53 protein-coding genes and 1 pseudogene (1 of these 54 cut by a window edge) are annotated in these 54,766 nt (G+C 66.1%); 21 read left to right on the top strand and 33 right to left on the bottom strand.

The window, feature by feature from the left end; all coding sequences use genetic code 11:
- The 5 genes from C8C93_RS12060 to C8C93_RS12045 form a co-directional block, all read right to left on the bottom strand.
- A protein-coding gene (locus C8C93_RS12060; RefSeq protein WP_121507055.1) for a DUF2235 domain-containing protein crosses the window boundary here: on the bottom strand, positions 1–571 show its 5' portion. The gene continues 1,115 nt to the left of window position 1, outside the view; only the first 571 of its 1,686 coding nucleotides appear in the window; its start codon is at positions 569–571; its stop codon lies off the left edge, out of view.
- A gap of 215 nt (positions 572–786) precedes the next feature.
- The gene (locus tag C8C93_RS12055) at positions 787–1,083 is read right to left on the bottom strand and encodes a 2Fe-2S iron-sulfur cluster binding domain-containing protein (RefSeq protein WP_055398898.1); all 297 of its coding nucleotides are present in this window, start codon (positions 1,081–1,083) and stop codon (positions 787–789) included.
- A gap of 13 nt (positions 1,084–1,096) precedes the next feature.
- Complete coding sequence (locus tag C8C93_RS12050; protein WP_121507054.1) at positions 1,097–1,735, bottom strand: DUF938 domain-containing protein; 639 nt, start codon at positions 1,733–1,735, stop codon at positions 1,097–1,099.
- Positions 1,736–1,867: 132 nt separating this feature from the next.
- Positions 1,868–2,050 (bottom strand): hypothetical protein, encoded by a 183-nt coding sequence (locus C8C93_RS25005; RefSeq protein WP_147433766.1) that lies wholly within the window; start codon positions 2,048–2,050, stop codon positions 1,868–1,870.
- Between the two features lie 251 nt (positions 2,051–2,301).
- Positions 2,302–2,583 carry a DUF427 domain-containing protein gene (locus tag C8C93_RS12045; RefSeq protein ID WP_055398894.1) on the bottom strand — a complete coding sequence of 94 codons (282 nt, stop codon included), beginning with the start codon at positions 2,581–2,583 and terminating at the stop codon, positions 2,302–2,304.
- Between the two features lie 359 nt (positions 2,584–2,942).
- Here C8C93_RS12045 and C8C93_RS12040 point away from each other — a divergent pair, with 359 nt between their 5' ends.
- On the top strand, positions 2,943–3,851 hold the full coding sequence (locus C8C93_RS12040; protein WP_121507053.1) for an SDR family oxidoreductase: 909 nt from the start codon (positions 2,943–2,945) through the stop codon (positions 3,849–3,851).
- A gap of 71 nt (positions 3,852–3,922) precedes the next feature.
- Entirely contained in the window at positions 3,923–5,449 is a 1,527-nt protein-coding gene (gshA, locus tag C8C93_RS12035) for a glutamate--cysteine ligase (RefSeq protein WP_121507052.1), read from the top strand.
- Positions 5,450–5,535: 86 nt separating this feature from the next.
- Here gshA and C8C93_RS12030 read toward each other — a convergent pair whose 3' ends face one another.
- The gene (locus C8C93_RS12030) at positions 5,536–5,751 is read right to left on the bottom strand and encodes an oxidoreductase-like domain-containing protein (RefSeq protein ID WP_121507051.1); all 216 of its coding nucleotides are present in this window, start codon (positions 5,749–5,751) and stop codon (positions 5,536–5,538) included.
- An 11-nt stretch (positions 5,752–5,762) separates the two neighbouring features.
- On the bottom strand, positions 5,763–6,014 hold the full coding sequence (locus C8C93_RS12025; protein WP_121507050.1) for a hypothetical protein: 252 nt from the start codon (positions 6,012–6,014) through the stop codon (positions 5,763–5,765).
- Between the two features lie 94 nt (positions 6,015–6,108).
- Here C8C93_RS12025 and ylqF point away from each other — a divergent pair, with 94 nt between their 5' ends.
- Entirely contained in the window at positions 6,109–7,086 is a 978-nt protein-coding gene (gene ylqF, locus C8C93_RS12020) for a ribosome biogenesis GTPase YlqF (protein ID WP_055398883.1), read from the top strand.
- A 178-nt stretch (positions 7,087–7,264) separates the two neighbouring features.
- Complete coding sequence (locus C8C93_RS12015; RefSeq protein ID WP_055398881.1) at positions 7,265–9,568, top strand: bifunctional diguanylate cyclase/phosphodiesterase; 2,304 nt, start codon at positions 7,265–7,267, stop codon at positions 9,566–9,568.
- Positions 9,569–9,689: 121 nt separating this feature from the next.
- Here C8C93_RS12015 and C8C93_RS25240 read toward each other — a convergent pair whose 3' ends face one another.
- The 3 genes from C8C93_RS25240 to C8C93_RS12005 all read right to left on the bottom strand — a co-directional run bounded on the left by C8C93_RS25240 (position 9,690) and on the right by C8C93_RS12005 (position 11,670).
- On the bottom strand, positions 9,690–9,833 hold the full coding sequence (locus tag C8C93_RS25240; RefSeq protein ID WP_199727021.1) for a hypothetical protein: 144 nt from the start codon (positions 9,831–9,833) through the stop codon (positions 9,690–9,692).
- Positions 9,834–9,898: 65 nt separating this feature from the next.
- On the bottom strand, positions 9,899–11,179 hold the full coding sequence (locus C8C93_RS12010) for an MFS transporter (protein ID WP_121507049.1): 1,281 nt from the start codon (positions 11,177–11,179) through the stop codon (positions 9,899–9,901).
- Positions 11,180–11,220: 41 nt separating this feature from the next.
- Positions 11,221–11,670 carry a RidA family protein gene (locus C8C93_RS12005; RefSeq protein WP_121507048.1) on the bottom strand — a complete coding sequence of 150 codons (450 nt, stop codon included), beginning with the start codon at positions 11,668–11,670 and terminating at the stop codon, positions 11,221–11,223.
- Positions 11,671–11,884: 214 nt separating this feature from the next.
- Here C8C93_RS12005 and soxR point away from each other — a divergent pair, with 214 nt between their 5' ends.
- A complete protein-coding gene (gene soxR / locus C8C93_RS12000) occupies positions 11,885–12,349 on the top strand; it encodes a redox-sensitive transcriptional activator SoxR (protein WP_304505251.1) in 465 nt (154 codons plus the stop codon).
- Between the two features lie 280 nt (positions 12,350–12,629).
- On the opposite strand, the gene C8C93_RS11995 is transcribed toward soxR, so the two are convergent.
- From C8C93_RS11995 to C8C93_RS11980, 4 genes are all read right to left on the bottom strand, one after another.
- Positions 12,630–13,436, bottom strand: coding sequence for an oxidoreductase (locus C8C93_RS11995; protein WP_121507047.1), 807 nt, complete (start codon positions 13,434–13,436; stop codon positions 12,630–12,632).
- A gap of 35 nt (positions 13,437–13,471) precedes the next feature.
- Positions 13,472–16,549: an efflux RND transporter permease subunit gene (locus C8C93_RS11990; RefSeq protein WP_121507046.1), complete on the bottom strand. Its 3,078-nt coding sequence runs from the start codon at positions 16,547–16,549 to the stop codon at positions 13,472–13,474.
- Positions 16,546–17,661, bottom strand: coding sequence for an efflux RND transporter periplasmic adaptor subunit (locus tag C8C93_RS11985; protein WP_121507045.1), 1,116 nt, complete (start codon positions 17,659–17,661; stop codon positions 16,546–16,548). The genes C8C93_RS11990 and C8C93_RS11985 overlap by 4 nt, the downstream gene beginning before the upstream one ends.
- Before the next feature lie 83 nt (positions 17,662–17,744).
- On the bottom strand, positions 17,745–18,362 hold the full coding sequence (locus C8C93_RS11980) for a TetR/AcrR family transcriptional regulator (protein ID WP_121419489.1): 618 nt from the start codon (positions 18,360–18,362) through the stop codon (positions 17,745–17,747).
- A 91-nt stretch (positions 18,363–18,453) separates the two neighbouring features.
- Between C8C93_RS11980 and C8C93_RS11975 the strand changes: the two genes are divergently transcribed.
- Positions 18,454–19,902, top strand: a complete 1,449-nt coding sequence (locus C8C93_RS11975) for an efflux transporter outer membrane subunit (RefSeq protein WP_121508767.1) — start codon at positions 18,454–18,456, stop codon at positions 19,900–19,902.
- A gap of 60 nt (positions 19,903–19,962) precedes the next feature.
- Here the strand turns inward: C8C93_RS11975 and C8C93_RS11970 are convergent, their stop codons facing one another.
- The gene (locus tag C8C93_RS11970; protein WP_121507044.1) at positions 19,963–23,085 is read right to left on the bottom strand and encodes a WD40 repeat domain-containing protein; all 3,123 of its coding nucleotides are present in this window, start codon (positions 23,083–23,085) and stop codon (positions 19,963–19,965) included.
- 104 nt (positions 23,086–23,189) lie between these two features.
- Between C8C93_RS11970 and C8C93_RS11965 the strand changes: the two genes are divergently transcribed.
- Entirely contained in the window at positions 23,190–24,125 is a 936-nt protein-coding gene (locus C8C93_RS11965; protein WP_121507043.1) for a succinylglutamate desuccinylase/aspartoacylase family protein, read from the top strand.
- Positions 24,126–24,144: 19 nt separating this feature from the next.
- Here C8C93_RS11965 and C8C93_RS11960 read toward each other — a convergent pair whose 3' ends face one another.
- From C8C93_RS11960 to C8C93_RS11945, 4 genes are all read right to left on the bottom strand, one after another.
- The gene (locus C8C93_RS11960; protein ID WP_121507042.1) at positions 24,145–24,684 is read right to left on the bottom strand and encodes a DUF924 family protein; all 540 of its coding nucleotides are present in this window, start codon (positions 24,682–24,684) and stop codon (positions 24,145–24,147) included.
- A gap of 84 nt (positions 24,685–24,768) precedes the next feature.
- Positions 24,769–24,984, bottom strand: a complete 216-nt coding sequence (locus tag C8C93_RS11955; RefSeq protein ID WP_055398867.1) for a hypothetical protein — start codon at positions 24,982–24,984, stop codon at positions 24,769–24,771.
- Between the two features lie 268 nt (positions 24,985–25,252).
- Positions 25,253–26,215, bottom strand: coding sequence for a DMT family transporter (locus C8C93_RS11950; RefSeq protein WP_121507041.1), 963 nt, complete (start codon positions 26,213–26,215; stop codon positions 25,253–25,255).
- Between the two features lie 217 nt (positions 26,216–26,432).
- Positions 26,433–26,939, bottom strand: a complete 507-nt coding sequence (locus C8C93_RS11945; RefSeq protein ID WP_121508766.1) for an MgtC/SapB family protein — start codon at positions 26,937–26,939, stop codon at positions 26,433–26,435.
- A gap of 472 nt (positions 26,940–27,411) precedes the next feature.
- Here C8C93_RS11945 and C8C93_RS11940 point away from each other — a divergent pair, with 472 nt between their 5' ends.
- Positions 27,412–28,002, top strand: coding sequence for an NAD(P)H-dependent oxidoreductase (locus tag C8C93_RS11940; protein WP_121419494.1), 591 nt, complete (start codon positions 27,412–27,414; stop codon positions 28,000–28,002).
- 33 nt (positions 28,003–28,035) lie between these two features.
- Here C8C93_RS11940 and C8C93_RS11935 read toward each other — a convergent pair whose 3' ends face one another.
- Both C8C93_RS11935 and C8C93_RS11930 read right to left on the bottom strand, forming a co-directional pair.
- Positions 28,036–28,986 carry a nitronate monooxygenase family protein gene (locus C8C93_RS11935; protein WP_121507040.1) on the bottom strand — a complete coding sequence of 317 codons (951 nt, stop codon included), beginning with the start codon at positions 28,984–28,986 and terminating at the stop codon, positions 28,036–28,038.
- Between the two features lie 68 nt (positions 28,987–29,054).
- Entirely contained in the window at positions 29,055–29,849 is a 795-nt protein-coding gene (locus tag C8C93_RS11930) for a pseudouridine synthase (RefSeq protein ID WP_121507039.1), read from the bottom strand.
- 216 nt (positions 29,850–30,065) lie between these two features.
- Here C8C93_RS11930 and C8C93_RS11925 point away from each other — a divergent pair, with 216 nt between their 5' ends.
- Both C8C93_RS11925 and C8C93_RS11920 read left to right on the top strand, forming a co-directional pair.
- A complete protein-coding gene (locus C8C93_RS11925) occupies positions 30,066–30,659 on the top strand; it encodes a DUF6151 family protein (RefSeq protein ID WP_121507038.1) in 594 nt (197 codons plus the stop codon).
- A 156-nt stretch (positions 30,660–30,815) separates the two neighbouring features.
- Entirely contained in the window at positions 30,816–31,151 is a 336-nt protein-coding gene (locus C8C93_RS11920) for an ankyrin repeat domain-containing protein (RefSeq protein ID WP_121507037.1), read from the top strand.
- A 101-nt stretch (positions 31,152–31,252) separates the two neighbouring features.
- Here C8C93_RS11920 and C8C93_RS11915 read toward each other — a convergent pair whose 3' ends face one another.
- Positions 31,253–31,717, bottom strand: coding sequence for a TerB family tellurite resistance protein (locus tag C8C93_RS11915; RefSeq protein WP_121419499.1), 465 nt, complete (start codon positions 31,715–31,717; stop codon positions 31,253–31,255).
- Between the two features lie 128 nt (positions 31,718–31,845).
- Between C8C93_RS11915 and C8C93_RS11910 the strand changes: the two genes are divergently transcribed.
- Positions 31,846–32,763 carry a DHH family phosphoesterase gene (locus C8C93_RS11910; RefSeq protein WP_121507036.1) on the top strand — a complete coding sequence of 306 codons (918 nt, stop codon included), beginning with the start codon at positions 31,846–31,848 and terminating at the stop codon, positions 32,761–32,763.
- A gap of 87 nt (positions 32,764–32,850) precedes the next feature.
- Here the strand turns inward: C8C93_RS11910 and C8C93_RS11905 are convergent, their stop codons facing one another.
- From C8C93_RS11905 to C8C93_RS11895, 3 genes are all read right to left on the bottom strand, one after another.
- Positions 32,851–34,068 (bottom strand): DUF1501 domain-containing protein, encoded by a 1,218-nt coding sequence (locus C8C93_RS11905; protein WP_121507035.1) that lies wholly within the window; start codon positions 34,066–34,068, stop codon positions 32,851–32,853.
- A 10-nt stretch (positions 34,069–34,078) separates the two neighbouring features.
- Complete coding sequence (locus tag C8C93_RS11900) at positions 34,079–35,692, bottom strand: DUF1800 domain-containing protein (RefSeq protein WP_121507034.1); 1,614 nt, start codon at positions 35,690–35,692, stop codon at positions 34,079–34,081.
- A 148-nt stretch (positions 35,693–35,840) separates the two neighbouring features.
- The gene (locus C8C93_RS11895) at positions 35,841–37,121 is read right to left on the bottom strand and encodes an MFS transporter (RefSeq protein ID WP_121507033.1); all 1,281 of its coding nucleotides are present in this window, start codon (positions 37,119–37,121) and stop codon (positions 35,841–35,843) included.
- Positions 37,122–37,398: 277 nt separating this feature from the next.
- On the opposite strand from C8C93_RS11895, the gene C8C93_RS11890 reads away from it, so the two are divergent.
- Positions 37,399–39,102, top strand: a complete 1,704-nt coding sequence (locus C8C93_RS11890; RefSeq protein ID WP_121507032.1) for a flagellinolysin — start codon at positions 37,399–37,401, stop codon at positions 39,100–39,102.
- A 21-nt stretch (positions 39,103–39,123) separates the two neighbouring features.
- On the opposite strand, the gene C8C93_RS11885 is transcribed toward C8C93_RS11890, so the two are convergent.
- A complete protein-coding gene (locus C8C93_RS11885) occupies positions 39,124–39,561 on the bottom strand; it encodes a thermonuclease family protein (protein WP_121507031.1) in 438 nt (145 codons plus the stop codon).
- A 396-nt stretch (positions 39,562–39,957) separates the two neighbouring features.
- Here C8C93_RS11885 and C8C93_RS11880 point away from each other — a divergent pair, with 396 nt between their 5' ends.
- A complete protein-coding gene (locus C8C93_RS11880) occupies positions 39,958–40,560 on the top strand; it encodes a DUF2242 domain-containing protein (protein WP_370110826.1) in 603 nt (200 codons plus the stop codon).
- A gap of 79 nt (positions 40,561–40,639) precedes the next feature.
- Here C8C93_RS11880 and C8C93_RS11875 read toward each other — a convergent pair whose 3' ends face one another.
- A complete protein-coding gene (locus C8C93_RS11875) occupies positions 40,640–41,035 on the bottom strand; it encodes an RBBP9/YdeN family alpha/beta hydrolase (protein ID WP_370108981.1) in 396 nt (131 codons plus the stop codon).
- 40 nt (positions 41,036–41,075) lie between these two features.
- A pseudogene (locus tag C8C93_RS25655) lies at positions 41,076–41,189 on the bottom strand (alpha/beta hydrolase); the annotation flags it as partial.
- A gap of 327 nt (positions 41,190–41,516) precedes the next feature.
- Between C8C93_RS25655 and C8C93_RS11870 the strand changes: the two are divergent.
- Positions 41,517–41,954 carry an Lrp/AsnC family transcriptional regulator gene (locus tag C8C93_RS11870; RefSeq protein ID WP_055398842.1) on the top strand — a complete coding sequence of 146 codons (438 nt, stop codon included), beginning with the start codon at positions 41,517–41,519 and terminating at the stop codon, positions 41,952–41,954.
- A 95-nt stretch (positions 41,955–42,049) separates the two neighbouring features.
- On the opposite strand, the gene C8C93_RS11865 is transcribed toward C8C93_RS11870, so the two are convergent.
- Positions 42,050–42,595: a dihydrofolate reductase family protein gene (locus tag C8C93_RS11865; protein WP_121507030.1), complete on the bottom strand. Its 546-nt coding sequence runs from the start codon at positions 42,593–42,595 to the stop codon at positions 42,050–42,052.
- 77 nt (positions 42,596–42,672) lie between these two features.
- On the bottom strand, positions 42,673–43,563 hold the full coding sequence (locus C8C93_RS11860) for a LysR family transcriptional regulator (RefSeq protein WP_121507029.1): 891 nt from the start codon (positions 43,561–43,563) through the stop codon (positions 42,673–42,675).
- 184 nt (positions 43,564–43,747) lie between these two features.
- Between C8C93_RS11860 and C8C93_RS11855 the strand changes: the two genes are divergently transcribed.
- The gene (locus tag C8C93_RS11855) at positions 43,748–44,458 is read left to right on the top strand and encodes a glutathione S-transferase family protein (protein WP_121508764.1); all 711 of its coding nucleotides are present in this window, start codon (positions 43,748–43,750) and stop codon (positions 44,456–44,458) included.
- 174 nt (positions 44,459–44,632) lie between these two features.
- Here the strand turns inward: C8C93_RS11855 and C8C93_RS11850 are convergent, their stop codons facing one another.
- The gene (locus C8C93_RS11850; protein ID WP_370108976.1) at positions 44,633–45,295 is read right to left on the bottom strand and encodes a pseudouridine synthase; all 663 of its coding nucleotides are present in this window, start codon (positions 45,293–45,295) and stop codon (positions 44,633–44,635) included.
- A gap of 149 nt (positions 45,296–45,444) precedes the next feature.
- On the opposite strand from C8C93_RS11850, the gene gltS reads away from it, so the two are divergent.
- A complete protein-coding gene (gene gltS, locus C8C93_RS11845; protein ID WP_055398922.1) occupies positions 45,445–46,686 on the top strand; it encodes a sodium/glutamate symporter in 1,242 nt (413 codons plus the stop codon).
- A gap of 135 nt (positions 46,687–46,821) precedes the next feature.
- Here the strand turns inward: gltS and C8C93_RS11840 are convergent, their stop codons facing one another.
- Positions 46,822–47,748 (bottom strand): M23 family metallopeptidase, encoded by a 927-nt coding sequence (locus tag C8C93_RS11840; RefSeq protein ID WP_121507027.1) that lies wholly within the window; start codon positions 47,746–47,748, stop codon positions 46,822–46,824.
- A gap of 181 nt (positions 47,749–47,929) precedes the next feature.
- On the opposite strand from C8C93_RS11840, the gene C8C93_RS11835 reads away from it, so the two are divergent.
- Positions 47,930–49,201, top strand: coding sequence for a phosphatidylserine/phosphatidylglycerophosphate/cardiolipin synthase family protein (locus C8C93_RS11835; protein WP_121508763.1), 1,272 nt, complete (start codon positions 47,930–47,932; stop codon positions 49,199–49,201).
- Positions 49,202–49,636: 435 nt separating this feature from the next.
- On the opposite strand, the gene C8C93_RS11830 is transcribed toward C8C93_RS11835, so the two are convergent.
- Positions 49,637–49,885 (bottom strand): hypothetical protein, encoded by a 249-nt coding sequence (locus C8C93_RS11830; protein ID WP_121419513.1) that lies wholly within the window; start codon positions 49,883–49,885, stop codon positions 49,637–49,639.
- A 158-nt stretch (positions 49,886–50,043) separates the two neighbouring features.
- Here C8C93_RS11830 and C8C93_RS11825 point away from each other — a divergent pair, with 158 nt between their 5' ends.
- The 4 genes from C8C93_RS11825 to C8C93_RS11810 all read left to right on the top strand — a co-directional run bounded on the left by C8C93_RS11825 (position 50,044) and on the right by C8C93_RS11810 (position 54,739).
- Positions 50,044–51,006, top strand: a complete 963-nt coding sequence (locus tag C8C93_RS11825; RefSeq protein ID WP_121419514.1) for a MoxR family ATPase — start codon at positions 50,044–50,046, stop codon at positions 51,004–51,006.
- A 5-nt stretch (positions 51,007–51,011) separates the two neighbouring features.
- Complete coding sequence (locus tag C8C93_RS11820; RefSeq protein ID WP_121507026.1) at positions 51,012–52,184, top strand: DUF58 domain-containing protein; 1,173 nt, start codon at positions 51,012–51,014, stop codon at positions 52,182–52,184.
- The gene (locus tag C8C93_RS11815; RefSeq protein ID WP_121507025.1) at positions 52,181–53,674 is read left to right on the top strand and encodes a DUF3488 domain-containing protein; all 1,494 of its coding nucleotides are present in this window, start codon (positions 52,181–52,183) and stop codon (positions 53,672–53,674) included. Before C8C93_RS11820 ends, C8C93_RS11815 begins: the two co-directional genes overlap by 4 nt.
- A gap of 288 nt (positions 53,675–53,962) precedes the next feature.
- Positions 53,963–54,739: a transporter substrate-binding domain-containing protein gene (locus C8C93_RS11810; RefSeq protein ID WP_121507024.1), complete on the top strand. Its 777-nt coding sequence runs from the start codon at positions 53,963–53,965 to the stop codon at positions 54,737–54,739.
- Positions 54,740–54,766 lie beyond the last annotated feature (27 nt).

The raw sequence follows: 54,766 nt of genomic DNA, 5'->3' as shown, positions 1-54,766 counted from the left end.
GGCCGCGCGGCGCAAAGTAGGTGCGCACCAGCGTTTCGATGAGCGGCAGCCCCTCGGTGTGGATCAGGCCGTACATGTTGATCATCCCGGCCACCGACCGCGCCGTGAATGCGCCGCGCGAGAAGCCGAACAGGTAGATCCGGTCGCCCCGCTGGTAGGTATTGACGAGGAACCGGTAGGCCTCTGCGATGTTGGGGAACACGCCGTTGCCCAGTGCCAGACCTGCCAGTTGGCGCAGCTGGTTCTTGGCCTCGGACACGATCCCGTCCGCCGGGAACTCGTTGGTCGTGCCCACGCCGGGGTCGTAGTAAACGAGCTGGGTGGGCTCCTTGCCCGATGGGTCGTGGCCCTTGCCGAGCATGCGCAGCAGTTTGACCACATTGGTGTCCTGCTGGTTGCCCAGAATGTTGCCGGTGCCGTCGAACAGCAGCACCAGGTTACGGCCAGGCTTTTCGGCCCATTGCGCGTCCGCCGCGATGCACTGGGTCAGGATGTCCGCGCGGGTGGGGGGACGGTAGGCGGCGCGCGGTGGATTCGTGGCTACTGCGGCCGGTGTGGCAAATGCGTTCATGAAGTCCCCCCTCGCTCTGCAACCAATCATGACTGACGCAAACAGTGCTCAGGCAAGCGACACGCCCACGGCAAAGCCGGTTGCAGCATCCCGATTGGCGTAAGTACTCAATGTATGTGCCGCAGATTCTGGGTGACTACTGCCGGGCATGGCAAGCAGGAAAGCGCCATTCGGGGGGGCGAGCCGGGGCAGGGGGCAGGCCCCTTCAGCCAACGTCAGATGCTTTGCGCTTGCAACCGCACGTCGCTTGCTGGGTAGGCCACGCAGGGCAGCACGCAGCCCTCGGCCTTTTCTTCGGCAGACAGGCCGGGCCACTCGATGGCATAACGCACTTCGCCTTCGATCAGCATGCCGAGGCAGGTGCGGCAGGTGCCGTTGCGGCAGGAGCTGGGCCAGTCGATGCCGCCTTGCTCCAGCGACAACAGCAGAGGCTGCTCGGGCCAGGCGTCGCATTGCTGGCCGTCGGGCTCGACCTTGGCGATGAAAAAGGGGGCTGCGGTGGGTGTGTTCATGGGGTGCGTTTCTTCAAGCGTTGCGGGAGGCGTGTGTCCAAACCAGCAGCAGGTTGTTGGCGGGCATCGCATGCCGTGCGGCCAGTTGCAGGTCGGCCTGGGCGGCGACGGCGGCCACGTCTTCGATGCGGCGGATGCCCCAGTCGCCGTCTTGTGCGCGCAGGCTGGCGTCGAAAGACAGGTTGCCAGGCGCGGTGGGCACGCCATCTTCCAGGTACGGGCCGTAGGTGACGAGGTGGCCGCCCGGCGTCAGGTGGCGGGCGGCGCCTTGCATCAGCCCCGTGCAGCAGGCCCAGGGCGCGATGTGCAGCATGTTGGCGCAGTAGACCAGGTCGAACGACGCGGCGCCGAACGCCGGGCCTTCGCTGGGCCAGCGGTCATGCAGCACGTCCAGTCGCTGTGGCGCCCGCACGTTGCGGGCACCTGCCTGCTCGGCCCAGGCGGTGATCGATGCGAAGTGGGTGTTGTGCAGGTCTGTGGGCTGCCAGGTCCAGCCGGGCAGGGCGGTTGCAAAGTGCGCGGCGTGCTGGCCGGTGCCGCTGGCAATCTCCAGCGCGGCGCCGGTAGGTGCCAACAGGGCCAGCAGCTTCGCCAGGATGGGGCCCTGGTTGCGTTCGGCGGCGGGGCTGTGCTGGAGGGGGGCGGTGGTCACTAAATATTTTGGTATTTTTAGCCTCTAGCGCTTATCTGGTAAGCGCTAGTAGCTATGAAATAATGAGCACTTCGAAGAATGCCGACGGGGACTGTACCTCAGATGCTTTGTCCAGGCTGCACTGCCTGTTTTTTAGGCGGGATAAGAAGTTTCCTTGTAAATCAATGACTTAAAACTGTCATACAAGGCTTGTTCAGAGTTATCCACAAGATTGTCCAGTCCGGGAAGGGATAACCGGGGGTTTTTGGGGCCGTTTGAGGGCGTTGGCAGCGCGGGCGGATCGGGTTTTGTAATTGCCTGTTTTTTGAGCGTCACAAGGATATTCCTTGTAAATCAATCACTTAAAGCAGCCATACAAGGCTTATCCAAGGTTATCCACACCATTGTCCAGTGCAGAACGGGATAACCATCGCCATGGTGTTCTGAGTTGCCTAAAAATTGGGCAGTGCAGGGTGATCCTTTACAAATCAAGCACTTGGCGTTGTCATACAGGGCTTGTCAAAACTTATCCACATGATTGTCCAGTGCTGGCAGGGATAACCCGCAGGTGGTGGGCTGCGGGGTGTTCAGGGGGTGACCTTCACGCCCTTCCAGAACGCCACGCGGCCTTTGATTTCTTCGGCTTCGGGCTTGGGGTCGGCGTAGAACCAGGCGGCGTCGGTGTTCATTTCGCCGTTGACCAGCAGCGACAGGTAGCTGGCCTGGCCCTTCCAGGCGCAGGTGGTCTTGTGGTTGCTGAAGGTGAAGTAGTCGCGGTGGAGCGCGCTTTCGGGGAAGTAGTGGTTGCCCTCCACCACCACGGTGTCGTCGCTTTCGGCAACTACTACGCCGTTCCAGACTGCTTTCATGGGAAATCCTTGGTAAAAATGGCCGCTGGCGCTTGATTTATAAGCGCTGTTAGCTATGAAATTGTGAGTAAAGGGGTGCCGCTGCGGCAGCAAGCCCCCGGAACGGGATTGCGAGGCTGATTATTCCCAATGCGCCGCAGCTGTGCACGGGCCTCTGGGAACGCAAGGTTTTAGACGGATATGCCTTCATTTATTCAGTCGCCTGCGCAACCGGCGGCCAGCGCCGCGTGGCTTACAGTGCAGCGCGCGGTGCCCGCACATTGGGGCTGGGCGCCAGAGGCGGTTTAGAGAGATGCGTTTCGTTTCTATTCCACTGATTGATGGACCAACCAAGACAACAGGACAGGAGAACCTTCACCATGGGTATTGATTTCAAAGGCCGTGTGGCCATCGTGACGGGCGCAGGCGGTGGCCTGGGCCGCCAGCATGCATTGGCTTTGGCAGCGCGGGGCGCCAAGGTGCTGGTCAACGATCTGGGCGGCGCGGTGGACGGCAGCGGCGGTACCGTGGGTGCGGCGCAGGCCGTGGTCGATGAGATCCGTGCTGCGGGCGGCGAGGCGCTGGCCAACGGCGCATCCGTCACCGACTTTGCCGCAGTCGAGGCCATGGTGCAGCAGGCCATCGACGCCTGGGGCCGGGTGGATGTGCTGGTCAACAACGCAGGCATCCTGCGCGACAAGTCGTTCGCCAAGATGAGCATGGACGACTTCCGCCTGGTGGTGGATGTGCACCTGATGGGCGCCGCCAACTGCTGCAAGGCCGTGTGGCCGCACATGGTGGCCCAGCAATATGGCCGCATCGTGATGACCACGTCGTCCACCGGTCTGTATGGGAACTTCGGCCAGGCCAACTACGGTGCGGCCAAGCTGGCCCAGGTGGGGCTGATGCAGACCCTGGCCATCGAGGGCGCCAAGTACAACATCCACGTGAACGCCCTGGCCCCCACGGCCGCCACGCGCATGACCGAGGGCCTGATGCCCCAGGAAGTGCTGGACGCCCTGAAGCCCGAGGCCGTGGTGCCCGCCATGCTGGTGCTGGCGCATGAAAGCGCGCCCACGCGCACCATCCTGTGTGCGGGCGCGGGCACGTTTGAGGCCGCCCACATCACCCTGACGCAGGGCGTTCATCTGGGCATTGGCGCCGATGTGCCCGAGCAACTGGCGGCCCACCTGGCCCAGGTGACGGACCGTGCCGGCGAGCAAGTACCACAAAGTGGCGCAGCCCAAGGAACCAACGAAGTTGGAAAGGCCTTGGCCGCAAGGGCTTGATTTCCCCAGAGGCAGGCCAGCGCTCAACGTGCTAAGTTCCGGGCCGACAGAAGTTGGATCGGTATAAACATATGAGCACACTGCACGAGAGACTGGCCGCCTACCCGGCGGACGCCCTGGGGGGGATTCGCCGCGGCATCGAAAAGGAAGGGCTGCGCGTGCTGCCCACCGGCGGCCTGGCCCTTACACCCCACCCGCTGGCCCTGGGCTCTGCCCTCACGCACCCGCTGATCACGACCGATTACAGCGAGTCGCAGCTGGAGCTGATCACCGGCGCCCACAAGGGCGTGCAGCAGTGCCTGGATGAGCTGACCGAGGTGCATCAGTTTGTGCACCACACCCTCAAGGACAGCGGTGGCGAGCTGCTGTGGGCCTCCAGCATGCCCTGCGGCCTGCCCACCGACGAGACGATTCCGATTGGCCGCTACGGCAGCTCCAATGTGGGCCGCGCCAAGAGCGTGTACCGCATGGGCCTGGGCCACCGCTATGGCCGCCGCATGCAGACCATCTCGGGCATTCACTACAACTGGTCGCTGCCGGGCGTGGACAGCGAGCAGTATTTCGCGCTCATCCGCAACTTCCGCCGCCACGCGTTTGTGCTGCTGTACCTGTTCGGCGCGTCGCCCGCCTTGTGCCCCTGTTTTGTGGAAGGGCGCGAGCACCGCCTAGAGCGCATGGAGGGCGGCAGCGCGCTGTACCTGCCCCACGCCACGTCGCTGCGCATGGGCCGCCTGGGCTACCAGAGCGACGCGCAGGCCACGCTGGCCGTGAGCTACAACGGCCTGACGGGCTACGCCAACTCGCTGCACGAGGCGTTGACCAAGCCGTACCCCGCCTACGAAACCGTCGGCGTGCGCAACCCCGGTGGCGACTACAACCAGCTGGGCACCAGCCTGCTGCAGATCGAAAATGAGTTCTACGGCACCATCCGCCCCAAGCGCACCGTGCGCACCGGTGAGCGCCCGCTGCACGCGCTGCGCGAGCGGGGTGTGGAATACGTGGAAGTGCGCCTGATGGACCTGGACCCGTTTGTGCCCGTGGGCATCACCGCGCCCACCATGCGCCTGCTGGATGTGTTCCTGCTGCACTGCCTGCTGTCCGACAGCCCGCCGGACACGCCGGCCGAAATTGCCGAACTCAAGCAGAACCAGCACCTCACCGCAGAGCGGGGCCGCGAGCCCGGTTTGCACCTGTCGCGCAACGGCCAGAGCGTGCCGCTGACCGAATGGGGTGCCGAGGTGCTGGCCGCCTGCGAGACGCTGGCTGCCGCGCTGGATGCCACCCATGGCACCGACGACTACAGCACCGCGCTGCGCGATGCCCGCGCGCTGATGGCTGCGCCCGAGCGCACACCATCGGCCCGCGTTCTCGACAGCATCGTGCAGAGCCACCACAACAGCTTTGAATCCTTTGCCCGCCAGCAGTCCATCGCTGCGCGCGATGCGTTGCTGGGCCTGCCGTGGACGCCTGAACAGCAGGCGCGCTACCTGGCGATGGCAGATGAATCGATTGCCGCGCAGAAAGCCATCGAGGCGGCAGACACGCTGCCGTTTGAAGAATGGCGCGAGCAGTACATGGCGGTGAAGGAGCTCGGGTGATGGGGCGCGCAGGCGTCAGGAAACTCCTGATTTGATAGCTGCTTGCGCTTATTCATCAAGCGCTAGAGGCTGTTTAGACGCTAATTTCAGCCTTGCAGCTGCAGCAGCGCCTCTTGCCGCCAGTATTCGGCCGCGTCCAGAAAGCCCTCCCATACGCAGCCATTGCACCCGCGCCCACAGCAGGTGGTGGGCTCGGGCGGCGGGGTGCGCAGCGTAATGCCCATGTCTGCAGCGCATTGCTGCAGCGACTGGAACATCTGCTGCGCGGTCGCGCCGTCTACAGCGCGGGCCGGGGTTGCCATGGTGAGTGAACTCACGGCTTGTGGCGCCCGGACTTGGCGCGGCGCACGGCGTACTGCACCCCAAACGCAATGCCCAGCACCAGCGCAAACCAGCCCACCAGGGCCGCCTGGCTCATCAGATCGCGCACGCTGGCAGAGCGGGCGACGTACGGCGCCAGCAGGATGACCAGACCAATCAGGGCCAAGGTCACGCTCTTGAACAGCAGATCCTTGTGGGCCTTGGTGGCGGTGGCTTTGCGCGGGGTGTCGAGAGGGGCTGGCATGAAGGTCAAACAACGCCGTGGCGTAGGGCAAGTGGGACCGCGATTATCCTTGCCACCCTTAGAACCTGTTGAACCAAGAAGAAAGTACCCCCGCATGGCCATCCAGTGGTTCCCCGGTCACATGCACCTGACCCGTAAAGCCATCACCGAACGCATCAAGGACATTGACGTGGTGATCGAGGTGCTGGACGCCCGCCTGCCCGGCTCCAGCGCCAACCCGCTGCTGGCCGAGATCACCGGCCACAAGCCCACGCTCAAGGTGCTCAACAAGCAGGACGTGGCCGACCCCGAGCGCACGGCGCAGTGGGTGGACTGGTACAACGCCCAGAGCGACACGCGCGCCTTGCCACTCGATGCGTCCGACCCGGCCCCCACGCGCAAGCTGATTGACGCGTGCCACCTGCTGTCGCCCAACCGGGGCGGCATGGCCAAGCCCATGCGGGTGCTGATCTGCGGCGTGCCCAACGTGGGCAAGTCCACGCTCATCAACACGCTCAGCAACAAGCGCCAGGCCAAGACGGGCGACGAGGCCGGCATCACCAAGCTGGAACAGCGCATCACCCTGGCCGACGACTTCTACCTGTGGGACACGCCCGGCATGCTGTGGCCGCGCATTGTGGTGCCCGAAAGCGGCTACAACTTGGCCGCCAGCGGCGCGGTGGGCCGCAATGCCTACGACGAGGAGTTGGTGGCGCTGGAGCTGCTACGCCGCCTGCAGAAAAACTACGCCCCACTGTTGGAGGCTCGCTACAAACTGGGCCTGCCCGAGGGGGCCGTGGCAACGATGCACGACGAAGAGCTGCTCGAAGCCATTGGCCGCAAACGCGGTGCCATGCTGGGCGGCGGCAAGGTCAACCTGCAAAAGACGGCTGAGATCGTGATGACGGATTTCCGCACCGCCATCCTGGGCCGCATCACGCTGGAGACGCCCACCGAGTTTGAAGCCTGGCGCGCTGCGGGCTTGGCCGAAGACGCCAAGCGCCAGGCCAAGAAGGATGCGCGCGCCAAGTCCAAAGGCAAGGGTTCGGGTGTGCGCGAGCCTGCACCGGGCAGCGACGACGGCACGGACTGACCGGGTTCCCGGCGCATCCCAGCGGGCGCGCAGCATGCCCGCCGTCGGCGTTGCGTGGCCGCCGTCGGCGTTGCGTGGCCGCCGCTGCTGGCGTTTTGCTGGTAGCCGATCCGTAAGAACTTGAACAGGTTCTAAGGCTGCGGTTACGATGGCCTTCCCCCCTGCAACCCCCGTCGCCATGGCCGAAGCCCCCGCTGTTCCGCTGCCCGACCACGAAGACGCCACCACACGCCATCTGGTGCGTGTGGCAGGGTGGGCCGTTATGCTGCTCGGTGGCGTCATCGGCGTGCTGCTGATGTTTGACGACCCCGTGCAGCCTGCGCGTGTGGCGCTCAATCTGGTGGCGGGCTTGGTGGGGGGCTCAGCGCTGTGGCTGGCGCGCCAGCAGCGCTGGACGCAGGCGGCCCACCTGCTGGTGTGGGGCGTGTGGGTATCGGTGTCGCTGGTGGCGGCCCGCAATGGCGGTGTGAACGGCCCCAACCTGCTCAACTACCCGGTGATCATCGTACTGGCCGGCTGGCTGCTGGGGGCCAGGGCCACCCTGACGCTGGTGGGGCTCACGGCGCTGCTGTTCCTGGGGTTCATCTGGGCCGACATCCAGGGCATGTTCAAGCCGGTGCAGGTGGCCAACCGGGTGGCCGGTGCGGTGTACCTGGCAGGCATTCTGGTGCTGACGGCAGCGGCCACGCTGCTGTCGCGCCGCAACTACATGAGCCGGGTGCAGGAGGCGCAGCAGACCGCCACCAACCTGGCTGCCAGCGAGGCTGCACTGCGCAAGCTGCTGCGGGCGGTGGAGCAGAGCCCCGAGAGCATCGTTATTACCGATCTGAAAGAAGACATCGAGTACGTGAATGACGCCTTCGTGCGCCGCACGGGTTATGAGCGCGATGAAGTGGTGGGCAAGGCATCGGCCGACTATTCCAGCAATGGCCTGGCGCCCGCGCAGCGGGACGGCCTGCGCGCCACCCTGGCCCGCGGCGAGAGCTGGGCGGGCGAGCAGGTCAACCGCCGCAAGGACGGCGCCGAGATTGCCGAGGCCGTGGTGGTGGCCCCCATCCGCCAGCCCGACGGCCACATCAGCCACTATGTAGAGCTCAAGCAGGACGTCACCGAGCGCAAGCGCGCAGCGCAGGAAATTCATCGCCTGGCGCATTTCGACAGCCTCACCAGCCTGCCCAACCGCTTCACGCTGATGGAGCGACTGTCTGCGCTGCAGGGCCGCGCGGGCCGCCCGCCCACCACGCAACACGCGCTGCTGCTGCTGGACCTGGACCGCTTCACCACCTTCAACGATGCACGCGGCAGCGAGATGGGCGACCGCCTGCTGTGCGCCGTGGCGCTGCGCCTGTCCGAGATACTGCCCCCCCAGGGCCTGCTGGTGCGTGTGGCGGGCGACGAATTTGCCGTGGTGCTGCACGGCCTGGGCGCCGATGCCTCGCTGGCGGGCCGGCGTGCCCTGGCCTTTGCCGAAAAGCTGCAGACAGCGCTGCTGCGGCCGCTGCACCTGCAAGACAACGACACCGAAGAAGCCCAGCTGGGTGCTAGCGTGGGCATCACGCTCTACCCGCAAAGCGCCAATGATGTTGCGCACGACGCCCTGCGCCGTGCAGGCACGGCGCTGCACCGCGCCAAGCAGGCCGGTGGTGGGCGGGCGGCTTTCTTCGAGCAAGGCATGGGCGAGGCGGCCGAGCAGCGCTTTCGCGTGGAGCGCGAGCTGCGCCAGGCCATCGGCGCGGGCGAGCTGCGGCTGTACCTGCAGTCGCAGGTGGACGTGTTGGGCCAGATCACCGGGGCTGAGGTGCTGGTGCGCTGGCAGCATCCGCGCGACGGTCTGGTGGCGCCGGGCGTTTTCATCCCCGTGGCGGAAGAGTCGGACCTGATCGTGAGCCTGGGCGGCTGGGTACTCTCCCATGCCTGCGCGCTGCTGGCGCAGCCATTGTTTCAGGAGCGGCGACTGCGGCTGTCGGTCAACCTGAGTGCCCGGCAGTTCCGGCAGGCGGGTTTTGTGCCGCAGCTGCGCGCCATGCTGGCTGCCAGCGGCGCCGACCCGCGCCTGCTCACCCTGGAGGTGACCGAAGGCCTGGTGATCGACGACTTTGACGACGCCGTGGCCAAGATGGGCGAGTTGGCGGCGCTGGGGGTGGACATGTCGCTGGACGACTTTGGCACGGGCTATTCGTCGCTGGCCTATCTCAAGCGCCTGCCGATCCAGGAGATCAAGATCGACCGCTCCTTTGTGCGCGACGCACCCACCAATGCCGACGATGGCGTGCTGGTAGAAGGCATCCTGTCGGTGGCCCGCCACTTCGGCCTGCGCGTGGTGGCGGAAGGGGTCGAGACCCGCGACCAGGCGGATTTCCTGAGCCAACGCGCTCCCGACATCGTGTACCAGGGCTACCTCTTCGGGCGCCCCGAGCCCGACACCGACTGGCTGGCCCGTGCAGCGCTGGTGGGCACCGCCACCGTGGAGGATGAAGGCTGAATTTCAAGCAAAAATAGCTGCCAGCGCTTATTGGTAAAGCGCTGGCAGCTATTTTTATGATAGCAAACGGCTTGTCGGCGCATGCGCGCCTCAGCACCACGGCCTGCGGGTGCCTGGTGACTTACTTGTTCTTCTCTTTGCCACGCGGGATGACGGCGGTCACCGGTGGCATGGGGCGGTCAGAGCCGCCGCTTTCCTTGGGCAGCGAAGTGTCCTTCTTGGGTTTCTTTGCCATCTTGTTGCTGCGTTGTTCGCCTTTGGCCATGGTGCCTCCTGTAAAGGTCTCGGAATGGGACCGTGCCGGGATGGTACGTCACAAACCGGCCCCTTTCAGCGCACGGCGGGCTGCGCCGCAGCGGGGTTCGCTGCCGCAGGCTGCGCTCGCAGAGCCAGGCGCTGGTCATGCGCCAGCGCCAGGGCGTTGAGCACCGCGATGCTCCCACCCAGCGCACAGGTGGCGCCCCAGCCGCCCCATAGCCAGGCCACGGACCCGAGCGCCGACCCGCTGGCCGCGCCCGTGAAGTAGCTGGTCATGTACACCGCGTTGATGCGCGCACGGGCCGTGGGGTCCAGCCGGTAGATCACATTCTGATTGCTGATGTGCACGCCCTGCAGCGCCAGGTCCACCACCAGCATGCCCACTACAAACCACACCAGGCTGGTGGCGCCCAGCCAGAGCGCGCCCCAGCCCAGCAGCAGCAACCCCACCGAAACGGCCGTGGCCACCTGGGCCTGACCACGGTCGGCCATGCGGCCCGCCACATTGGCCATGAGCGCACCGGCCACGCCCGCCAGCCCCACCAGGCCGATGCCCGCATCGCCCAGGCGGTGGGCAGGCCCCGCCAGCAACAGCGCCATGGTGGAGAACAACACGCTGACCGACGCAAACGACAGCCCGCCCAGCAAGGCGCGGCTGCGCAGCCGGGGGTGGCGCAGGGCCAGTGTGCCCAGAGAGCGCAGCACCTGGCCATACCCCTGGGCCCGCCCAGCATTTCGCGAGCGGGGCATTACCCACCACAGCGCCAGCGCCACGGCCACCATGGCCACGCCCGCCACGCGGTACACCAGCGTCCAGCCGCCCAGTTCAGACAGCAGTCCTGCCACGCTGCGCGCCGCCAGAATGCCCACAAGCAGCCCGCTCATCACCAGCCCCACCGCCCGCCCACTGCGGCCCGGCGCAGCCAGCGTGGCCGCCAACGGCACCAGCACCTGCGCAGCCACCGAGAACAGCCCCGTCAGCACCGTGCCCAGCGCCAGCAGGGCGTAGCTGCCCGCAAACCCGCTGGTGAACAGCCCCAGAGCCGCCAGCAACATCAGCGTGGTGATGAGCCGCCGTCGCTCCAGCATGTCACCCAGCGGCACCAACAACAACAAACCCGCCGCGTAGGCCACCTGCGCCAGCGTGACGATGAGCGCCGCCGAGGCGTCACGCACCTGCAACTGCGTGGCAATGGAGTGCAGAAGGGGCTGGTTGAAGTAATTGCTGCCCGCGCACAACCCGCAGGCCACGGCCATGAGCAGCAGCACCGGCGTGCTGAGGCCTGGCGCCTCTGGGTGGGGCGTGCTGGGCGGTGTGGTGGATGCGGAGCGGGAGTGCGGTGGAGTGCTCATCTTGGGGACAGTGGTTGCCTGGGATGGTGTGCATGCACAGCTCATGCCTGCATCACTGCTGTGGCCTCGATTTCAATCAGCATGCCGTCGAGCGCCAGCCGGGGCACCGGGATCAGCGTGCAGGCCGGTGCCGCCCCATCGGGCCACAGGCTGCGCACCGCCTGGCTGAACAGCGCCAGCCGCTGCTCGGTGTGGTCCACCACCAGCACGGTGAGCTTGGCCACATCGTGCACGCTGGCCCCCGCGCCTGCCAATGCGATACGCAGGTTGGTGAAAGCCTGGCGCAGCTGCTCGCCAAAGTCGGCAGACAGCTGGCCCGCCGCGTTCTCGCCACCTTGGCCCGCCACAAAGACAGTGCGTGCCGGGGCGGGCGCCACCACCACATGGGTGTAGCCATTGGCACGCGGGTCGTACAGGCCCGGCGGGTTGATGAAGCGCAGCGTGGAAGTTGCCGTGGCGGGGTGCTGGGTTGTTGCGGTATCAAGGCGCATGGTGCAGAAATCCTGAGAGGGGATGTGAAGGTGAAGACCACGGCGGAATTGCCAGAAAGCCTGGGCGACCGCAGTCGCAGCGGCATCGGCGGCGGTTGCGAGGGCTTCGTGGGTTAGTATCAAACCTTAAGTTAAATTGAGGTCAATCGCCGTGAAGAAAGCCCTTGCAGAAGCTGTTGTGAAACCAGGCAAGCTCCGCATTCCCGTCGCCCGCGTGGTAGCGGACGCGCAGGCTGACCCGTCCGAGCTGTGCGAAAAATCCGAGCTGTCGGTGGGCGAGGTCGCCAGCCGCAGCGGGCTGGCCGTGTCGGCCCTGCATTTTTATGAATCGCGCGGGCTGATCGCCAGTGTGCGCAATGCGGGGAACCAGCGGCGCTACCCGCGCTCCGTGCTGCGCCGCGTGGCGGTGATCAAGGTGGCGCAGCGCATGGGCGTGCCGCTGGCCGCCATCGCCGAGGCCTTGCAGGCGCTGCCCGCCGGGCGCACGCCCACGGTGGCCGACTGGCGCCGCCTGTCCGCCCGCTGGCGCGACGATCTGGACGAGCGCATCCGCACGCTGACGGCGCTGCGCGACCAACTGGATGGATGCATTGGCTGCGGTTGTTTGTCGCTCAAGGTCTGCCCGCTGCGCAATGCGCAGGATGCGCTCGCAGAGGAGGGGCCTGGGCCGCATTTTTGAGAGGCGATGTGTGATTTGCTGCGCCCGCCGACGAAAGGGACGCATGGATTCCTGAAGGTCCTGTCCATTCATCCCCTCAATCTGCTCCGCCCGCGCGTGCCCAGGCCCGCCACCGCCATCACGCATGCGTTGAGCCGCTTCCGACTGCTGAAGGGCCCAGACCAATGCCTTTTGATCGTCATTCATGCTTGTCTCCCGTTGCGTAATTCGGTACTCCATCTGCGGCCGCCCTTGCGGGGGCGGGACCTGCGGTGGTTGTATGGGGTATCGGCATGAGCCGTCATGCAAGCCCGAATGACTTGCGCAAGCCCTTCCCGACAGGGCCTGCGGGCATGAAGCGGCGCAGTTTGGCCAGCATCGACGCTTCACCCTTGGGTGTGTGGCGCATTTTCCAAGTCCCCAGCGCGGCACGGACGATGGTGTCGGCCACGCCCTGGGGCGGGGGCGCCTTCTGCACGTTGCTCTGGATCGCTTGCGACACGACGTCCAGCTCCTTGCTGTAGTCAGCAATCCGGGTCACCGTTTGGGGCGCGTTCAGATCCAGGTTGGTCTTGGTGAAGGAGGGCTCGACCAGCGAGACGCGGATACCGAATTGGCGCACTTCGTGGTCCAGCGTTTCAGCCAGCCCTTCAACGGCGTGCTTGGACGCCGAATAGAGAGCCATGTAGGGCGCGGGCAAAAATCCGAGCACCGAACTCACATTGACGATGCGGCCAGAGCGCTGCCCGCGCATGTGCGGCAACACTGCCTTGATCACGCGCAAGACGCCGAAGAGGTTCGTGTCAAACAGCTTCTGAGCCTCCTCCACAGATGTTTCTTCCGCAGCGCCCAGCAGAGTCACCCCCGCGCTGTTGACCAGCACGTCGATGCGTTGGGCTTGCGCGATGATGGTCTGGATGCCGCTTTCAACGGACATTTCGTCGCGGATGTCCATCTCAACGAGCGTCACGTTGGGAATGGCGTGCGCTTTGGCGGTGTTGCGCACTGTGCCGAAGACCCGGCAGCCCTGTTCGGCAAACTTCATGGCGGCAGCACGACCGATGCCCGAGGACACGCCGGTAACAACGACAACTTTGGATTTCGACATGGCAGTTCCTTGGATAGTGAGATTCGCAAGGGGAATCAGATGGATGCGGGGGCTGAGCGAACGGGCCGGATGCCGAACCAGATCGAATACATCGCGGGCAGGAACACGAGCGTCAGTACCGTGCCGGCCAGCGTGCCGCCGATCAAGGTGTAGGCCAACGTTCCCCAGAACACGGAGTGCGTCAGCGGGATGAAGGCCAGGATCGCGGCCAAGGCGGTGAGGATCACCGGGCGGGCACGTTGCACGGTGGCTTCCACCACGGCGCGGAAGGGGTCCAGTCCGGCGTCTTCGTTTTCGCGGATCTGCCCGATCAGGATGAGCGTGTTGCGCATCAGAATGCCGGACAAGGCGATCAGGCCAACCAGCGCATTGATGCCAAAGGGCTGTTGAAACAACAGCAGTGTCGGCACCACGCCGATCAGGCCCAGCGGGCTGGTCAGGAAGACCATGACCATCCCTGAGATGGAGCGAACCTGCAGGATGATGATGAGCAGGGTGGCTGCCAGCATGATCGGGAAGATTGGCAGCATGGCGACCGTCGCCTTGCCGGCTTCCTCGATAGAGCCTGCTTCCACGATGCGGTAGCCGCCAGGCAGCTTGTCCATGAGGGGCTTCAGTTGCTGGGTGATGGCCGTGGATACGTCCGGAGGCTGCAAACCTTCGGCAATGTCGCCACGCACCGTGATCGTCGGCGTGCGGTCACGCCGACGCAGGATGGGATCTTCCATGCGCACATCGGCCTTGCCCACCTGCGACAGCGGAATGCGCTGCCCGCTCGATCCCACCAGCGACAGGCCCGAAATCTTCGCGGGGTCGAGACGGACATCACCGGCGGCCCGGCCCACCACTTGCACCGAGCGGATATCCTCGCGCACCTCCGTCAACGGGGCTCCGCTCAGCAGGAACTGCAGCTGCAGTGCCACGGAGCTGGAGCTGAGTCCCACTGCGCTCAGGCGGTCCTGGTCGAGTGTGAAATGCAAGGTCGGAACACGCGGGCCCCAGTCCGTGTTGACGGTGCGCATCATCGGGCTGGCCTGCAGGACCGCCTCGACCTCGGCGGAAATCTCGCGCAGCTTGTCCAGATCGGGCCCCATGACGCGGTAAGCCACGGGGAAGGGCGAAGGCGGGCCAAACACGATTTGCGTGACACGCACCCGTGCCTCGGGCGCCAGGCCATCTGCCACCGCATGGCGCAGTCTGAATTTGAGCTCTTCCCGTTCCTTGTCATTGCCGGTGAGCACCACGATCTTGGCGAACGACGGGTCCGGCAGCTCGGGCGACATGGCCAGGAAAAAGCGCGGGGCACCCTGGCCGATGTAGGCGGTCACGACCTTGGCCTCCTCCTGCTTGGCCAGCCAAGCCTCCACCTTGGCCGTCGCAGCGCTGGTTTGTTCGATGGACGTGCCGTAGGGCATCTGCACCTCGACCAGCACTTCCGGCCGGTCGGACGTGGGGAAGAACTGCTTCTTGACCAGCGCCATCCCCAGCACCGACACCACAAACAGGATGACGACGGAGGCTGCAACAATCCATTTGCGCACAATGACGCGGCCAAGCAGCTGACGGAACTGGTTGTAGCGCGGTGTGTCGTAAATGGCGTCGTGTCCGCCTTCGACCTTTTTGAGGTCAGGCAACAGCTTGACGCCCAGGTAAGGCGTAAAAACCACCGCCACCACCCACGACGCAATCAATGCAATGCCTACGATCCAGAACATGTTGCTGGTGTATTCACCCGCCGTGGAGCGTGCGAAACCATTCGGCATGAAGCCAATGGCTGTGACCAGGGTGCCCGAAAGCATGGGGGCTGCCGTATGGCTCCAGGCGTAGGCCGAGGCCGCCACACGGCTGTAGCCTTCTTCCATCTTCACCACCATCATTTCAATAGCAATGATGGCGTCGTCCACCAGCAGGCCCAGGGCCAGGATGAGCGAGCCCAGCGTGATCCGGTCAAAGTTCTTGCCAGAGGCGGCCATGATCACGAACACCGCCGCCAGCGTCAACGGCACGGCGGCTGCCACGACGATGCCCACACGCCAGCCCATGCTGACAAAGCAGACCACCATCACGACGAGCAGGGCGACGAAAAACTTGACCATGAACTCGTCCACTGCCGAGCTGATGTTGACGGCCTGGTCGGTCACCTTGGTCAGCGTCATGCCCATGGGGAGTTCTGCATTGATCTTGGTGACCTCGGCCTCCAGCGCTTTGCCCAGATCGAGCCCGTTCCAGTCGTCGCGCATCACGACGCCCAGCAGCAGGGCTGGCTCGCCGCCGTTGCGCACCAGGAAGGTTGCGGGGTCTTCATAGCCGCGCTCGATAGTCGCCACATCCGACAGCTTCAGCGTCCGCCCCTGCGCGATGATCGGGGTCTGCCGGATCTTCTCCAGCGTGTCGAACGCGCCATCCACACGCAGGAAAACCTGTGGTCCCTTGGTTTCGATGGAGCCTGCGGGCGTCAGCACGTTCTGGCTGTTGAGCGCGGCAAAAATGTCCTGCGGCGCCACGCCCAGCGTGGCCAGGCGATCATGGGAGAACGAGACGTAGATCCGCTCGGGTTGTTCCCCAATGATGTTGACTTTCTTGACGCCCGCCACATGCAGCAGTTGCTGGCGCAACACTTCCGCGTCGCGGACCAACTGTCTTTGGGGTTCACCCTTGGCCTTGAGGGCGAAGAGCGCAAAGGTCACATCTGCATATTCGTCGTTGACCATAGGGCCGATGACGCCAGCAGGCAGTTTCCTCGCCTCGTCGCTGATCTTCTTGCGTGCCTGGTAGAACTCCTCCTGCACTTGCGACGGCGGTGCGCTGTCCAGCAGCGACACCATGGTGAAAGCCAGGCCGGGGCGGGTGAAGGTTTCTGTGCGGTCGTACCAGCGCAATTCCTGCATGCGCTTTTCCAGGGGTTCTGCAACCTGATCCTGCATCTCCTGGGCCGTGGCGCCAGGCCACGCCGTGACGATCGTCATCTGCTTGATGGTGAAAGGCGGGTCTTCAGCGCGCCCGAGTTTGGCAAACGCGAGAATGCCTGCTGCAGAGATCAGGAAGATCAGGAAGAGGGTGATGGCGCGCTCGCGCACTGCGAGCGCCGACAGGTTCAAACGGCCTTCGCTCACGGACGTGCTCCTTCCTTCGGAGCAGCTGTCGCAAGATCTGCCAGCCGGACCTGCTCGCCTTCGCGCAACAGGTGCGCACCCAGTGCGACGATTCGCTCCCCGGGCTTGATGTGGCCCGTCACGTAGGCGCCTGCATCGTCCAGGCGCTGGACGGCCACCGGCTGCCAGGCAACCTTGGCCGGTTCACCGCGAAGCACCCAAACTCCTGGGCCCTTGCCCGCATCGAACAAGGCGCCGATGGGCACTTGCAGGCCCGCCGCCGCAGAGGACTTTTCGTCCGGAATGCGAACCACCACCGTGGTGCCCAGGGGCGCGTTGGCCAAATCCCCTTCGAGCACATAGCGGGCCTCGAAGGTGCGCGTCACCCGGTCTGCCGAGCTGGAAAGCTGTCGCAGCTTTGCCGAGACGGCGGCCTCCTCCTTGCCAAACAAGGTGGCTTGTGCCTGCGACCCTATGGCGGGGCGCAAAGTCTCCGGCAGCTGCACGAGCGCTTCGCGGCGGCCTGCATGGGCCAGGCGGACTACCGGTTGCCCGGCGCTCACCACCTGTCCGGGTTCGGCCAGCGTTTCCACGACGACGCCGTCGCCGTCTGCCACCAGTTCGGCATAACGGCTTGCATTGCGGGATACATCCGCCTGGGCTTCGGCCGCACTGAGCTGCGCCTGGGCTGCGTCTGCAGCCGCCTTCACCTGGTCATAGGCCGCAGCGGAGATAGCGCCTGTGCCGCGCAGGTCGCGGTACCGTGCTTCATCGTCCGCCGTCTGGCGAGCACGGGCACGCGCAGCGGCCACAGCCTCTTGCTGCGCATGGGCGGCCAGTTTCAGATCGACCGCATCGATGCGCATGAGCAGCTGCCCGCGTTTGACGGTCTGCCCCGCATCCACCAGCCGTTCCAGCACCTTGCCCGAGACGCGAAAGCCCAGGTCGCTCTGCACCCGGGCCGCTACGGTACCCGTGAACGCCCTGGAGGCAGCTGCGGCCTCTTGAACAATGGCTGCGCGCACCAGCGGCGCTTCGGTGCGTGGATCGGAAGAAGCCTTTTCGCCGCAGGCGACCAGCGCCAACGGCAAGGCAGAAATGAGAAACAGAGTGGCGAGGCGAGGCCGAAGCATGAAAGTCCCTTGTGCAGATGGATCGGGACTTTCATTGTGATTCTTGTGACCAAATTAGTCAATAGTCACAAATAAACTTTCGCTCATGGGGACAGGCTGCGCAGGACCAGGCTGGACAACTGGGTGGGCGCCTCGTTGGCGTAGTCCAGGCTGTGCTGCAGGATCAGCGGATTGAGGTAGGGGCGCATCACCAGGTGGATGGCTGCAGTGGTTTCATCCAGCGGCGTCTTGCGCTCGAAGTCGCCGGTCTGCCGGCCTTCCTGTAAAACATCCCGCAACAGCGCCTGCAGGCGCTCCTCGTACACGATGGTGGACTGCCAGCGTTCGGTTGCCGCAGAGGTGGCGATCTCGTAGAGCTTTCTGTCCTGGAAAAAGAGACGCAGGCTCGACTCCACAATGGCTTTGAACATGCGCCGCAGCTTCTCGGGTGGCCGATCGGCCTGGGCCACCGCCGCCCGGACCTCGCTCTCGATATCGCTCAGGCAGTTGGCGCAAATCATCTCGCCGATGGCCTGCTTGGATTCGAAGAACTTGTAGATGTAGGCTTTTGAAAAACCGATCTCCTTGGCCAGGTCGGACACGGTGGTTTTTTCGTAGCCGTAGCGGCTGAAGTGCTCGGTGGCGGCGGTCACGATCTGGTTTCGCACCTCGTGGTCCGCAGGGCCCCGGCCTGCGGCGGTGGGATGGCTTGTTTTGGTCATGGGCAAAGCTTACGCCAGTCTTGGTGACTAGACAACGAGTGACCATTTGGTATTATGGTCACAATTCAATTGAACCATGACCAAAAAAACCATGCTGCCCAAACGCACACTCGCCGCCTTTCTTGTGGCCAGCCTCTCCGCCGGCTGCGCCGTGGGGCCGGACTATGTCCGGCCCGAGATTTCCCTGCCTGGGCATTACCAGGATCAGCCCGGCAGCAATCAACAGCCAGAGAAGGCCGCCGCCGAACTGGCCTCTTGGTGGTCTGCGTTTGGCGATCCTCAACTCACGCGATTCGTGTCGCTCGCGCTGGCGCAAAACCTCGATCTGGCGCAAGCCGCTGCACGGGTCGCCCAGGCGCGTGCGGGGCTGGGCGCGGCCGACGCCGCACTGTTGCCGTCCGCAGCCGTGTCGGGCCAGGCTGCGCGGGCCTATCAGTCCACGCAAACACCCTTGGGACAGGTCTTGAGTTCGACGCCGGGTTTTGACCGGTATGGCAGCGCTTACGAGGCAAACCTGGGCGCAAGCTGGGAGCTGGATGTGTTTGGCGGCCTGCGCCGGGGGCGGGAGGCGGCCACCGCCGAATACCAGTCTTCGGAGGCTGGTGCTGTTGCCACCCGATTGGCCGTGGCGGCACAGACCGCAGATATCTACATCACGATTCGCGGCCTGCAGGCCCGCCGAGACGTGGCCCGCCAGCAGGTGCAGACGCAACACGACCTGCTGTCCAACGTCAGGCTGCTGCACAGTAAGGGTCTTGCGGCAGAGCTCCAGGTGAGCCAGGCGGAGGGGGCGCTCTCGCAGGCGCAAGCAGCGATCCCGGTGCTGGACGCTTCCCTGGACACGTTAATGAACGCCATGGATGTCATCCTGGGAACTCCCCCGGGCACCCACCGCGCAGAACTGATCGCGCCGGGCGGCATTCCGGCAACTCCCCAAGGAATTGCGACGGGCTCGCCGAGCGAGCTGCTCAGGCGCAGGCCGGACCTCATCGCTGCGGAGCGCCGCTTGGCTGCATCCAATGCGCGCATTGGCGCCGCCATCTCCGAGTACTACCCCAAACTCTCTCTCAGCGGCCTGGTGGGGAGTGCAACGTCTGTGTCCAGCGGCAGCCTGTTCTCGGGCGGCGCCAGCCAGGCCACAGGCGTGCTCGGGCTGCGCTGGCGCCTTTTCGACTTCGCGCGCATCAATGCGCAGATAGAGCAGGCCAAGGGCCAGGAGGCAGAGATGCTGGCCGCCTACCGATTGGCGGCGCTGCGGGCCACGGAAGATGTGGAAAACTCGCTCTCCGCGTTTTCCAGGCGCCAGGAGCAGGTTTTGGTGTTGAAGGCCGGTGTCGATTCGCTGGGTCGCGCTCGCGCAGCGTCGTTCTCGGCCTACCAAAAAGGCGTTGTCAGCATGATCGAAGTCTTGCACGCCGATGAGACCTTGCTCCGGGCTGCCGATGCGCGTGTACAGGCGCAGACGGAATCTGCCCGTTCGGCAGTGGCCATCTTCAAAGCACTGGGGGGAGGGTGGGAGTCCGGTGCATCTCCGACCTAGTCCACGTTCAATGGTCACGCCCAAAGCAGCGTTAACTTCCGACGAGTACGGTCACATCGCCTACCACCGCAACGGCCCGGTTTCATCGCTCCAGAAGATCCACCGCCGCACCTCCGCATACGGCGATGTGCAGATGGAATACGGGTCCATCCCCGTCTCCACGCGCTCCAGGTGCACCAGGTAGCCGCCGTAGCTGGCGGCCCACAGCGTGCTGCCGTCGGGCGACATGTCCATGGCACTGATGGTGCTGCCGATGTGGTGGCGCCACAGCGGGCGCCCGTCGTCGCTGATGGCGTGCAGGTAGCCATTGGCATCGCCCAGCACCACCATGCCCGGCAGGGTGGCAGATGCATACACGCGCCACTGGGTGTTGATGGCCGGGGCTTCGTGCGTTTCTTCTTCTCCACTGTCTGCCGCGAGGTCTGGCAACGCTGCACTCACTGGCGCGGCCAGCGTGCAGCCCCCGTAGAAGTGGCAGGAGTTGGCAAGCAGCTGCGTGCCGTCGTGTGAAAAGGTGGTGTGGTGCGGGTAGGACGACAGGGGCTCGTAGCGGCGCACCACCTGGCCTCGGGCGTTCAGCAGGATGTGCACGCTGTCCTGGTCGCCCACGGCGATGTAGCGCTCGTCCGGTGACAGGGCCATGTGCAGCATGTCGAGCGCCAGCATCGTGACCTCGGCGCCGTTCACCGATTCGTCCTGCTGGTTCTTGGGCCAGGTGTAGGGGCCGTCTTCGTCAAAGGTTTGCGGGTGGATGCGCTGCACGGGGCTGCTGGCTTCCTCGGCACCCTCGGCGTGCAACAGATAGACGCCCGTGGGGTTGCGCAGCAGCACACGCTGGCCATCGTTGAAGGGGATCAGCTCGTCGCAGCGCTGGCCCAGGGGGCCGGGCGATACCACCACCTGAGCTGGCAGTGCTTCGTTGCCCTGGGGCAGTGCAAAGCGGGCGATGATGGGTCCGTCAAAACCATCGTGCGTGGTGACGTGCTGGCCGTCGCTTTGCGCAAAGCAGCGCCGGTTGGGCGAGCGGCCGAGGCCGCGCAGTGCGGGCAAGGGGATGTGCCGCAGGCCCTGCAGGGCCACCCAGTGCGCCATGTTGTCGTAGGGGGCGCCGATGCGCGCCAGCACGCGGCCGTCGTCCAGCGCGAACACCGGGCCGATGAAGCGGCCCGCATCGGCGGCGTGCCGCACGAAGGCGTCGGGGGCAAATGCAAAGCGCTGGCGAAAGCGGTCGGCCAGGTCTTCGTCGGCGTGGGTGTTGACCACGCGGGCCAGCTGCAGCACGGTGGCTGCGGCCGCCTTGCGCGGGTCGGAGGGCAGGTCGCTGTCTTCGTTTTCTTCTTGTTCTTCTTCGGTATCGCCGTTGCCTTCCTGCACTTCGGCCGAATCCAGTGCGAGCTGGTGCGCGCGGATGGCGGCCACATAGCTTTGCCCATCGGCCTGCCATTGGTCGGACAGCGTCATCAGCTCGACAGGGAAGACCGCTGCATCGGGCAGGTCGGGCGCCAGCGGGGGCGTGGCCAGCAGGTGCACGGCGGCTTCGATGCGCCGCGCCTCGGCCTGACGGGCCTGCTCCTGTTCGTGCTGATCGCGTACGCGCAATTGGACCGCGCCGTAAAAACGCAGCAGCCGCGTTATGTGGTCGGCGGCGCTGCGGGGCAGGGTGGCGCGGGCATCGCTCTGGCGCTGCGCATAGGTGAACTCCACCACGGCTGGCCCGTCCAGCGCGGCTTCCACGTTGATCTGGTAGGCGCTGTGGGCGTTGTCGTCTTCGTCGCCGGGGGCTTCGTCGCCGTTTTCCCAGCTGAGCTTGAGGGCGCGGCCCCAAGGCTCGCCTTCGTGCATGCAGGGCTGGCGCGCACCCACCCACACGTCGCCTTCCCACCAGCCGTTCTTGTCGCTGTCCCACCAGTCGTTGTAGCGCTCGGTGAACACGGGCAGGGTGGTGAAGTCTTCGATGCGTTCTGCGGTCAGCTCGGTCACCAGGCGCTGGTACAGCGGGTAGCGGGCGCGGTGCTGGCCCACGGCCTTGCGCAGGTAGTCCAAGACGCCGCGCCATGCCAGCTTGCAGGCCTGCCAGGCTTCGGGGGCGGTGTCGGGTGCCAGGGGCAGCCACTCGCCGGGCTCGCCTTCGCTATAGCCGCGGTACACCAGCGTGAGCTGCGCGGTGGTGTGCACCTTGTGGCCCCGCACCGCGGCGGCCAGGCGCGCCAGCAGCCCCTGGCGTTCGCGCACCTGCGCCACCGAGAGGTAGAAGTCCCAGGTCTTCCAGACGGTGATGAACACGTTGTCGTCGCGCTGGTCGCCATCGGCGTCCACATGCCGCTGGCACAGCGAAAAATCAGTCTGCTGAAACCACCCGGTGGCCGTGTGCTCCTTGGGGCCGATCACGGGCGTGTGCACGGCGGCCAGGATGTTGCGCACGCTGATGGCCTCATTGGCGAACAGGTCGGCCTCCAGGGGCATCAGCGCGTGGATCTCGGCGCTGCTGCGCGTGGCGTTGTCGCCCGCGCGCACGGCGGCCACCACGCGGGCGCGGTCCAGCACGTAGCTGACGCCGCTTTCGCCATCGTCGATGCCGTCATGGAACTCAGGCGGGAACACGATGCCTACAATTTCGCTGGAGAACTCCGCCAGGTGCGGCACGCCGCGCACCTCGTCCATGAGGAACTCCACCTGCTCCGGCCCGGTGATGTCTACGGGGTATTCATCCGTGAAAAGTGCCACCCGCGCAGTGAGCCCGCCACGCACGGTGAGCCCGCCGTGGTTGTAGTCGCCCCACAGCAGGTCGGCCACTTGCAGCGCGCCCTGCACATAAAGCAGCTGGCCGCCCACCACGGCGTTGTGCATGCGCGCGTCGCCCAGTACGACCAGATGCGTGGCGCCATCGGTGTCGTCGCAGGTGAGCGCGCCGTCGAGCTGCAGATGGCCTTCGATCAGGATCAGAAAGGGCTGGCCCGTGGGAGCTGGGCTTGCGCCACCGCCCTGCAGAAGCGCCCGCAGCGGGCTGCCGCTGGCCAGGGGCGCATCCAGGTGCAGCTCGGGCACCTGTACATCGCCGGTGATGCAGAGCACGGTTTCCGTGGCCAGCGCATTCGGGTCCTCTGCAAGGCGCTGGGAGATCCAGCTGTCGGCGGGCAGCAAGGCGGCCACATCGGCCAGCGGGCAAAGTCGGGCAGTGGGCATGGTGCGGCAGGGCGGTGGAACAACGGGCGGGGCATCGTACACCGCGCGCCATGTGGTTTTTGCTTTGCGCGGAGAATGATGTGTTGTCTTATTAATTGCCCGCCATGACACAAAACTCTCCCGTTTTCGAAGTCCTTCCCCGCGACCTGTCTGCCTACCGCCAGGGCAATATGGGCATCGACTACGTGCACCGTTTTGAATCGGGTCAGCCGGGCCCCCACGTGCTCATCAATGCGCTCACGCATGGCAACGAGATCTGCGGCATGGTGGCGGCCACGCACCTGCTGGACACGGGCGTGCGCCCGCGGATTGGCACGCTGACCATCAGCTTTGCCAACGTGGCGGCGTATGCATCGTTTGACCCGACCCGTCCGTTTGAAAGCCGCCAGCTGGTGCACAACCTCAACCGCATCTGGTCCGCCGGTGAACTGGACGGCACGGCCGCAAGCCCCGAGCTGGACCGCGCCCGTGCGTTGCGCCCGGTGGTGGCTGCGGCCGATCACATCCTGGACATCCATTCCACCAGCCAGGACGTACAGCCTTTCTGGGTGTACCCCGCTTACCCGCGCAATGCGCAGGTGGCGCTGGCCATTGGCCGCCCGCCCGTGCACCTGGTGATGCCCAGCGGGCTGGGCTCGGGCACGCCGCTCATCCAGCACGGCCGCCATGGGCTGGCTGAGAGCGATGGGGTGGCTTTGGTGGTGGAGTGTGGCCAGCATTTCCGCCAGTCGGCGGCCGACGTGGCCACGGCCGTGGCGCTGGATTTTCTGGCGCACTTCGGGCTGGTCGAAGCTGCGGCCAACCGCCCAGCGCCAGGCCCGCAGCGCCGCTATGAACTGCTGGAGACCTGCATGGTGCGCACGCCGGACTTCCGCTTCACACGGCCTGTGCAGGGCTTTGAGGTGTTTGCCCAGGGCGAACTCATCGCCACCGATGGCCCGCACGAGATCCGCGCGTTGTGCGACGACTGCACGGTGATGATGCCCACGCGCGAGCCCATCGTGGGCCGCGAGGCGGTGTACCTGACCCGGCCGATCTGACCGGCAAGGTCCGGCAAGCTCAGAAGGACGAGCCGGGCTGCGCGAGGAAGGCCAGCTCCTGCGCCGTAGACGTGCGCCCCAGCACGGCGTTGCGGTGCGGGTAGCGCCCGAAGCGCGCAATGATGTCGCGGTGCGCCACCTCGAACTTCAGGTTGTTTTCCAGCCCCGGCTGATCAAACAGCACCATCGCCTGGGCGTGGATGGCGGCGGACTCGCTGTGCATGTAGGGCATGTAGGCAAAGGCGCGTTCGGTGGGGGCCAGTGCCTTGTCGTGCTGCCCGGCCACCAGCTCCTGCGCCAGGGCCAGCGCCTGGGCGTCTTGCGCAAACGCAAGCGGCGAGCCCCGGTGGATGTTGCGCGAGAACTGGTCCAGCACCAGGATCTCTGCCAGGCGGCCTTGGGGTGTGCCGCGCCAGTTCCACAACTCGCACTGCCGCGCTGCCTGCCAGGTGGCACCGAAGCGGACACGGATCATCGCGTCGATGGCGTCCTCTTGTGCGAAGTGCTGGGCGGGGGTGAGTTCTTCGAACCAGAAATGAAGGATGTCTTCGGCTTGCATCGTGAATATCGCATGAAATAAGGCTCTGGCGCTTGATCATAAAGCGCTGGATGCTATTAATTTCATAGTATCGATGCTGGCCGCTCAGTTCTGGATGCGGATTTTTCCCTCGCGCACATATTGGTTGAACTGGTCCTTCGGGATCGCGGCGGAGCCCACGGCATCGTTGTCTGCGGTCCAGCTCAAGGTGGTGCTGTCTTTGGAAGGCTCCAGCTCCACGGGGCCTTTCGGAATGGTCAACGGCGCTCCGTCACCCGGGGTGTAGGTAACGTGGCCTGCAATGGTGGCGTGCTGGGTCATGGTGAATTCCTTTTTGGTGGTGCCGATGTGATGGGCCTCCTATTGCACCGCCCATGCGCCTGCCGTGGTGTAAGACCATGCCGTGCGACGGCGCGGGCAGGTGCCGCCACCTGCAAGGTCGTCGTTGTCCCTGGCTTAGCGCATGAAACTGGCCCGGCCCAGGCCAGTGCCACCGTGGAACTGGCTTTGCCAGGCCACCGGTGGCGTCCCCCTCCCGCGCAGCGAGAGAGGGGGAAGGCGCCGAAGGCGACTCAGGGGGAGCTTCACCTCAAGGAGGCACCACCGCCTGCGTCCGCTCCTGCCGCACCAGATACAACCCGCTGCCGATGATGATCGCGCCGCCCAGCAATGTGGAACCCCCCGGCACGGCCTGCCACAGCACCCAGTCGAGCCCCATACCCCAGGCCAGGGCCGTGTATTCAAACGGCGCCACCACCGACGCCTGCCCGTGCCGGAACGCCTCGGTGATCGCCAGCTGCCCCAGAAACCCCGTGACCGCCAGGCCCGCCACCAGGGGCCAGTGCGCCTGCGCCACACCCACCCAGTTGGGCCAGGCCAGCGTGCCCGCGCCCAGCGCCAGCAAGGCGGTGGTCCAGAAGACCAGACTGGCGCTGGAGTCCGTGCGGCTGAGCACGCGCCCCGTGATGGCCGAAACGGCGTATCCACACGCTGCGCCCAGCACCGCCAGCGCGCCCAGCGTGAAAAATGCGTCCTGGCTGGGCCGCAGGGCCACCACCACGCCCACCATGCCCAGCACGATCGCCACCCAGTGGGCGGCGCGCACCTTCTCGCCCAGCACCACGGTGGACAGCGCCGTGATCAGCAACGGGGCGATGAAAAACAGCGTGTAGGCCTCGGCCAGGCCCAGTTCCTTGAGTGCGTAGGTGAACAGGCCCAGCATGGTCACGTTGAGCACGCCACGCAGCAGGTGCAGCGGCCAGCGCACCTTGAGCAAGCCCCGCACCTCGCCGCGCCACAGCACATACAGCGCCACCAGCGGCAACGCAGCCCAGCCGCGCAGCGCCGCGACCTGCATGGCGGGGTAGCTGGCCGACAGGGTCTTGAGCAGGGCGTCCATCAGCGAAAAACACCCCACCGCCGCGACCATCGCGACGATGCCGCGCAGGTTGCCCGAGGCTGCCGCCTGCGCTGTGGTGGCCGTCGCAGTCGCAGTTGTGGTCGCGGCTGCAGATGCCGCAGGCTGAGCCTCGGTGTCGCTCGTCCGCGTCATGGTTGTACCGCCACAGGAAGGCTGCAGGCTGTGGCGGGTGGCAGGGTGGCAAACGGCGCAGGAGCTGTGCCGCCAAGGCAGCGGCACTGCGCTGGAAGACTGTGCATGGGGTAACCAGAGGTGGCTGCCTGCGGCGCGTGGGCCTGCGCCGCAGCCAGGGGGTCGATGGGCCAAAAAGTGTAGCGCAGCCCGCGCCAGCGGGCTGCCTCGGCTCGGCTCAGTCCGACTTGTGGCTGGCTGCGTTGCGGCTCACCTTGTCGTGCAGCATCGGAATGGCCCACAGCACCACCAGCGCGAGCACCGTGCTCAGCACCGCCGTGGCTTCGCGGCCCAGCCCGGCGGCCACGCCGATGGCGGCCGTGAGCCAGATGCCAGCGGCTGTGGTCAGGCCCTTGACCTGGCTTTCGGCATCGCCCTTGAGGATGGTGCCCGCGCCCAGAAACCCCACGCCCGCGATGATGCCCTGCAGCACGCGGCTGTTGTCTGCCGCTTCAATGCCGGCCTGCTGAGCCACCAGCACGAACAGGGCCGCGCCCATCGCCACCAGCATGTGCGTGCGCACGCCAGCGGCCTTGCCCGCGTGTTCGCGTTCCCATCCCAGCAGCCCGCCCAGCAGCGCTGCCATGGCCAGGCGCACCACGATGCGCGTGGCCTGTGCCGCATCGGGCACGTCCGAGAATTCCGAGGCCACCGTGCTGGCGATCTCCTGCCAGAGGTCAGCCATGGCCATGGTCCTTGCACCCGGTGACCGGCGTTGTGGCGAGGGAGGGCGGTGTGCTCAGAGAGCGGTACGCGTGTGGTGGCATGGCGGGGAGTCCAGCGGAGGAGGGGGCGCAGCAACAGTGCTGCCCTGCGACTGTGCTGCTCCTGCGCGGCAGCGTCTACCGGTGGCGGGCGAGCGCGGGGGTAGGACACTGCCGACGCACGCCAACGACCGCTTGGCGGGGTGTGGGCGCCAGGTTTTGATAGAAATTGGCACCTGGCGCTTGATGGTAAAGCGCTGGTAGCTATCAAAAGTGAAGCGTCTGGCGGTTGCCGCCCATGGCCGCGTTCCTCCCGTGCCTTCCCAGCCCGTCCCTGCGGGTGGCGCCACCTGCTCGGCGCTTGCACCCCGGGGTTGCGCGTGTCACGATTTGCCTTGGTGCCTGCAGCGGCCGCCATCACCGGCGGGCCTGGCGCCGCGAGGAGTTTTTGCCATGACGCCCCAACGCATTCTTCTGATACAGGGCCACCCGGACGCGAGTGCGCCCCACCTGTGCCACGCGCTGGCGCAGGCCTATGCGCAGGGGGCCATCGCGGCGGGCCACGAGGTGCGCGAGATCGAGGTGGCTGCCATCGACTTTGCGCTGCTGCGCAGCCAGCACGAGTGGGAGCTGGGCCTGCTGCCCGCATCGCTCAAGCCTGCCCAGGCGGACATCGGCTGGGCGCAGCACATCGTGCTGTTCTTTCCGCTGTGGCTGGGCGACATGCCAGCCCTGCTCAAGGGTTTTCTGGAGCAGGTGGCGCGACCCGGGTTTGCCTTCAATACGGAAGGCAGCAACCCCTTTGGCCGCAAGGGGCTCACAGGGCGCAGTGCGCGGGTGGTAGTCACCATGGGCATGCCTGCGCTGGTATACCGCTGGTACTTCCGCGCGCACAGCGTGAAGTCGCTGGAGCGCAATATCCTGGGCTTTGTGGGCATTGCGCCGGTGCATGAGACGCTGGTGGGCAGCGTGGAGCAACTGGGCGACGATGGGATTGCCAAGTGGAAGGCGCGCATGCGTGCGCTGGGCGCGAAGGCGGCGTAGAGCCCTGGCCCTAGCCCTGCGCTGCGATGGCGATCAGCCAAATGACCGCGCTGCAGCCAAGGCGCCCATGCGTTGGCTGATCGCAAAAAACTCTGCCACGGTGTCATCAATGATCTGCTGCGCGGTCTTGACAGAGTCAATCAATCCCGCAGTCTGCCCCGCCAGCGCAGGCGCCGCCTCCATGTCGCCATCAAAGTACACGCGCTGGATGCCCGCAAAGCTGTCGGCGGGCATGAGGCCTGCCTCATGGATGACCTGGGTGCGCTGGGACTTGAGCGCGCGGATGCAGGGGCTGGCCTTGGTGTTGAGCATCCAGGTGCCGGTCACGCCCGCGTCAATGATGGCGTTCTTGTAGTTGGCGTGCACCGGGCTTTCGGCGCAGCTCACAAACCTTGTGCCCATCTGCACCGCCTCGGCCCCCAGTGCAAAGGCTGCCGCCATGCCGCGCCCGTCGCAGATGCCCCCGGCGGCCACCAGCGGCACATCCACCCGCGCGCGGATGGCTTGCAGCAGCACCAGGGTGGAGACCTCTTCGGGGTTCTTGAAACCGCCGCCTTCACCACCTTCGACCACCAGGCCGTCGATGCCTGCGTCCACGCATTTGAGCGCAGCGTCCACCGTGGGCACCGCGTGGTACACGGTGATGCCCGCGTCCTTGAGCGGCGCAATGAACTTGGCCGGGCTGCCCGCCGAGGTGGTCACAAACTTCACGCCCGACGCGCACACAAAGCGCAGCATGGCGTCGTCCTTCAAAAAGCGGATGGGCAGATTCACGCCGAAGGGCAGGCCCAGTGCGCTCATCTTGGTGATCTCGGCCTGGCAGTTGGCGGTCTCGCCCGACGATGTCTCGATGATGCCAAGCCCGCCCGCGCGGGACACTGCCGATGCCAGTTGCGTGCGCGCGATCCAGCCCATGGGCGCCTGGATGATGGGGTAGCGCGCGCCCGTGTGGGCGAGGACGCGGTTGGTGGCGGGTGCGGTCATGGGCGGAGTCTCCTGATTTTTGGAGTGCCCATTATTTCGACGGGTGCGCTGTCGTCGTGTCGCCCGGGTTACGGTGCAGTGGGCGTGCCTTGCGTCTCTTCCCACGGCAAGCGTGCAAACAGCCGCTGCCAATCGGAGACGGGGCTGGCGTTGGCAATCTCTGCCGTGTCGTGCCCGGGGCCCCAGCCCGCAGGCCCCGGCCATGGCAGCCCGCTGTCAAACGTCATCACAGCGCCCGACACGGGGTGTGGCACCGTCAGCTGCCACGCATGCAGCCACAGCCTCTGCTGCCCCAGCCGCTCGGCCCACCAGCGGTTGAGGGGGCCTTTGCCGTGTGTCGCGTCGCCGATGATGGGGTGGGCCAGGTGCTTGAGGTGGCGGCGTATCTGGTGGCGCCGCCCGGTGGTGGGGATCGCCTCGACCAGCGAGGCGCGGGTGGTGGCAAAACGCACATCGCTGGCCTCGTCGAGCGTGAGCTGCGCCAGGCGCCGAAAGCGGGTGTGGGCGTCCTGGACGGCCGCATCGGCCGGGGCATCGTCGGGCTTCAAGGCGTGGTCCACCTCGATGGCCTCGGGCGCCCAGCCGCGCACCAGGGCCAGGTAGCGCTTGTGCGTAGCGCCGTGCTCGAACGCCTGTGACAGTGCCCGTGCCGCATGGCTGTGCAGCGCCATCACCAGCACGCCGCAGGTGCCCTTGTCGAGCCGGTGCACGGGGTACACATGCTGGCCCAGCTGGTCGCGCAGGGTCTGCATCACAAACCGCGTCTCGCCCGCGTCCAGCCCCGTGCGGTGCACCAGCCAGCCCGCAGGCTTGTAGACGGCCACCAGGTGCTCGTCGCGCCAGAGGATGTGCAGAGGGGGCATGGAAGAAGGTAGAGAAAAAAGGGGCGGGAGGCCGTAGACAGGAGTCCAACCGCACGACAGCACGGCCGATGCCGGGGCTGGCGCAGGGGCTCATGCGGTGGCATCGTTTCTACTATACGGCGGTGGGTAGGGCGCCCGGGTGGCCTGGCCTGCACACTGCTGACAAATTCTGGCAGCTGGGGCGGTAAGCTTTCCATCCACCAGAGAGAGGGCTCCATGAACCACCGCTTTCAATGCCGGTGTGCCAAGGTCGTCGGCGAGGTGGCCGACACGCGCTCCGCCATCCACGCCGTCTGTTATTGCCGAGACTGCCAGGCCTATGCCCACCACCTGGGCCAGGCCGACGCGGCGCTGGACGCCCTGGCCGGTACCGAGGTGGTGGGCACACATGCCCGCAACGTGTCTTTCAGCAGTGGCATCGATCAGCTGGCCTGCCTGTCGTTGTCCGAAGGCGGCTTGCTGCGCTGGTACGCGCGCTGTTGCAACACCCCCTTGGCCAATACGGGGCGCGACTGGCGCATGCCCTATGTGGGCCTGGTCCATCTGTGCCTGCGCGCGGGCGGCGAGCCGCTTGCGCCCGCGTTTGGGCCGGTGCAGATGCACCTGGAGACCGCCAGCGCCAAGGGCACGCCGCCCCGCACGGGCTGGAGCCAGCTGAGGGCGCTGCTGGGCTTCATGCCCCGCATTGCGGCGGCGCGATTCACCGGCAGCTACCGCCGCACACCATTCTTCACGGCCACTGGCGCGCCTGTGGTGGCGGTGCGTGTGCTGTCCGCCGCCGAACGCGAAAAGGCCGTGGCAGCGGTGTAGCAGCTGGGCCGGGTGCCGTAGTTCTTTGCGCTACCACCCACGCGCCAGGGCGTGCCAGAATGCCGACGGTTTGCCATGGAGCCCCTGGTCTGGAGGCATGTGCATCGGCCCGCGCTGCGCTCCTCGCAAAACCGAAAAACAATACAAGGAGACCCCATGTCCGCTGGAGACTGGAAAGACATGTACGCCGCCGCAGTGGCGGGCGACCTGGCACTGGTGCGCCACCACATCAGCGCGGGCGTCAACCCCAACTACCAGCACCCCGAAATTTTGTGCACACCGCTGGTGGCCAGCCTGATCCATGGCCACAGCGAGATCGCGCACTACCTGCTGGCCCACGGTGCTGATCCGCAGCTCAAGTCTGACTTTGACGACATGACACCGCTGCAGGCGGCCCGGCGCCATCAGCGCAGCGAGTTCATTGCGCTGCTGCAGGCCCGGGGCGCGAAGGAAGAGCGCAAACCGTTCTGGTGGCGCTGGCTGCCGGTGTAGACGCCGAGCACACGCGCATCCGTAGAGCCCGCGCAGTCCAGGCCAGCGGCCGCCTCGCCGCCCGGGCGGCGTCCCACTCGGGGGGAAGGGCCGAATGCGACTCAGAGTGGGCTTCCTTCCTTTGCCCGCATCTTGGCCGCGATGTACTCGCCATGCGTCACATGCAACAGCCCGGCCACCTTGCTGATGGTGTGGTTCTCGTTGGCATCGATGTGGGCGTCGGCATACGCCACCTGCCACATGGCCTCCACGAGCTGGATCTTCTGGTCCTGCGTGAAGTGATCGTTGAGGCTGCTGGTAAATCGCTGGTAGTCGTAGGCGGTCTTCGATGTGGTTACGGCCAGCTCCAGCAGGCGCTCCAGCTCATCATCGCTCAGCGCAAATTTGCTGCGCAGGGCGGTCACCATGGTGGAACGCTCGGCGTCGTCCATGGCGGCATCAAACCGCACCACCTCCACCAGCAGCACGGCGGCTGCCAGTTGCACGGCATGCGCGCGCGCGGCGGGCGACTGGGTGGTGGAGGGCTGCGTGAAGCTGTCAAACAGGTCTTTGAGGGTTCGGAACATCGGCTGCTTTTCGGTGTGCGGGGCAAATGGGGTGGAGGTGTGGCCAGGCCGGTTGGTTCCCGCAGGGCCCGCAGAGCGCGCCCCCATGCGGCCGCCCTGGCCGGCCGCCCCGGCGACAATCGGGGGCCATGACGAAGAAAACCATACTCCCCCTGCAACTGCTGGTTGCCCCCGACAAGAACGATCCCAAGCCGCTGATCCTGTACCACGGGCGCAATTGCCCCGACGGCTTTGGCGCGGCGCTGGCCGCATGGCTGTACTACGGCGACAGTGCTGAATACGTGGGGCTCGACCACGGCGATGTCAAGTCTGTGGACGACCTGCCGCCCCTGCAAGGCCGCGCGGTTTACATCCTCGACTTTTCCTTTGCCGCCGAGGTGATGGCTGCCATCGACGTGCGTGCCGCCAAGCTGGTGATGCTGGACCACCACAAGAGCGCCGCCGAAAAGCTTACCGGCTTTGCCTGCCGCTGCGGTGTGGTGCACTTCGACATGAGCAAGTCGGGCGCGCGCCTGGCGTGGGAGTTCTTTCACCCGCACGAGCCCATGCCCGCGCTGTTCAAGTACGTGGAAGACCGCGACATCTGGAAGTGGGAGTTTGAAGAGAGCGCACGTTTCCTGTCGGCGCTCGACATGGAGTCGCAGGACTTTGCGCGCTGGAGCGAGATTGCCACCTTCAGCCCCGAGCAGCTCGCGCAGTTCATGGTGCGCGGCGCGGCCATGGACGAGAAGTACAAGAAGCTCTGCGCCGACATCGCCGAGGGCGCGCAGCCGCTGGTGTTCAACGGCATCACCGGCCTGATGGTGAATGCGCCCGGCATGTTCCACAGCCTGGTGGGCGACATGCTCTCGGCCAAGACTGGCACCTTTGCGCTGATGTGGAGCGCGGGCGAAAAAGGTGTGAAGGTGGGGCTGCGTGCACAGCGCAACTTTGACTGCATCGCGCTGGCCGAAAGCATGGGCGGCGGCGGGCATGCGCAGGCCTGCGGTTTCAAGATGAAGGTGGAGCGCCTGCCCGAGCTGCTCTCTGGCACCTTCAACGCCTGAAGCAAGGGCAGGTTCTGAATAAAAATCGGCCTTTGCGCGCCATGGATAAGCGCTAATAGCTATTGAATATATAGCAGTCTGCGCAAGCTACACCAGCCGCAAGTCCGCCCCCTTCGTCCCTGGAAACACCCGCGCCACGGCGGCCGCGTTCAACCCGTACAACCGGGCGAACAACCCGCCCAGCACGGCGCGGTAGTCGTTGAGCACGGGGTAGTCGCGGTTCTGGAACAAGGTGGTGGCCGTCAGCGCCTGCTGCTCGCCCACAATGCGCCCGCCGCCCACACCACCGCCCAGCACCCAGAACACGGTGCCGTGGCCGTGGTCGGTGCCCCGGTTGCCGTTCTCGCGGAAGGTGCGGCCAAACTCGCTGACCACCACGACCACGGTGGATTTCCACGCCGGGCCCATCTCGTCGGCAAAGCCAGCCAGGCCCCGGCCCAGCTCTTCAAACCGGTTGGCCAGCGCGCCCGTGGCCGCACCCTGTGCCACATGGGTGTCCCAGCCGCCTACGTCCACAAAGCCCAGTTGGTAGCGCGTCTGCATCAGCTTTGCCATGCGCCGCGCCGTGCCTTCAAAACCCTTGGTGCTCAGCGCATTGCGGCTGGCGGCTTCCATCTCGCCCTGCATGGTGCGCGCCACTTCTTCGCGCGTGGCAAAACCTTCGGCCACGGGTGCGGCCAGTGGCGTGCCCCGGTACATGGATTCGATGAGCTGCGCCTGCCGCGCATCCACGCCGCTGCGGCCCGCCGCCGCGCTCAGCAGCGTGTTGGGCACATCCACTGCGCCGCGCAGCACCAGGGGCAGGGTGCTGGTGAAAGCCATGGGCTGCAGCGCGGCCGTGGCTGGGGTGTTGCCGGTGCGCGGGTTGAGCTCGGCCACCAGCCGGTTCAGAAAACCCGATCGGTAGTCGCGCCGCCCGCCCACGGGCTGGCCCAGCTCCATGCTGTCTTGCGTGTCGAAGTGGCTGCGCGAGAGGTCGTCGGTGCCCGCAAACGGCACAAAGGCCAGCTGGCGCTGCTGGTACAGCGGCAGCATTGATTCGGCCAGCGCGGGGTGCAGGCCCCAGTCGGGCGTGAGCGGCAGCGCGCCACCGTCCTGCCCAGGGCGGGCAATGGCGATGTTGGGCCGTGTCTCGTAGTAGTAGCTGCTGGCTGTGGGCACCAGCAGGCTGGCGCAGTCATAACCACCGCGCAAGAACACGAGCAGAAAACGCACGTCCTGCGCGCCGGGGGCGGCCATCGCGCTGGCGCTGTGCACGCCGAGGGCGCTGGCGCCCAGGGCTTGAAGAAGGTGTCTGCGTCGCATGGTGATTTCCTCAGCCGTGCATGAATTCCGGTGATGCAAGGAACAGCAGGTTCCACTCACGCGGTGATGTTGCCTGCGCCAGCGCATTGCGCGTGGCGGCCGACCAGGTGGGCTGCAGGGCGCGCACATAGGCACTCTGTGCCAGCGGTGGGGGCGTGCGCTGTGACGCCGACTGCTCGGCCATCCTCATCTCCTTCTCGCGCGGGATGGGCATGGGGGCGGTGGCCACCCCGGCCCCGATGGCGCGGGCGATCTCGAAACGCGTGGACATCTGTCCTGAGCCTGCCCATGCCGCCGCGTCCAGCGGGTAGCCGTCGGGCGTGGCGCGGCCATACAGGGGCTCGGCCAGGCGCTGCAGCCAGCCCAGCGCGGGCTCGGCGCCGGGCAGCACGGCGTCGCCATGGGCCAGGCGCAGGCTGGCCAGCACATAGTGCACCGGGTCGCGAAAACGCTGGCCCAGCGATGCACGAAATTCCGGCGCGCTGAAGAGTGCCTCCAGCACGGCGGCGATGTCGCCATCGGTGCGCTCGAACGTGCGGGCCAGAGTTTGCAGCAGCGCGGGCGGTGGCTTGTCGCCCACCAGGAAAAGCGCGATCTTGCGGGTGATGAAACGCGCCGTGGCCGGTGCGCGGGCCAGGCGGTCCAGCGCTTCGTCCACCTCGGCCAGGCCTTCGGCGCGCAGGGGCTGGCCCAGCAGGGTCTTGGGCTCCCAGTCATGCCGCTGGGGGTTGAACTCGAACAGGCCATCGCGCACGTAGTGGCGGCGCAGCGCGGGCTTCATGCGCGGGGGCTCGTCGCTGTCTGGCTGGCGCGCAATGCCCACACCGGTCAGCACGCGTGCCAGCTCCTGCACATCCTGCTGGCTGTAGCCGCCGTCCACGCCCAGCGTGTGCAGCTCCATCAACTCGCGCGCGTAGTTTTCGTTGATGCGGCCCGCTGCGTTGCGGGCGTTGTCCAGGTAGTGCAGCATGGCCGGGTGGCGCACCGTGGCACCCAGCAGGTCGCGAAAGCGGCCCAGGGCATGGGGGCGGATGGCGCGTTCCTCATAGTCGCCCACCAGCACACGCAGGTTGCCTTTGCCCGCAAACACGCTGAAGTGGTTCATCCAGAACCAAGTCATCTTCTCGCGCAGCTGGGTGGGCGAATACAGCGCGCGCAGCACAAAACGCTCGGCCGCCTCCTGCTGTAGCGCGCGCATGTCCTGCTGCCAAGCCTTGAGCGCGGCCTTGCGGCCATCCTCGGTGGGCTGGGCCTTGGCGGCCTGGTGCTGGGCCTCCATGCGCGCGGCCAGCTCGGGCAGGGGCGTGCGGGTGATGGCCATGGCGTCGATCTGCGCCTGGGCCGCGCGCGGCAGCGTGGCGGGCGTGGGGCGCAGCTGCACGGCCAGGTAGGCGGCAACCCCTTGCGGCGGCAGCGCCTGTGCGCCTTGGGCGGTGTTGCCCCAGGTCACGCGGTCCAGCAGGCGGGCAAGAGTTGGCTCGTCGGCGGTGTTCCAGGCAGCGGCGCCCGCCGGGGTGGCGGCGCGGGCCAGGCCCAGCGGGGCGGTGGCAGCCATGCCCAGCAGGCCAGCGAGCACGGTGCGGCGGGGAAGAAGGCCGGGGAGCGGGGCGGAAGGAGCGTTCATGGGGCGCACAGGGGGCAGGCAGTGGAGCGCATGGTGCTCCGCCTCAACGCGGCGTGCAAGCCTGCCGCGCGGGTTTTACCTGCGCGACACAAACGCCCCGGAGCTTGTTTACAAGGGCTGTCGCTCCGTTGCTGAACCGCTCACCTGCTCAGCTGCTGGCCTGCGCGGCTTCCTCGAAGCGGTCCACCGTGCGCAGTGTCTTGAACGCCAGCATCCAGCCGCCCACCACGCCCACCACGCCCAGCGTGCACAGCCCGCCCACCACGGCGGCGGGCACCACGCCCAGCCAGGCGGCGCTGGTGCCCGCGCGGAACTCGCCCAGCTCGTTGGACGAGCCGATGAACAGCATGTTCACCGCGTTCACCCGTCCGCGCATGGTGTCTGGCGTGGAGAACTGCACCAGCGCGCCCCGGATGTACACGCTCACCATGTCGGCCGCGCCCGCCACCGTCAGCGCCGCAAACGACAGCCAGAACCAGTGTGAGAGCGCAAACACCAGGTTGGCCACGCCAAACACCGCTACCGCAATGAACATGGTGCGGCCCACATGGCGGTTGAAGGGCCGCATGCTCAGGTACAGCCCCGCACCCACCTCGCCCACGGCCATGGCGCTGCGCAGCGCGCCCAGGCCCGCCGGGCCCACATGCAGCACCTCTTGCGCGTAGATGGGCAGCAGGGCCACCACGCCGCCCAGCAGCACGGCGAACAGGTCCAGCGAGATGGTGCCCAGGATGATGGGCCGGGTGCGGATGAAGGTGATGCCTGCGCCAAAGCGCTCGAACATCGTTCCCTGCGCGGGGCCGGGCGCAGTGGCATGGGCCACCACCACACGCAGCAGCAGCGCCACGCCCAGCACAAAACACGCGCAGCACACGGCATAGGTCAACTCGCCCCCGCCCAGCGCATACAGCAGCCCGCCCAGCAGCGGCCCTCCGATGCTGGCCACGCGCATCAGCATGCTGTTGGCGGCAATGGCCTGCGCGAGCTGCCCGCGCGGCACGATCTGCGGCAGCAGGCTTTGCATGGCTGGCCCCGAAAAAGCACGTGCGCAGCCATACAGCACCAGCACCGCATAAATGCCCGCCACGCCGCTGGCCCCATGGCCCGCCAGCCACCACAGCAGGGCACTGCACACGCCGCCCACCGACCAGGCCAGCGCCAGGATGCGCCTGCGGTCAAAGCGGTCGATCAGATCGCCTGCTGGCAGCAGCAGGGCCAGCATGGGCAGAAACTGCGCCAGACCCACATAGGCCAGTGCCAGCGGCTCGCGGGTGAGGTCATACACCTGCCAGGCCACCACCACGGCCTGCACCTGGGTGGCGACCACGGCCACCACGCGGGCGATCAGAAAGGAAATGAAGCCGGAGTGGCCGTAGACGCTGGAGGTCTCCGCATCGGGTGCTGCAGGGGGGGAATGGGGGACTGTCATGAAAACGGAACGGGGGCGGCCGGGGCAGCGCACGCTGGGGGCCAGATGGGAAAGACCCCAGGATGCTAGCGGCTGTGCAGCCTGCACGCTGGGGGCTTGGGGGAAGACCCGCAGAAAGGGGTCTTCAGGTTTTGCCCTGGCCCGCCGATAAGGCAGAGAGGAAGAAGCGGGTTTGCGGCCTCGGCGCTGCTACTGCGTGGGGCTGGGCGTGCCGCTTCGACCGGTTTGTACCGTTTGTCTATTCATCTGCTTTGACCAGGAGTCCCCGGGGCGTGCCATGGCGTTGACGATCAACACCAACATGATGTCGCTGAATGCGCAGCGCCGGCTTGGCGGTGCACAGAGTGATATGGCCACGACCGTGCAGCGCCTGTCCTCGGGCCTGCGCATCAACAGTGCCAAGGACGACGCAGCGGGCCTGGCGATCTCCGAGCGGTTCACTTCGCAGATCCGGGGGCTCAATCAAGCGGTGCGTAATGCCAACGACGGAGTTTCGCTCATGCAGACGGCCGAGGGCGCGCTGCAAAGCGTCACCGCCAGCCTGCAGCGCATCCGTGAGCTGGTCGTGCAGGCCGCCAACGACACCAACAGCGCGTCTGACCGCCAGGCCATCCAGGCCGAGGTGACGCGGCTGGCGCAAGAGATCGACCGCACCGGGCGCACCACGCAGTTCAATGGCATGGACGTGTTCGACCGCTCCGACGCCAGCGTGGTGGGCGACGAGAACCTGCTGTCCGTGTTTGACGGCCTGACCAGCGCGGGCAGCTGGCTGGAGAGCAGCGAGAACCTCATCCGCAGCTACTTCGGCCTGCAGGGCGACGGTGCGGCCATCGACATCCGCTACACCGGCTTTACAGACAACGCGGGCGGTGTGGCCGCCTATGTGCAGGTCACCGGGTTTGACGGGCAGGGGCGGGGCAACAACCTGGTGCTGCAGGTGGACATGGCCGACTTCGTGCCGCCCAACCCTCCCAATGGCGGCTCTGCGCCGTTCTACAACGACCGTGTGATTGCCCACGAAATGGTGCACGCGGTGATGGCCCGCTCCACCAACTGGCAGAACATCACCGGCAGCCACTTGTGGTTTGCCGAAGGAGCGGCCGAGTTCATCCACGGCGCCGAAGAGCGCGTGCGCAACGACGTGGCCAACCTGGGCGTGGCCGCTGTGGTGGCGGCCATTGGCGGGCCCAGCAACACCAGCGAGTTCTACTCGTCCAGCTACTCGGCCGTGCGCTACATGCACGACCGCATCAAGACGGCGGGCGGCACCGGCATCAAGGATGTGCTCACCTACATGAGCAACAACCCCGGCTCCACGCTGGACGCGGCCATTGGCGCAGCCTCGGCCGGGGCCTTCACCAACGCGGGGGATGTGCTCACGCAGTTCGGGCTCAACGGCGCGGCCTTCATCGGCAGCTTTGACCTGAACAATGCCGACACAGGCGCCATTGGCGGCGCCGACGTGGACGGCGGCATGGTGCGCGACGCCAAGGCGGCGCTGCCCAACCAGGGCAGCCGTTCGGGCAAGGACGCACTGCAGGGCTTCACCGAGACCTACGAAAACATCGCCTCAACCAGCGGCGCCATCAGCACCAAGGTGTTCCAGGTGGGCGCCAATGCCAACCAGACCCTGGAAACCCGCGTGGGCGCGATTGGCCTGGGGGCCATGGGCCTGCGCAACACGCTGGACGTGACCACCTCGGCCGCACAGGCGATCGTGTCGGTAGACCGCGCGCTGGACTACGTGAACAGCCAGCGCGCCGTCATCGGCGCCCAGTCCTCGCGGCTGGAGTCGGCCATTGCCAACCTGCAGATCGGCAGCGAAAACCTGTCGGCCAGCCGCTCGCGCATTGTCGACACGGATTTCGCGGTAGAGACCGCCAGCCTGGCCCGCCAGCAGATCCTGCAGCAGGCGGGCAACGCCATGGTGGTGCAGGCCAACCAGATGCCCCAGGGCGTGCTGGCTTTGCTGCGCACCTGATGCATCCCTCTCCAGCCCAGCTCAGCGCTGGCTGCGTCGGTGCCGGTAGTCCCATGGGGCCAGTGGCCGTTTCTGCGACCACAACCCTGTGCCGCTGCTGCGCGCCTGGCGCTGCAGAGCCACCAGCTGCGGGCGGGATTCGGCATAGGGCGTGTAGACCCAGGCCAGGCCGGCACGCACCTGGGCGGTGGCCACATCGGTGCTGCCGCAGCGCACATGGGCCACCGTGCGGCCGTAGCTGTCTTCATCCACCGGCTGCAGCGTGGCGCGCTGCCTGAAGCACAGCCGCGCCAGGTGCTGCCGCGACTTCTGGCCAAACGCCTGGCGTGACTCGGGCGCGTCGATGGCGGCGATACGCACCTTCACCTGCTGGTAGGCACCGGGCGCGCCGCAGCGCACGGTCAGGGTGTCGCCGTCGCTGATGGCGACGACCAGGCAGAGCAGGGAGGCAAGGGGCACGGCAGCAGGGGGAGAGAGAAATGGTGGAAGGCGAGCAAGAAGGCAGGTGAAAAAATGTTGTGCCAAATTGCCACTTTGCGCTTTATAGATAAGCGCTAACAGCTATCAATAGTGTAGCATCTAGCGTGGTGTCTTTACGGGCTGCTGCAAATTGATACCTTGACGCGTGCAATGCCCGAAATGGTGCGCAGGGCCTGCGTGCAGGGCTTTGGGCTGTGGTTACCACGCTTTCAGCCCCTCCACGGGCAAGGGCGTTGTGCCAGGCTGGGCATAGGGCTTTCTAGAATCGACGGGAACCGGGTGTGGTGCAGACTGTCAGAACGCCATGGCAGCCGTTCTTCGCCCCTATGGCAACCGGAAATGCCCCCCGCAATGACGACTTTCTTGATGATGTTGATGACCCCGAAGGAGTGCCCGCCCTTGCGTTTGTGCCTTTTCCCGACCCGCTTCACTGCTCGTTCTGGTGCCGCTGCAGGTAGCTTGGCTCTGGCCGCATTGCTGGCAGGCTGTGTGGGCACCACGCCCAAGACGTTTGGGGTGCAGGAGAGTTTTGGTTCGGTGGCCACCTACTCGCGCCTGTTTGACGCCACGCCCGCCCAGACCTGCGAGGCATCGCGCCGCGCGCTGCTGAGCCAGGGCTACATCATCTCCACCCACCAGCCGGAGCTGGTGGAGGGCAAAAAGAGCTTCCAGCCCGAAGCCGAGTCGCACCTGCAGATGGTGGTGCGCGTGGTGTGTGTGCCCGAGGCCAATGACGGCAAGGTGAGCCTGGGCTTTGTGACGGCGCTGCAGGACACCTATGCCCTGCGCAAGACCAACAACTCGGCCAGCGTGGGCGTGGGCGCCATCGGGTCCGTGTCGCTGCCGTTTTCTGCCAGCAGCGAATCGCTGGTCAAGGTGGGCAGCGAGACCATTTCCAAGGACGCTTTCTACGAGAGCTTCTTCGATCTGGTCAAGCGCTACCTCGTGATGGACCAGGCGCAAGCCATCGGTGGCTGACGCGGAGGTTCCAGGCACTGTGGCCTGAGCGCTCTGGGCCTGCGCTCTCAGAGGGGCGTGGCAATCCCCGCAGCGGTTCTCACTCTCCGCGCCAGCGCGCCACCAGCTCCCATCCCTGCGGCCAGTCACCCAGGCCACTGTCGGCATTGAGGTGGCCCCGCGCACCCAGCACCACGTGCTCGGCGTTCCAGGCGCTGGCGCACTGCGCCGAAAAGCCGGGGGTGGAATACGGGTCGCTGGTGCTGCTCATCAGCACCCGTCTCGGCAGGTCGGGCTGGGCGGGCAGCACGGCAGGCAGTGGGGCAAAGCCTTTGGCGTCGGCCGGAAAATTCGGCCCCCCGGGGTCTGGCACCGCCACCAACAGCAGCGCTTGCACGGGCCGGTGGTGGCGCGCGGCCCAGTGCACCGCGACCAGGCAGCCCAGGCTGTGTGCCACCAGGATGGGGGGGCTGGGGCGATGCAGCAACGGCGTCATCGAGCGTGCGCACCCAGGTGTCGCAATCGGGGTGGTCCCAGTCGGCCTGCTCCACCCGCGCTACGCCCGCGTGCCGGGTTTGCCACAATGACTGCCAATGTGTGGGGCCCGAGTTGTAGATGCCCGGAATCAGCAAGACAGGTCGCGTCGTCATTCAATGTCCTTGTTCTCAAAGCAGATCCATCACTGCCCGCCAACAATATGAAACCGCCGCTGTTCCGGCCAGGGGGGCTCATCGGAAATCGCCCGCCCAAACCTTGAAGTCATCGTTAAGAGCCTGTTCAAAGTTTTTTTGGAGATCGCATTGGAGTGCAATCGGGATGAGTGATGCTTCGGATGCGCTGCATGGGCTCATGCCCATGCAAGCAGCCGAGGCGCCAAACACTTCCAAGTTCGTCGGCCCGATTTCACTCCAACCCTTCGGGCAAGGCACTTGTGGGACTCCAAAACGACTTTGAACAGGCTCTAAGAAAGCAGCACCGTGGAACTGGACAAAAAAGACCGGCAGATCCTCATGGCCCTGCAGCATGACGCGCGGCAAAGCCTGTCGGCGCTGGGCAAGCAGATCGGCCTGTCGCAGCCTGCGATGAGCGAGCGTGTGAAAAAGCTCGAAGACGCGGGCGTGATTGCAGGCTACGCGGCCCGCATCAACCTGGACGCCGTGGGCCTGGGCCTGCAGGCGGTGGTGCGGGTGCGCACCACGCACGAGCACATCCAGCGCTATGTGTTGCTGTTCCAGTCCCTGCCCGAAGTGCTGGATGTGGTGCGCGTGACCGGCGAAGACTGCTTCGTGGTGCGCTGCGCCTTCGGCCAGCCCGCCGACCTGGAGCGTGTGGTGGATGCGCTGGCCGCGTTTGGCAGCGTCTCCACATCACTGGTGCTGTCGCACCCGGTGAACAAGGCGGTGCCGCTGGGGTGAAACAGGGGTGGTCGTCTCGCCACAATAAAAATGGCCGTTACCGCGCGTCTGTATTGCACAAACAGCTATTGAATCTGTAGCGATCTGCGCACTGGCTACGGGCGTGGCATCGCGTAGCGCAGCTCGGCAAACAGGCCACGGAGTGTGGTCACCGACTGCAGGCGCAGCGCCGGTTGTGTGATCCGGCGTGGCAACAGCGGCTTGCCCGCACCCAGTGTGACCGGTGCGATCTGCACGATCAACTCGTCCAGCAGGCCCGCGTCATAAAACTGCCCCACCAGCTCGCCCCCGCCCACGATCCACACATTGCGCCCCGCTGCGGCCTGCACCATGGACTGGTGCACGGGCCGCACATCGCCACGCACAAAGCGCACATCGGCGCCCGGAATGGCGCGCAGCGTGCGCGTGCTGAACACCCATGTGGGCTGCGCGTACGGCCAGGGCAGGCCTGCGTCGATGGCGTGTTTCAGCATCCATTCGTAGGTGTGCGACCCCATGGCCAGCGCACCCACGTCGCGGATGAAAGCGGGGTAGCTGGAGCCCTCGATCTCGCCGAACTGCAAGAGCCAGCCAAGGTCATGGTCTGGCGTGGCAATGAAGCCATCGAGGCTGGATGCACCGTAGAACTGTGTGAGGGTCATGGCTGCGCACTGTAGAGACCGGCTGCTGACAACGTGCTGGCAGCAAGCTGGGAGGGCGACGGGAAGGCCCGAGTGCGTCAGGGCAACTGCACCGTCTCCGCGAGATGCCCGTACACCGTGGCAATGCGCCGCAGGTGCCGCGACTCGGGGTGCGTCAGCAGCCACAGCTCGGTTTCACAGTCGGCCAGCGACCCGGTGAGGGGGCGCAGGTCGCTGCGGCCCTGAGCCAGAAAGAGGGGCAGCACCCCCACGCCCATGCCCAGGGCCACCAGCTCCATCACGGTGAGCAGGCTGTTGACGCGGTAGGTGGGCTGCGCCTTGGGGTATTGCTTTTTGCGCCAGCGCACCGAGGGGTGGTCGGGCAGCGCGTCGTCGGGCGCAATCCAGGCTGCGCGGCCCGCCTCCACGTCGGACAGGACCAGCGGGCTGGCGGTGCCTGCGTACAGCGCGGATCGGATCATGCCCAGTTGCCGACCCACCAGGTGTTGTGGCGGACGCTTGGTGGCGCGCACGGCGATGTCGGTGTCTCGGCGCGTCAGGCTCACCAGTTCATTGCCCGCATGCAGTTCGTATACCAAGGCCGGGTGCCGGGGCTGCAGCACCTGCAGGGCCGGGGCGATGAGGCCGTGCAGGAGGGTGTCGGTGGTGGAGATGCGCACCGTGCCCGACACCTGCTCAGGCTGCGCCTGCGTGGCCGTGCGGGCGGCCTCCAGGGCGGCTTCCACGCGCTCGGCCTGCTCGGCCAGGGCCTGGGCCAGCTCTGAGGCGCGGTAGCCCGCGCGCGAGCGCTCGAACAGCGACTGGCCCAGCCCGCGCTCGATGCGCTGGATGGCACGGAACACCGTGGACGCATCCACGCCAAGCCGTTCACCGGCTGCTGCCAAGGTGCCGGTGCGCACCATGGCCAGCAGCACTTCCAGCTCTGCGGCGCCCAATTGATATTGCGCGAGTGCAATCGATGTTTTCATGTTTGCTTATTTTGTTTGCGCCAATGCAATCATAAATTCTGCTGGTCGCCATACGTCGGTAGATACACCAACGGGCGATGCCCACCCTCTTGCCATAGAAAGCCCGCCCCATGGAACGCACCTGCACCTGCATTGCCCGCCTGTTGAATACCCTCTGTGCCCCACACGCTCAAGGATGGGCCGCATGAGCTCGCGAACAGCCGCACCCGCACTCACCCTGGTCTCGCATGCGCTGTGCCCCTACGTGCAGCGCGTGGCCATCGTTCTGCACGAAAAGGGGCTGGCGTTTGAGCGCCGCACCATTGACCTGGCCCGCAAGCCCGACTGGTTTCTGGCCATCTCGCCGCTGGGCAAGACCCCGGTCTTGCAGGTGCAGGGCCAAAGCCTGTTCGAGTCCGCTGTGATCTGCGAATACCTGGAGGAAGTGGCCATGCCCGTGTTGCACCCGTCAGATCCGCTGCAACGCGCACGCCACCGGGCATGGATGGAGTTTGGCTCTGCGGTGCTGAACACCATCGGCGGCTTCTACGCCGCGCCGGATGAGGCCACGCTGCAGGCCCGCGCGCAGGACCTGCGCAGCCGCTTTGTGCAGATCGAAGAGGCCCTGGGCCAGCGCAGCGTGCCGGGGCCGTACTTTGCCGGGCCGGACTTTGGCATGGTGGATGCGGTGTTCGGCCCGGTGTTCCGGTACTTTGACGTCATCGACACCTTGCCGGGTGTGGATGACCTGGGGCTCTGGCAGGGTTTGCCGCGTGTGCTGCACTGGCGTGCTGCACTGGCTGCGCGCCATTCGGTGCAGCAGGCCGTGGGGGCCGACTATGCCGAGGGCTTGCTGGCCTTTTTGCTCGCGCTTGGGTCCGCGTTGTCGCGGCGCATGCAGGCGGTGGCCGCGTAGGCTAGGGATCCTCTGCACGAATCACCGCGCCGCGTGCCTCTGCCGCCTCGGGCGGTCTGCCGCGTTGCAAGTACTCGCAATAGCTACGGCTATTGCTGCGCCTTGCGCCTTGCCGCCCATCCCGATCCGCAGCTCACACTTACCGCTCAATTCGTGCAGAGGATCCCTGGCGGCTCAATCCGCCCAGGTGCCCGGCGCCAGACCGTCCAGCGTGTACGGCCCGATGGCCGCACGGATGAGCCGCAGCGTGGGGTGGCCCACGGCGGCCGTCATGCGGCGCACCTGGCGGTTGCGGCCTTCGCGGATGATCAGCTCGATCCAGGCAGTGGGGATGGCCTTGCGTTGGCGGATAGGCGGGTTGCGGTCCCACACCGCAGGCGCGGGCTCCAGCAGCCGTGCGCGGGCGGGCAGGGTGGGGCCGTCGTTCAACACCACGCCGCTGCGCAGCGCGGCCAGCGCGGCCTCATCGGGGACGCCCTCCACCTGCACCCAGTAGGTCTTCTCCATCTTGAAGCGTGGGTCGGCAATGCGGGCCTGTTGCTTGCCGTCGTTGGTCAGCAGCAGCAGGCCCTCGCTGTCGGCATCCAGTCGCCCGGCCACGTATACGCCGGGCAGGTCGATGTAGTCCTTCAGGCCCTGCCATTTGCCCTCGGCAGTGAACTGGCTGAGCACGCCGTAGGGTTTGTTGAAGCGGATCAGGCGGGCGGTCATCGACGACGGGGTGGGAGCGGTGAGGGTGGATCGGGGCGCGCAGGGCTGCCGAGCATAGCTGCAGCGAGGGAGGAAAGAACCAGTGCGGCGCTGAGTGAACAGGGTGGCGTCTGACACCTGCTTCATCCTCCGGCCTGGCCGGGGGGCGGAGCTTGACAGGTAAAATAGGCCTCCAGCGCTACGCTAGCTTGCGCTTGCAGCTATTTAATCCATAGCTGATTCATCTGGGCAAGTGTTGCCTGACCCTCTCATCCAGGCCTCAAGGAGACACCGCCATGACCACCATTGAACTCGACATTGCCCAGACCATCGGCATCGCCGCCGTGCTGCTGGTGGTGGGCGATTTCATCAAAAACCGCGTCGGCTTGCTCTCGCGTTACTTCATTCCCGGGCCCATCATCGGCGGACTGGTGTTTTCGCTGATTGCGTTGGTGGGCCACCAGACGGGCCTGTTCACCTTTCAGTTCTACGACAACATGCGCGCCTTTTTGCTGCTGGTGTTTTTCACCACCATCGGCTTTTCGGCCAGCTTCGAGCTGCTCAAGAAAGGCGGTGTCGGCGTAGCGCTGTTTCTGGCCGCCGCCGTGGGCCTGGTGGTGCTGCAGAACCTGCTCGGAGCCGGGCTGGCTGCTGCGCTGGGCGTGCATCCGCTCATCGGCGTGGCGGCGGGGTCCATATCGCTCACGGGCGGGCACGGCACCTCGGCCGCGTTTGGCCCGCTGCTGGAGCAGGCGGGCGCCGCAGGTGCGTTGCCCGCCGCCATTGCAGCGGCCACCTATGGCCTGGTGGCGGGTTGTGTGATTGGCGGCCCGCTGGGCACCCTGCTGATGCGGCGCAATGGCCTGCACACCTCGGGGTTGGCTGCGGGCACGCCAGCCGCTGCCACCGCCACGGCGGCTGGCGCCGTCGACGCCGCCAATGCCTCCACCGCCCGCCTTGCAGCCCCGGCCCCCATGGGCAACAGCGACACTGTGATGTACGCCAGCATCCTGATTGCCGTGTCCATCGGGGCAGGCACGTTGCTGGTCAACTGGCTCAAGGGCCTGGGCATTACGCTGCCTTCGTACCTGGGCCCGATGCTGGTGGCGGCGGTGGTGCGCAACATCATCGACTGGCGCGACAGTGCGCTGCCCCTGCGCCAGTTCGAGGTGGTGGGCAATGTGTCGCTGGCGTTCTTCCTGGCCATGGCGCTCATGTCCATGAAGCTGTGGGAGCTGGCCGAGGTGGCCGGGCCGCTGCTGGTCATCCTGCTTGCCCAGACCGTGCTGATGTTTGCGTATGGCTACTTTGTCACCTTCCGCGTGATGGGGCGCGACTATGACGCCGCAGTCATCGCCGCCGGCCACTGCGGCTTTGGCATGGGCGCCACGCCCAACGCCATGGCCAACATGCAGGCGTTCACCGCCGTCAATGGCCCATCGGTGAAGGCATTTTTTGTGATCCCGCTCGTGGGCTCGCTCTTCATCGACTTTTTCAACGCCGTGATCATCACAGGTTTCATGAATTATTTGAAGTGACCCCCTGAGCCGCTTCGCGTCTTCCCCCGTAGGGGGACGCCTCCAGCGGCCCGGCGAAGCCGGTTCCGCGGTGGCGCTGGTAGGGGCGCGCCCCCTTCAAGCGCTGTTGGCCCGCAGCGACGGTGGATACCGAAACTACACAGCCACAAACAGCGCAGGGTCCACCATGGTTCTGTTCAGCATCACTCCCCAGTGCAGGTGAGGCCCGGTCACGCGGCCGGTGGCGCCCACCTTGCAGAACGCGTCGCCCGCCTGCAGCACATCCCCCACGCGCACATCCTTGCTGCTCAGGTGGCAGTACATCGTCAGCAGGCCCTGGCCGTGGTCCAGCCACACCGTGCCGCCATTGAAGAAGTAGTCGCCCACGTCAATCACCCGGCCTGGCAACGGAGCCACGATGGGCGTGCCCGTGGCGGCGGCAATGTCCATGCCGCTGTGCGGATTACGCGGCTGGCCGTTGAACACGCGCCGCAGCCCGAACGAGCTGGACCGCCGCCCAGGCACCGGCACCCGCATGCGCAGCGATGGCAGGGCCACACCGGCGGGCTGCTCGGTGAAGGTCGCCATCACTTGCGCCTGGTGGTTGCGCTCGCGCTCGTAGCGGGCCTGGTCCTCGGGTGAGAGGTCCACCGTGCGCGGCGACACCTTGAGGTGCTGCTCTTTGTATTGCTTGGGGGCCACGCTGTAGTGCACCAGGCGCGGGCTGCCGCCGCCTTCGGCCAGCACGGTAATAAACGCATCGCCCGGCGCAGCGGCCAAAGGTATGCCCACGATGGCGGTCCACTCGATGGCATCGCCCACCACCCGCAGCGGCACATCCACATCGCCCTGGCGCACCTGCGCCACCGGCCGTGTGGCCGCTGGGCCCAGCGACAGCCGCGCCACACCACCGGGCACCTGCAGCGCCTGGGGCCACACCGTGGGCGCGGGTGGCAAGGGCTTGGCGTGCAGCAGCCCCACCAGGGCGGGCTGGGCGAGAAGGCCCGCCGTGCCGATCAAGGCGCTGCGGCGGTTGATGGGGGTGGCTGGGCGGATGAGGGCAGGGCGGGCAGGTTCAGACACGGCAGGGCAACGGTAAGAAAAAAGCGCAATTTGGGGGATGGCAAGCGCGCTGCAGCCGCGCGTGCACGGCGAGCACCCCGTAATTGTGCCGCCCAGCGTTGGCGGCGTCCGCCTACATCGCCACCCCCAGGCCGCCACCTACCATCGCGCCATGCCACCTGCCGCCCCCCGCCGCTTCACCATGTTCACTGTCTTGCTCACGGCCCTGGCCACGGGGGCCCTTGTCTTGTTGGCGCTCAACTTCACGGCGGGCGAGAAAAAGGTGCAGCAACAGCTGCCGCGCCTGTACAACACCGCCCACCCGCAGTTCGAACGTGCCCTGGGCAGTCTGCTGGGCCCGGGCATTGTGGGCGGCAATGCGGTGACAGAGCTGCTCAACGGCGACCAGATCTTTCCGCCCATGCTGGCCGCGATCAAATCCGCGCAAAAAAGCGTCACCTTCGAAACCTACATCTACTGGTCGGGCGACATCGGCAAGCAGTTTGCCGACGCCCTGAGCGAGCGCGCCCGCGCGGGTGTGTCCGTGCATGTGCTGCTCGACTGGGTAGGCAGCGCCAAGATGGAAGAGAGCTACTTGGCCGAGATGAAAGCGGCCGGGGTGCAGATCGAAAAATTCCACAAACCCCACTGGTACAACCTGGCCCGCCTGAACAACCGCACCCACCGCAAGCTGCTGGTGGTGGACGGACAGGTGGGCTTTACCGGTGGCGTGGGCATTGCGCCTGAGTGGACGGGCCACGCGCAAGACCCGGAGCACTGGCGCGACTCGCACTACCTGGTGCGTGGCCCCGTGGTGGCGCAGATGCAGGCCACGTTTTTGGACAACTGGCTCAAGGTCACCGGCAAGGTGCTGCATGGCGAGGCGTACTTTCCGGCCATCGCACAAGACCCTCCCGTGGGCACGCAAAAGGCGCAGATGTTCTCCAGCTCGCCATCGAGTGGCAGCGAGAGCATGCAGCTCATGTACCACCTGGCCATCACCGCCGCCGAGCGCAGCATCGACCTGTCGGTGGCGTACTTCGTGCCCGATGAGCTGACCCACAAATTGCTGATGGACGCCTTGGCGCGCGGCGTGCGCCTGCGCCTGGTGACCCCCGGTGAACACACCGACACCGAAACGGTGAAGGCTGCATCCCGCGCCACCTGGGGCCCGCTGCTGCAGGCCGGTGCCGAGATTTATGAATACACGCCCACCATGTACCACTGCAAGGTCATGATCGTGGACCAGCTGCTGGTGTCGGTGGGCTCCACCAATTTTGACAACCGCTCGTTCCGCCTGAACGATGAGGCCAACCTGAACGTGTACGACGCGGCGTTTGCGCAGCGCCAGACCGAGGTGTTTGAAGACGATATCGAGCGGTCACGCCGCGTGACCTACCAGGCTTGGTTGGACCGGCCGCTGCGCGAGAAGGCTCACGAGAAACTGACGGCCTTGCTGCGGTCGCAGTTGTGATGGGGTTTGAATGAAATCAGGTGCTGGCGCTTGTGGGTAAAGCGCCAGACGCTATCAATAGTGTAGTTTTCTGCGTCTGATGCGGGGGCGAAGACGCCGCCTGGATTTTTCAACCCAAGCAGGCATTTGCCCCTAGTCCACTGAAACCGAGAAATCGGCTGTGCGCCGGGGTGGCAGCGGGTGCAGCGCAAGGCTCGGGCTGCGGCCAAGGCTGGCCGCCTTGGCAAAGCCCGCAACGCAGCGATGCGCCTGCTACCACCCTGGCCCGAAGGGTGAGGGCCTGGCAGGGCCGCCCTCGTCGTTGCTGTGCTCGCCGGGTGTGCGCCCGCCTGCGCCCGCCGCCTAGAGTGCGGCCCTGCCAGACCCTCACGCACAGCCGATTTCTCGGTTTCAGTGGACTAGTGTCCCAAGTTTCTAACTCGGGACATTCGCCCATCAGTGCGTCACAAACTCGTACGTCACCGCCTCGCTGTCCACCATGTCGAGGATGTCGTCCAGCACATCTTCATCTTCGGTGCTGGCCCACAGGTCTTCAGGGTCTGCCGCAAACAGGGGTTCGATGGCAATGTCCATGAACTTGCCGTCGGGCAGCTTGATGACAGGCGTGCCCTCCGAGGTATCGACCAGCTCCCAGTCGTCGGGCACGGTCATTTCGAGTTGGATGGTGACGTTGAGTTTTTTCATGGCGATTCCTTGTTGGTAACCGGGCAGGGTAACCTGATTTGTTCTGCTGTGCGGGCTCCGGCGCCGACCGAGCGCGGATATGTGCCTGCTCATCGTGTGTCTTGGTTCCACCACAGCCGCTCCCTTAGAATTTTTGGCATATCAAGAGGGGAAGTCCGTTGGATCTCGCACAAACAGTCACAGACGCGGCACAGCAGTGCGCGCGCACGGCACAAGCCATCGTTCACAACGTTGAAAAAGTTCTGGAGGGCAAGCATCAGCAGGTCGAATTGGCGCTCGCAGCCGTCGTGGCTGGAGGGCACCTGCTGATTGAGGATGTGCCCGGCCTGGGCAAGACCATGCTGGCGCGCGCGCTGGCGGTGTCGGTGGGGCTGTCGTTCAAGCGCATCCAGTTCACCGCCGACCTGATGCCTTCAGACATCGTGGGCGGGCCGGTCTACAACCCCAAGGACGGCAGCTTCACGCTGCGCCCCGGCCCCGTCTTTGCCAACATCGTGCTGGCTGACGAGATCAATCGTGCCAACCCGCGCGCCCAGTCGGCCCTGCTCGAATGCATGGAGGAGGGGCAGATCACGCTGGACGGGCAAACCCTGCCGCTGCCAACACCGTTCGCCGTGCTGGCTACGCAAAACCCCATCGACATGGCGGGCACTTACCCGCTGCCAGAGGCGCAGCTCGACCGCTTCCTCATCCGCCTTTCGCTGGGCTACCCCGACGCGGATACCGAAGCGGGCCTGATCCAGAGCCAGCAGTTCTCGCACCCCATCAGCCGATTGCAGCCGGTGTGCCGGGCCGGCGAGTTCGAGCGGCTGGTGGCAGGGGCGCACGAGGTGTCCATCACCCCTGAGGTGGCGCAGTTCATTGCTGCCATCGTGCGGGCCACGCGCAAGCACCCCGACATCCGCTTCGGCGCTAGCCCGCGCGGCACGCTGGGCCTGGCGCGGATGGCGCGCGCGCTCAGCTGCATCCGCGGGCGCTCTTATGTGGACCCGGCCGTGGTGCGCGAAGTGGCCACGCCGGTGCTGGCACATCGCATCATCGTGCAAGGGCAGGGAGCCCAGGCCAAGGACCCCCACGACATCATCCAGGCCATCCTGATGTCGCAGCGCACGCCCCAGTAGCGCCCATGGAGCGACTGCTGACCCGATCACGCGTACTGCTCGCGTTCTGCTGCACGCTGCTGCTGGCGGCGCTCAACCGCCGAGACCCCATGGTCTACGGCATGTTCCTGTTCCTCGCCACCGTGACCGTGATGGGCTTCGTGCTGCCCTGGCTTTCGCTGCGCGGCATGGCCGTGCGGTTGCGGGCCGATGGTCTGGGTGGGGAAGTGATCGAAGGCGCTGGGTGCGACATTGGCATCGTGGTGGAGCGCAGCGTGCGCTGGCCCGCCTTCATGGTGGACGTGGAGACCGAATGGGAATGGGCCGGGCGTCACCTGACACTGCGCCATACGATTCCCGTCGTTCGCACAGGCAAGGCCGTTGAACTGGGCCGGCAAGTGCGGTTTGCATGCCGGGGTCACTACCGGCTGGTTGCCGTGCGTCTGGCCAGTGGCTTCCCGCTGGGCCTGGTGCAGGCCCGGCATGCCATGCAGCACACCGGTATCGCAGTGCATGTACTGCCCAAGCCCCAAGCGATGTATTGGCCGCTGCCCTGGAATGTATCGCCCGACCCCTCGGGCACGCTCGCCACCCGCCACACGGGCCAATCGTTCGAGCTGGGCCTGTTGCGCGAGTACCAGCAGGGCGATTCAGTAGGACGGGTGAACTGGCGCGCTTCAGCCCGGGTGGGCGAGTTGGTGATCCAGCACTTCCAGCAACTGGGGGCCGTGGTCCTGCGGGTGGCTGTGCATGCGCCTGCGGCGCCAGCCTTGGGCAACCCCGCCAGCGCGGGGGAGCAGGCCATCCGCCTGGCGGCGGGGGTTTTCGATGCAGCCCAAGGACACGGTGCACAGGCATTTCTGTATTTGGCGGGCGATGGCGAGCCTGTGCAGGGCGCTGCCCTGGTGCGCACGGCCCTGGCTGCGGCGCAGCCAGCAAGTCCTGCCCAGTTGTGCGAAGCCTGCATGCGCGTGGCTGCGGTTGCAAGGGTGGGCGATCAGATCGCGCTGGTCGTGCCGGGCGACATGGTGCAGGCCGACCTGGCAGCAGCGCTGGCAGAGTTGAAGGGCGTTGCCTGCGCAGTGGTGGTGTGCATCGCCTTGGGACATGTTGTTGGTCCGGCGCAATTGGTAGCTGCCCAGGGCCTGCAGGCCGTGGCCCAGCGGGCCGGTGCAGTCAGCTGGATGGAGGCACCATGAGGTCTGGCAGCACACCCGGCAATGCATCCGCCCTGGCCTCCACCGGCGTGCAGCCCGTACCCACCAGGGGCAGCACCCGCCGGGCGGACAAAGAACCGTCGGCCCCGCTGCAGAGTCGGGGCGCCATCGTGTTCGCAGGGCTTAGCTATCTGTTCACAGCCTTTGCGTTCTGTTACGTGGAACGGAGCTATCGGGCCTTCGGTTTTGCCTGTCTGCTGTGGCTGGTGTGGGCGGCACTTGGCTTTGGCGCTGGGGTGTTCAACCAGCGCGGCCCCGAGGGCGCAGGCCGCAGGCAGTGGCAGGTGCTGGGTCTGTTGGGCTTTGTGCTGGCGGTGTTCCCTGGCATCCTTCTCTTCTCCTTCCCGCGCTGGGTGTGCATGGTGCTGCTGGTCGTGATGGGCGCGCGGGCCGCCCAGCTGCGCACGCGGCGTGACCTGTACCTCACGATGACCGTGATCTTCACGGTATGTTTTCTGACCACCACGCACTACGCTGCCGACTGGAGCCTGTGGTTCTACCTGGGGCCGGCCTGGCTGTGCGGTGCGCTGACGCTTGCTTGGCTTCATGCCGAAGGCGTAGACCTGTCGCGCTGGACCAAGCTGTCGATGACTGCAGGTTTCGTGGCGGTGTCCTTTGCCATTGCTACCACACTGTTCCTGTTTGCACCCCGGCCGCCGGTGCTCGGTTTTGGCTTCCTGCCAGGTGGCGATACGCCGGGTTTGTTCGAACCGCCTTTCGGGAAGCAGAGCGACCCTGATGCGGACCAACGCGCCCGGGGGCAGGGCGGTCAAGGTGGTGCGGGTGGCAAGGGCTCCGGCTGGGGGGCGCCTCCGCGCCAGGGGCAGTCGCGGCTACAGCCCGGTACGCCCCCATCGCAGTGGGATCGCATGCTGGATTCCATGCGGGACGCTGGCCGCGACCCGTTCGCTCCACAGTGGCAGCGCGGTGCTATCAACGGGGCGCTGGACGCAGCCCAGGCGCTGCGCAACTGGTGGAAAGGCAGCGGCGGGCCAGGTGGCGCGGTGGGGACTGGCGGGCAGGACGACACGTCCATGCAGCCGCCTCCACCGGGCAGCGGCGGGGCAAGCAGTCTGCTCGGTCTATTGCTATGGCTGGTTTTCGTGGTCCTGGCATGGCTGCTGTGGCGTCGGCGCCATCGATGGGGCGTGCGCCTGGCACTGGCTGTGGCGTGGGGCCTGTCGCGGTGGTGTCCTGCACAGTCCATGCAGCTGTCTGCCCGCGCCATGACTTGGTGCTTGCGCGCCTACCGGCACCCGCCGCTGCGCGGGCAGTCCGTGCGCGAGCACTGGTCTTCTGCGAAAGGGCTTGCGCCACTGGCCCACACCTGGCTGAGTCGGGCGCTGGAGAACTACTGCGCCATGCGCTTTGGCGGCCTGCCTGCGACGCAGGAGCGGGCCCGGCGCCTGCGCGAGGACGTGCTGGGCGCCACCGAGGTCATGAGCGGCACCGTGCCCGAACTCAGCCGCTGAAGTCAGGCAGACCTCCGGCGTCGCTGCGCGGCGGGGTTGAGTCCCTGCTGCTTGGCCGTCGTCTTCATTTGCCACGTTGACCGCAGTCGCGCGCGGTTCAATTCAAGGCAGACGGCAGTGTGCAGACTATGGATACGGGTGCGGCGTGCCTTGAACTGGTGGACCTCATCCGGCCGACTCGCTGGGCACGCTGCGTAGCGAGGGGCTGCTGTATCCTTTTGTTGCGCACCGCTCACGCAGATGTTTGCAGTTGCACAGCCTATCCCTCTTCCTTCGGAGTCTCGCCCAATGATCGCCAAAAAAGTATTTGCCCTGGCCGCCGTGGCCGCCACCCTCGCCTTCAGCCAGGCCGCACAAGCCGGCCCACGGCTCGACAAGATCATGGAGGCCAAGGTCATCCGCGTGGGCACGCCCGGCGACTACCGCCCGTTTGCCATCAAGACCGACGCGGGCTACAGCGGCCACGACATCGATGTGATCGAAACCATGGCCAAGGAGCTGGGCGTGAAGATCGAATACGTGCCCACCACCTGGCCCAACCTGGTGAAGGACCTGCAGGGCGACAAGTTCGATGTGGCCGTGGGCGGCATCACCCGCAACGTCAACCGCATGCGCATCTTTGACATGCTGCCCGGCTACGCTCCCTTTGGCAAAGTGGCCCTGGTGCGCACGGCCGACAAGGCCAAATACACCAGCGTGGACGCCATGAACCAGCCCGCCGTGCGCGTCATCAAGAACCCCGGCGGCACCAACGAAACCTATGTGCTGGCCAACCTGAAAACTGCCCAGGTCAGCACGCACGACAAGAACGCCGAGATCCCCGCGCTGATCGCCGATGGCAAGGGCGACGTGATGATCACCGAGACGTATGAAGCCCTGCACTACGCCAAGGCCGACCCGCGCCTGCACGCCGCATTTGTGGACGCACCGCTCACGCCCAAGAACTACCTGGGCTTCATGCTGCCCACCGACGATGCCGACTATGTGCGTGTGATGGGCTTTGTGTGGGGCCTGGTGGACAGCCGGGGCACCATCAAGCAGGCGGCAGACAAGTGGTTGAAGTGATCAGGGCCTGAGGCTTTGGGCGTCTGA

Origin of the sequence: Acidovorax sp. 93 (assembly GCF_003633835.1) — a bacterium.
Lineage (GTDB): Bacteria > Pseudomonadota > Gammaproteobacteria > Burkholderiales > Burkholderiaceae_C > Acidovorax > Acidovorax facilis.
Note: the sequence above shows the minus strand (reverse complement) of the source record. Positions and strands in the feature narration are given on the sequence as shown.

What these genes read in the sequence shown, in the direction of transcription:
- C8C93_RS12055 (WP_055398898.1), bottom strand. Translation starts at nt 1,083, where the DNA reads ATGAACACACCCACCGCAGCCCCCTTTTTCATCGCCAAGGTCGAGCCC.
- C8C93_RS12045 (WP_055398894.1), bottom strand. Translation starts at nt 2,583, where the DNA reads ATGAAAGCAGTCTGGAACGGCGTAGTAGTTGCCGAAAGCGACGACACC.
- C8C93_RS12040 (WP_121507053.1), top strand. Translation starts at nt 2,943, where the DNA reads ATGGGTATTGATTTCAAAGGCCGTGTGGCCATCGTGACGGGCGCAGGC.
- gshA (WP_121507052.1), top strand. Translation starts at nt 3,923, where the DNA reads ATGAGCACACTGCACGAGAGACTGGCCGCCTACCCGGCGGACGCCCTG.
- C8C93_RS12030 (WP_121507051.1), bottom strand. Translation starts at nt 5,751, where the DNA reads ATGGCAACCCCGGCCCGCGCTGTAGACGGCGCGACCGCGCAGCAGATG.
- C8C93_RS12025 (WP_121507050.1), bottom strand. Translation starts at nt 6,014, where the DNA reads ATGCCAGCCCCTCTCGACACCCCGCGCAAAGCCACCGCCACCAAGGCC.
- ylqF (WP_055398883.1), top strand. Translation starts at nt 6,109, where the DNA reads ATGGCCATCCAGTGGTTCCCCGGTCACATGCACCTGACCCGTAAAGCC.
- C8C93_RS12015 (WP_055398881.1), top strand. Translation starts at nt 7,265, where the DNA reads ATGGCCGAAGCCCCCGCTGTTCCGCTGCCCGACCACGAAGACGCCACC.
- C8C93_RS25240 (WP_199727021.1), bottom strand. Translation starts at nt 9,833, where the DNA reads ATGGCCAAAGGCGAACAACGCAGCAACAAGATGGCAAAGAAACCCAAG.
- C8C93_RS12010 (WP_121507049.1), bottom strand. Translation starts at nt 11,179, where the DNA reads ATGAGCACTCCACCGCACTCCCGCTCCGCATCCACCACACCGCCCAGC.
- C8C93_RS12005 (WP_121507048.1), bottom strand. Translation starts at nt 11,670, where the DNA reads ATGCGCCTTGATACCGCAACAACCCAGCACCCCGCCACGGCAACTTCC.
- C8C93_RS11995 (WP_121507047.1), bottom strand. Translation starts at nt 13,436, where the DNA reads ATGTCGAAATCCAAAGTTGTCGTTGTTACCGGCGTGTCCTCGGGCATC.
- C8C93_RS11985 (WP_121507045.1), bottom strand. Translation starts at nt 17,661, where the DNA reads ATGCTTCGGCCTCGCCTCGCCACTCTGTTTCTCATTTCTGCCTTGCCG.
- C8C93_RS11980 (WP_121419489.1), bottom strand. Translation starts at nt 18,362, where the DNA reads ATGACCAAAACAAGCCATCCCACCGCCGCAGGCCGGGGCCCTGCGGAC.
- C8C93_RS11975 (WP_121508767.1), top strand. Translation starts at nt 18,454, where the DNA reads ATGCTGCCCAAACGCACACTCGCCGCCTTTCTTGTGGCCAGCCTCTCC.
- C8C93_RS11970 (WP_121507044.1), bottom strand. Translation starts at nt 23,085, where the DNA reads ATGCCCACTGCCCGACTTTGCCCGCTGGCCGATGTGGCCGCCTTGCTG.
- C8C93_RS11965 (WP_121507043.1), top strand. Translation starts at nt 23,190, where the DNA reads ATGACACAAAACTCTCCCGTTTTCGAAGTCCTTCCCCGCGACCTGTCT.
- C8C93_RS11960 (WP_121507042.1), bottom strand. Translation starts at nt 24,684, where the DNA reads ATGCAAGCCGAAGACATCCTTCATTTCTGGTTCGAAGAACTCACCCCC.
- C8C93_RS11955 (WP_055398867.1), bottom strand. Translation starts at nt 24,984, where the DNA reads ATGACCCAGCACGCCACCATTGCAGGCCACGTTACCTACACCCCGGGT.
- C8C93_RS11950 (WP_121507041.1), bottom strand. Translation starts at nt 26,215, where the DNA reads ATGACGCGGACGAGCGACACCGAGGCTCAGCCTGCGGCATCTGCAGCC.
- C8C93_RS11945 (WP_121508766.1), bottom strand. Translation starts at nt 26,939, where the DNA reads ATGGCTGACCTCTGGCAGGAGATCGCCAGCACGGTGGCCTCGGAATTC.
- C8C93_RS11940 (WP_121419494.1), top strand. Translation starts at nt 27,412, where the DNA reads ATGACGCCCCAACGCATTCTTCTGATACAGGGCCACCCGGACGCGAGT.
- C8C93_RS11935 (WP_121507040.1), bottom strand. Translation starts at nt 28,986, where the DNA reads ATGACCGCACCCGCCACCAACCGCGTCCTCGCCCACACGGGCGCGCGC.
- C8C93_RS11930 (WP_121507039.1), bottom strand. Translation starts at nt 29,849, where the DNA reads ATGCCCCCTCTGCACATCCTCTGGCGCGACGAGCACCTGGTGGCCGTC.
- C8C93_RS11925 (WP_121507038.1), top strand. Translation starts at nt 30,066, where the DNA reads ATGAACCACCGCTTTCAATGCCGGTGTGCCAAGGTCGTCGGCGAGGTG.
- C8C93_RS11920 (WP_121507037.1), top strand. Translation starts at nt 30,816, where the DNA reads ATGTCCGCTGGAGACTGGAAAGACATGTACGCCGCCGCAGTGGCGGGC.
- C8C93_RS11915 (WP_121419499.1), bottom strand. Translation starts at nt 31,717, where the DNA reads ATGTTCCGAACCCTCAAAGACCTGTTTGACAGCTTCACGCAGCCCTCC.
- C8C93_RS11910 (WP_121507036.1), top strand. Translation starts at nt 31,846, where the DNA reads ATGACGAAGAAAACCATACTCCCCCTGCAACTGCTGGTTGCCCCCGAC.
- C8C93_RS11905 (WP_121507035.1), bottom strand. Translation starts at nt 34,068, where the DNA reads ATGCGACGCAGACACCTTCTTCAAGCCCTGGGCGCCAGCGCCCTCGGC.
- C8C93_RS11900 (WP_121507034.1), bottom strand. Translation starts at nt 35,692, where the DNA reads ATGAACGCTCCTTCCGCCCCGCTCCCCGGCCTTCTTCCCCGCCGCACC.
- C8C93_RS11895 (WP_121507033.1), bottom strand. Translation starts at nt 37,121, where the DNA reads ATGACAGTCCCCCATTCCCCCCCTGCAGCACCCGATGCGGAGACCTCC.
- C8C93_RS11890 (WP_121507032.1), top strand. Translation starts at nt 37,399, where the DNA reads ATGGCGTTGACGATCAACACCAACATGATGTCGCTGAATGCGCAGCGC.
- C8C93_RS11880 (WP_370110826.1), top strand. Translation starts at nt 39,958, where the DNA reads ATGACCCCGAAGGAGTGCCCGCCCTTGCGTTTGTGCCTTTTCCCGACC.
- C8C93_RS11875 (WP_370108981.1), bottom strand. Translation starts at nt 41,035, where the DNA reads ATGACGCCGTTGCTGCATCGCCCCAGCCCCCCCATCCTGGTGGCACAC.
- C8C93_RS11865 (WP_121507030.1), bottom strand. Translation starts at nt 42,595, where the DNA reads ATGACCCTCACACAGTTCTACGGTGCATCCAGCCTCGATGGCTTCATT.
- C8C93_RS11860 (WP_121507029.1), bottom strand. Translation starts at nt 43,563, where the DNA reads ATGAAAACATCGATTGCACTCGCGCAATATCAATTGGGCGCCGCAGAG.
- C8C93_RS11855 (WP_121508764.1), top strand. Translation starts at nt 43,748, where the DNA reads ATGAGCTCGCGAACAGCCGCACCCGCACTCACCCTGGTCTCGCATGCG.
- C8C93_RS11850 (WP_370108976.1), bottom strand. Translation starts at nt 45,295, where the DNA reads ATGAAGCAGGTGTCAGACGCCACCCTGTTCACTCAGCGCCGCACTGGT.
- gltS (WP_055398922.1), top strand. Translation starts at nt 45,445, where the DNA reads ATGACCACCATTGAACTCGACATTGCCCAGACCATCGGCATCGCCGCC.
- C8C93_RS11835 (WP_121508763.1), top strand. Translation starts at nt 47,930, where the DNA reads ATGTTCACTGTCTTGCTCACGGCCCTGGCCACGGGGGCCCTTGTCTTG.
- C8C93_RS11830 (WP_121419513.1), bottom strand. Translation starts at nt 49,885, where the DNA reads ATGAAAAAACTCAACGTCACCATCCAACTCGAAATGACCGTGCCCGAC.
- C8C93_RS11820 (WP_121507026.1), top strand. Translation starts at nt 51,012, where the DNA reads ATGGAGCGACTGCTGACCCGATCACGCGTACTGCTCGCGTTCTGCTGC.
- C8C93_RS11815 (WP_121507025.1), top strand. Translation starts at nt 52,181, where the DNA reads ATGAGGTCTGGCAGCACACCCGGCAATGCATCCGCCCTGGCCTCCACC.
- C8C93_RS11810 (WP_121507024.1), top strand. Translation starts at nt 53,963, where the DNA reads ATGATCGCCAAAAAAGTATTTGCCCTGGCCGCCGTGGCCGCCACCCTC.